General features: G+C 62.8%; 54 protein-coding genes and 1 tRNA gene (1 of these 55 running past the window's edge). 23 read left to right on the forward strand and 32 right to left on the reverse strand.

Annotation, left to right across the window (positions count from 1 at the left end):
* The 9 genes from GSQ88_RS07515 to GSQ88_RS07555 form a co-directional block, all read right to left on the reverse strand.
* Positions 1–379, reverse strand: a 379-nt coding sequence (locus GSQ88_RS07515; protein WP_159006754.1) for a YciI family protein, incomplete at its 3' end; no start/stop codon positions are given.
* 133 nt (positions 380–512) lie between these two features.
* Positions 513–1,166, reverse strand: coding sequence for a glutathione S-transferase family protein (locus tag GSQ88_RS07520; protein WP_159006755.1), 654 nt, complete (start codon positions 1,164–1,166; stop codon positions 513–515).
* Positions 1,167–1,180: 14 nt separating this feature from the next.
* A complete protein-coding gene (locus tag GSQ88_RS07525; protein ID WP_159006756.1) occupies positions 1,181–1,627 on the reverse strand; it encodes an SRPBCC family protein in 447 nt (148 codons plus the stop codon).
* A complete protein-coding gene (locus GSQ88_RS07530) occupies positions 1,624–1,971 on the reverse strand; it encodes an ArsR/SmtB family transcription factor (RefSeq protein WP_159006757.1) in 348 nt (115 codons plus the stop codon). Before GSQ88_RS07530 ends, GSQ88_RS07525 begins: the two co-directional genes overlap by 4 nt.
* Before the next feature lie 379 nt (positions 1,972–2,350).
* Positions 2,351–3,004, reverse strand: a complete 654-nt coding sequence (locus tag GSQ88_RS07535; RefSeq protein ID WP_502706705.1) for an AprI/Inh family metalloprotease inhibitor — start codon at positions 3,002–3,004, stop codon at positions 2,351–2,353.
* A gap of 65 nt (positions 3,005–3,069) precedes the next feature.
* Positions 3,070–4,059 (reverse strand): 2-hydroxyacid dehydrogenase, encoded by a 990-nt coding sequence (locus GSQ88_RS07540; protein ID WP_159006759.1) that lies wholly within the window; start codon positions 4,057–4,059, stop codon positions 3,070–3,072.
* Positions 4,059–4,910 (reverse strand): ABC transporter permease, encoded by an 852-nt coding sequence (locus GSQ88_RS07545; RefSeq protein WP_159006760.1) that lies wholly within the window; start codon positions 4,908–4,910, stop codon positions 4,059–4,061. The genes GSQ88_RS07540 and GSQ88_RS07545 overlap by 1 nt, the downstream gene beginning before the upstream one ends.
* On the reverse strand, positions 4,910–5,713 hold the full coding sequence (locus GSQ88_RS07550) for an ABC transporter ATP-binding protein (RefSeq protein WP_159006761.1): 804 nt from the start codon (positions 5,711–5,713) through the stop codon (positions 4,910–4,912). Before GSQ88_RS07550 ends, GSQ88_RS07545 begins: the two co-directional genes overlap by 1 nt.
* A 207-nt stretch (positions 5,714–5,920) precedes the next feature.
* On the reverse strand, positions 5,921–6,946 hold the full coding sequence (locus GSQ88_RS07555) for an ABC transporter substrate-binding protein (protein ID WP_159006762.1): 1,026 nt from the start codon (positions 6,944–6,946) through the stop codon (positions 5,921–5,923).
* Positions 6,947–7,110: 164 nt separating this feature from the next.
* Between GSQ88_RS07555 and GSQ88_RS07560 the strand changes: the two genes are divergently transcribed.
* Both GSQ88_RS07560 and GSQ88_RS07565 read left to right on the forward strand, forming a co-directional pair.
* On the forward strand, positions 7,111–7,920 hold the full coding sequence (locus GSQ88_RS07560) for a creatininase family protein (RefSeq protein WP_159006763.1): 810 nt from the start codon (positions 7,111–7,113) through the stop codon (positions 7,918–7,920).
* Between the two features lie 210 nt (positions 7,921–8,130).
* The gene (locus tag GSQ88_RS07565) at positions 8,131–8,394 is read left to right on the forward strand and encodes a hypothetical protein (protein WP_159006764.1); all 264 of its coding nucleotides are present in this window, start codon (positions 8,131–8,133) and stop codon (positions 8,392–8,394) included.
* 179 nt (positions 8,395–8,573) lie between these two features.
* Here the strand turns inward: GSQ88_RS07565 and GSQ88_RS07570 are convergent, their stop codons facing one another.
* Positions 8,574–8,846 (reverse strand): metal/formaldehyde-sensitive transcriptional repressor, encoded by a 273-nt coding sequence (locus GSQ88_RS07570; RefSeq protein WP_159006765.1) that lies wholly within the window; start codon positions 8,844–8,846, stop codon positions 8,574–8,576.
* A gap of 703 nt (positions 8,847–9,549) precedes the next feature.
* Between GSQ88_RS07570 and GSQ88_RS07575 the strand changes: the two genes are divergently transcribed.
* The 3 genes from GSQ88_RS07575 to GSQ88_RS07585 are packed head-to-tail and all read left to right on the forward strand — an operon-like array spanning position 9,550 to position 14,614.
* Positions 9,550–11,517 carry a carbohydrate porin gene (locus tag GSQ88_RS07575; RefSeq protein WP_159006805.1) on the forward strand — a complete coding sequence of 656 codons (1,968 nt, stop codon included), beginning with the start codon at positions 9,550–9,552 and terminating at the stop codon, positions 11,515–11,517.
* 35 nt (positions 11,518–11,552) lie between these two features.
* On the forward strand, positions 11,553–13,289 hold the full coding sequence (locus tag GSQ88_RS07580) for an ABC transporter permease (RefSeq protein ID WP_159006766.1): 1,737 nt from the start codon (positions 11,553–11,555) through the stop codon (positions 13,287–13,289).
* Positions 13,290–13,303: 14 nt separating this feature from the next.
* A complete protein-coding gene (locus GSQ88_RS07585) occupies positions 13,304–14,614 on the forward strand; it encodes an ABC transporter ATP-binding protein (protein ID WP_159006767.1) in 1,311 nt (436 codons plus the stop codon).
* Positions 14,615–14,639: 25 nt separating this feature from the next.
* On the opposite strand, the gene GSQ88_RS07590 is transcribed toward GSQ88_RS07585, so the two are convergent.
* Positions 14,640–15,557 carry a LysR family transcriptional regulator gene (locus tag GSQ88_RS07590; RefSeq protein ID WP_159006768.1) on the reverse strand — a complete coding sequence of 306 codons (918 nt, stop codon included), beginning with the start codon at positions 15,555–15,557 and terminating at the stop codon, positions 14,640–14,642.
* Between the two features lie 156 nt (positions 15,558–15,713).
* Here GSQ88_RS07590 and GSQ88_RS07595 point away from each other — a divergent pair, with 156 nt between their 5' ends.
* Positions 15,714–16,136: a DoxX family protein gene (locus GSQ88_RS07595; RefSeq protein ID WP_159006769.1), complete on the forward strand. Its 423-nt coding sequence runs from the start codon at positions 15,714–15,716 to the stop codon at positions 16,134–16,136.
* Positions 16,137–16,426: 290 nt separating this feature from the next.
* Here the strand turns inward: GSQ88_RS07595 and GSQ88_RS07600 are convergent, their stop codons facing one another.
* From GSQ88_RS07600 to GSQ88_RS07610, 3 genes are all read right to left on the reverse strand, one after another.
* Positions 16,427–18,052, reverse strand: a complete 1,626-nt coding sequence (locus tag GSQ88_RS07600; protein WP_159006770.1) for an FMN-binding glutamate synthase family protein — start codon at positions 18,050–18,052, stop codon at positions 16,427–16,429.
* A gap of 272 nt (positions 18,053–18,324) precedes the next feature.
* Positions 18,325–19,158: a patatin-like phospholipase family protein gene (locus GSQ88_RS07605; protein WP_246735118.1), complete on the reverse strand. Its 834-nt coding sequence runs from the start codon at positions 19,156–19,158 to the stop codon at positions 18,325–18,327.
* Between the two features lie 371 nt (positions 19,159–19,529).
* Complete coding sequence (locus tag GSQ88_RS07610; protein WP_159006771.1) at positions 19,530–20,303, reverse strand: ferredoxin--NADP reductase; 774 nt, start codon at positions 20,301–20,303, stop codon at positions 19,530–19,532.
* Positions 20,304–20,638: 335 nt separating this feature from the next.
* Here GSQ88_RS07610 and GSQ88_RS07615 point away from each other — a divergent pair, with 335 nt between their 5' ends.
* Together GSQ88_RS07615 and GSQ88_RS07620 are read left to right on the forward strand one after the other, a co-directional pair.
* A complete protein-coding gene (locus GSQ88_RS07615) occupies positions 20,639–21,583 on the forward strand; it encodes an ATP-grasp domain-containing protein (protein ID WP_159006772.1) in 945 nt (314 codons plus the stop codon).
* Between the two features lie 63 nt (positions 21,584–21,646).
* The gene (locus GSQ88_RS07620; RefSeq protein ID WP_159006773.1) at positions 21,647–21,904 is read left to right on the forward strand and encodes a hypothetical protein; all 258 of its coding nucleotides are present in this window, start codon (positions 21,647–21,649) and stop codon (positions 21,902–21,904) included.
* Positions 21,905–22,073: 169 nt separating this feature from the next.
* Here GSQ88_RS07620 and GSQ88_RS07625 read toward each other — a convergent pair whose 3' ends face one another.
* From GSQ88_RS07625 to GSQ88_RS07640, 4 genes are all read right to left on the reverse strand, one after another.
* Positions 22,074–22,292, reverse strand: coding sequence for a hypothetical protein (locus GSQ88_RS07625; protein WP_159006774.1), 219 nt, complete (start codon positions 22,290–22,292; stop codon positions 22,074–22,076).
* 56 nt (positions 22,293–22,348) lie between these two features.
* Positions 22,349–24,628 carry a tetratricopeptide repeat protein gene (locus GSQ88_RS07630; protein ID WP_159006775.1) on the reverse strand — a complete coding sequence of 760 codons (2,280 nt, stop codon included), beginning with the start codon at positions 24,626–24,628 and terminating at the stop codon, positions 22,349–22,351.
* Positions 24,629–25,019: 391 nt separating this feature from the next.
* Entirely contained in the window at positions 25,020–25,946 is a 927-nt protein-coding gene (locus GSQ88_RS07635; protein WP_159006776.1) for an amino acid ABC transporter substrate-binding protein, read from the reverse strand.
* A gap of 12 nt (positions 25,947–25,958) precedes the next feature.
* The gene (locus GSQ88_RS07640) at positions 25,959–27,254 is read right to left on the reverse strand and encodes a dicarboxylate/amino acid:cation symporter (RefSeq protein ID WP_159006777.1); all 1,296 of its coding nucleotides are present in this window, start codon (positions 27,252–27,254) and stop codon (positions 25,959–25,961) included.
* 242 nt (positions 27,255–27,496) lie between these two features.
* Between GSQ88_RS07640 and GSQ88_RS07645 the strand changes: the two genes are divergently transcribed.
* From GSQ88_RS07645 to GSQ88_RS07660, 5 genes are all read left to right on the forward strand, one after another.
* Entirely contained in the window at positions 27,497–28,498 is a 1,002-nt protein-coding gene (locus GSQ88_RS07645; RefSeq protein WP_159006778.1) for an NADP-dependent oxidoreductase, read from the forward strand.
* 27 nt (positions 28,499–28,525) lie between these two features.
* Entirely contained in the window at positions 28,526–28,960 is a 435-nt protein-coding gene (locus GSQ88_RS36075) for a hypothetical protein (RefSeq protein ID WP_349628208.1), read from the forward strand.
* A gap of 112 nt (positions 28,961–29,072) precedes the next feature.
* Positions 29,073–29,609, forward strand: a complete 537-nt coding sequence (locus tag GSQ88_RS36080) for a cysteine rich repeat-containing protein (protein WP_349628209.1) — start codon at positions 29,073–29,075, stop codon at positions 29,607–29,609.
* A 148-nt stretch (positions 29,610–29,757) separates the two neighbouring features.
* Entirely contained in the window at positions 29,758–30,897 is a 1,140-nt protein-coding gene (locus GSQ88_RS07655) for an FAD-dependent monooxygenase (RefSeq protein ID WP_159006780.1), read from the forward strand.
* Positions 30,894–32,507 carry a benzoate-CoA ligase family protein gene (locus tag GSQ88_RS07660; protein WP_159006781.1) on the forward strand — a complete coding sequence of 538 codons (1,614 nt, stop codon included), beginning with the start codon at positions 30,894–30,896 and terminating at the stop codon, positions 32,505–32,507. The genes GSQ88_RS07655 and GSQ88_RS07660 overlap by 4 nt, the downstream gene beginning before the upstream one ends.
* A gap of 184 nt (positions 32,508–32,691) precedes the next feature.
* On the opposite strand, the gene GSQ88_RS07665 is transcribed toward GSQ88_RS07660, so the two are convergent.
* Both GSQ88_RS07665 and maiA read right to left on the reverse strand, forming a co-directional pair.
* Complete coding sequence (locus GSQ88_RS07665) at positions 32,692–33,231, reverse strand: MarR family winged helix-turn-helix transcriptional regulator (RefSeq protein ID WP_159006782.1); 540 nt, start codon at positions 33,229–33,231, stop codon at positions 32,692–32,694.
* On the reverse strand, positions 33,221–33,850 hold the full coding sequence (maiA, locus tag GSQ88_RS07670; protein ID WP_159006783.1) for a maleylacetoacetate isomerase: 630 nt from the start codon (positions 33,848–33,850) through the stop codon (positions 33,221–33,223). Before maiA ends, GSQ88_RS07665 begins: the two co-directional genes overlap by 11 nt.
* Positions 33,851–33,958: 108 nt before the next feature.
* On the opposite strand from maiA, the gene gtdA reads away from it, so the two are divergent.
* Positions 33,959–34,999, forward strand: a complete 1,041-nt coding sequence (gene gtdA, locus GSQ88_RS07675) for a gentisate 1,2-dioxygenase (RefSeq protein WP_159006784.1) — start codon at positions 33,959–33,961, stop codon at positions 34,997–34,999.
* Between the two features lie 52 nt (positions 35,000–35,051).
* On the opposite strand, the gene GSQ88_RS07680 is transcribed toward gtdA, so the two are convergent.
* The 4 genes from GSQ88_RS07680 to GSQ88_RS07695 all read right to left on the reverse strand — a co-directional run bounded on the left by GSQ88_RS07680 (position 35,052) and on the right by GSQ88_RS07695 (position 39,182).
* Positions 35,052–35,888, reverse strand: coding sequence for an ABC transporter permease (locus GSQ88_RS07680; protein WP_174247950.1), 837 nt, complete (start codon positions 35,886–35,888; stop codon positions 35,052–35,054).
* Positions 35,881–36,654 (reverse strand): ABC transporter ATP-binding protein, encoded by a 774-nt coding sequence (locus tag GSQ88_RS07685; RefSeq protein ID WP_159006808.1) that lies wholly within the window; start codon positions 36,652–36,654, stop codon positions 35,881–35,883. Before GSQ88_RS07685 ends, GSQ88_RS07680 begins: the two co-directional genes overlap by 8 nt.
* 139 nt (positions 36,655–36,793) lie before the next feature.
* Complete coding sequence (locus tag GSQ88_RS07690; protein ID WP_159006786.1) at positions 36,794–37,798, reverse strand: ABC transporter substrate-binding protein; 1,005 nt, start codon at positions 37,796–37,798, stop codon at positions 36,794–36,796.
* A gap of 19 nt (positions 37,799–37,817) precedes the next feature.
* A complete protein-coding gene (locus tag GSQ88_RS07695; RefSeq protein WP_159006810.1) occupies positions 37,818–39,182 on the reverse strand; it encodes an FAD-dependent oxidoreductase in 1,365 nt (454 codons plus the stop codon).
* A 134-nt stretch (positions 39,183–39,316) separates the two neighbouring features.
* Between GSQ88_RS07695 and GSQ88_RS07700 the strand changes: the two genes are divergently transcribed.
* The gene (locus GSQ88_RS07700; RefSeq protein WP_159006787.1) at positions 39,317–40,201 is read left to right on the forward strand and encodes a LysR family transcriptional regulator; all 885 of its coding nucleotides are present in this window, start codon (positions 39,317–39,319) and stop codon (positions 40,199–40,201) included.
* 80 nt (positions 40,202–40,281) lie between these two features.
* Here the strand turns inward: GSQ88_RS07700 and GSQ88_RS07705 are convergent, their stop codons facing one another.
* From GSQ88_RS07705 to GSQ88_RS07715, 3 genes are all read right to left on the reverse strand, one after another.
* Positions 40,282–42,318 carry a methyl-accepting chemotaxis protein gene (locus GSQ88_RS07705; protein ID WP_159006788.1) on the reverse strand — a complete coding sequence of 679 codons (2,037 nt, stop codon included), beginning with the start codon at positions 42,316–42,318 and terminating at the stop codon, positions 40,282–40,284.
* 18 nt (positions 42,319–42,336) lie between these two features.
* Positions 42,337–43,323 (reverse strand): TRAP transporter substrate-binding protein, encoded by a 987-nt coding sequence (locus tag GSQ88_RS07710; RefSeq protein ID WP_159006789.1) that lies wholly within the window; start codon positions 43,321–43,323, stop codon positions 42,337–42,339.
* Between the two features lie 134 nt (positions 43,324–43,457).
* Positions 43,458–44,261, reverse strand: coding sequence for an enoyl-CoA hydratase-related protein (locus GSQ88_RS07715; protein ID WP_159006790.1), 804 nt, complete (start codon positions 44,259–44,261; stop codon positions 43,458–43,460).
* 407 nt (positions 44,262–44,668) lie between these two features.
* Between GSQ88_RS07715 and GSQ88_RS07720 the strand changes: the two genes are divergently transcribed.
* Positions 44,669–45,643 (forward strand): 2-dehydropantoate 2-reductase, encoded by a 975-nt coding sequence (locus GSQ88_RS07720; RefSeq protein ID WP_159006791.1) that lies wholly within the window; start codon positions 44,669–44,671, stop codon positions 45,641–45,643.
* 59 nt (positions 45,644–45,702) lie between these two features.
* Positions 45,703–46,485 carry an SDR family oxidoreductase gene (locus GSQ88_RS07725; RefSeq protein WP_159006792.1) on the forward strand — a complete coding sequence of 261 codons (783 nt, stop codon included), beginning with the start codon at positions 45,703–45,705 and terminating at the stop codon, positions 46,483–46,485.
* Between the two features lie 15 nt (positions 46,486–46,500).
* Here GSQ88_RS07725 and GSQ88_RS07730 read toward each other — a convergent pair whose 3' ends face one another.
* From GSQ88_RS07730 to GSQ88_RS07740, 3 genes are all read right to left on the reverse strand, one after another.
* Positions 46,501–47,202 (reverse strand): haloacid dehalogenase type II, encoded by a 702-nt coding sequence (locus tag GSQ88_RS07730; protein WP_246735120.1) that lies wholly within the window; start codon positions 47,200–47,202, stop codon positions 46,501–46,503.
* Positions 47,203–47,317: 115 nt separating this feature from the next.
* Entirely contained in the window at positions 47,318–48,001 is a 684-nt protein-coding gene (locus tag GSQ88_RS07735; RefSeq protein WP_159006794.1) for an alpha/beta hydrolase family protein, read from the reverse strand.
* A 33-nt stretch (positions 48,002–48,034) separates the two neighbouring features.
* Positions 48,035–48,111, reverse strand: a tRNA-Arg gene (locus tag GSQ88_RS07740).
* 450 nt (positions 48,112–48,561) lie between these two features.
* Between GSQ88_RS07740 and GSQ88_RS07745 the strand changes: the two genes are divergently transcribed.
* Complete coding sequence (locus tag GSQ88_RS07745) at positions 48,562–50,175, forward strand: ATP-binding protein (protein WP_159006795.1); 1,614 nt, start codon at positions 48,562–48,564, stop codon at positions 50,173–50,175.
* A gap of 31 nt (positions 50,176–50,206) precedes the next feature.
* Here GSQ88_RS07745 and GSQ88_RS07750 read toward each other — a convergent pair whose 3' ends face one another.
* Positions 50,207–50,890 carry an FMN-binding negative transcriptional regulator gene (locus GSQ88_RS07750; protein ID WP_159006796.1) on the reverse strand — a complete coding sequence of 228 codons (684 nt, stop codon included), beginning with the start codon at positions 50,888–50,890 and terminating at the stop codon, positions 50,207–50,209.
* Between the two features lie 274 nt (positions 50,891–51,164).
* On the opposite strand from GSQ88_RS07750, the gene GSQ88_RS07755 reads away from it, so the two are divergent.
* The 5 genes from GSQ88_RS07755 to GSQ88_RS07770 all read left to right on the forward strand — a co-directional run bounded on the left by GSQ88_RS07755 (position 51,165) and on the right by GSQ88_RS07770 (position 55,900).
* Positions 51,165–52,589 carry an MBOAT family O-acyltransferase gene (locus tag GSQ88_RS07755; protein ID WP_159006797.1) on the forward strand — a complete coding sequence of 475 codons (1,425 nt, stop codon included), beginning with the start codon at positions 51,165–51,167 and terminating at the stop codon, positions 52,587–52,589.
* A gap of 10 nt (positions 52,590–52,599) precedes the next feature.
* On the forward strand, positions 52,600–53,478 hold the full coding sequence (locus tag GSQ88_RS07760) for a hypothetical protein (RefSeq protein WP_159006798.1): 879 nt from the start codon (positions 52,600–52,602) through the stop codon (positions 53,476–53,478).
* A 147-nt stretch (positions 53,479–53,625) separates the two neighbouring features.
* Positions 53,626–54,858, forward strand: coding sequence for a TAXI family TRAP transporter solute-binding subunit (locus GSQ88_RS07765; protein WP_246735121.1), 1,233 nt, complete (start codon positions 53,626–53,628; stop codon positions 54,856–54,858).
* Positions 54,839–55,021, forward strand: a complete 183-nt coding sequence (locus tag GSQ88_RS35565; protein ID WP_246735123.1) for a hypothetical protein — start codon at positions 54,839–54,841, stop codon at positions 55,019–55,021. The genes GSQ88_RS07765 and GSQ88_RS35565 overlap by 20 nt, the downstream gene beginning before the upstream one ends.
* 315 nt (positions 55,022–55,336) lie before the next feature.
* Positions 55,337–55,900: a hypothetical protein gene (locus GSQ88_RS07770; RefSeq protein WP_159006812.1), complete on the forward strand. Its 564-nt coding sequence runs from the start codon at positions 55,337–55,339 to the stop codon at positions 55,898–55,900.
* Between the two features lie 265 nt (positions 55,901–56,165).
* Here the strand turns inward: GSQ88_RS07770 and GSQ88_RS07775 are convergent, their stop codons facing one another.
* Positions 56,166–56,686 carry the 3' portion of a 2-dehydropantoate 2-reductase gene (locus GSQ88_RS07775; protein WP_159006799.1) on the reverse strand. Its footprint extends 481 nt past the window's final position, so 521 of the gene's 1,002 nt are visible here — the last part of the coding sequence; the start codon falls outside the window, past its right edge — the gene reads right to left on this strand; the stop codon is at positions 56,166–56,168.

Consider the following 56,686-nt stretch of genomic DNA (forward strand, 5'->3'; position numbering starts at 1 on the left):
CGTCCACTTGGCACGCCAGTTCCGCACCGGGCTCGGCGAACGAGCGAACCTCGCAGGTGCCTTCCCATTCCGGCATGTGCTGCCGGTGGAGCTGCATGAATTCGACCGCCGACGCCACCGCCTCCTCCTTGTCGCGCAGCTCGAAGATCGCGTAGCCGCCGATCAGCTCCTTGGTTTCCACGAACGGGCCATCGACGACGCTGAGTTTGCCGTCCGCGATCCTGACCTGCGCCCCCATGGCGACCGGCATCAACCCGCCACTGTCCAGCATCCTCCCGGCCTTGATCTCGCGGTCGGCCAGTTTGTGCATGGCCTCCATCAGTGCCGGCGTCGGATATTGATTGGGCCGCGGCGTGGTAACGATATACATGAAGCGCATCGAAAAACTCCCTGATCGAGGCGAGCCGCGGCCCCCCGGGGCTCGCGGAACTTCTCGCTATTGGGAACGACGAACGGGCCTATGGCGGATCGACAGGCCGGACAGAAAAAGTTTACGCCGGTCCCCGAGAATGTCACCCGGCCGGTGTATGTCGCCGCGGCGGGCCCGGGGGCGGAATCGTCCGCACGAAGCTCGGCCGTGCCGAATGGGTCTGGTGATAGCGGCCGAGCGGCGTGGAAACGTCCAGCATTTGACCGGATTCCGGCAGCAGTTTCAGGTAATGCAGCATCGGCAGAACATAAATGTCGGCCAGTGTGAAGCTATCGCCGACCAGATAGCCGCTCGGGGCGACCGTCTTGTCCAGCAGCGCGAGTTGCTCGCGTACTTTGGGCAGCAGCGCATCGATCCTCGCGCGATCGGGCTTGCCGTCGGCGGTCATGGGAAAGGCGTAGGCGAGCAGATAGGTCCGGATCAGCAATGGATCCAGCAGGGTATTGACCAGCGACACCCATTGCTCGGTGAGCGCGCCAAGCCGCGGATCGGCGGGGATCAGCCGAGGCTCCGGAAAAGTGCGATCGAGATAGGTCGCGATGGCCTTGGATTCGCAGAGCATGAAGTCGCCATGGCGCAGCACCGGCATCCGGCCAAAGGGATGGATCGCAAAAATCTCGGGCGCAGCCAGCTCGGCCTCGGTCAGCGAATAGTCGATCCCTTTCTCCTCGCAAACCATGCGCACGACGCGCGTATAGCTCGATCGCGACGAGCCGATGATTTCCGGCTTTGACATGCCTTGGGCTCCCGCTATGCGCCGACCATCCTCGCCATTCGGTCACAACTTGCCGACCAGCCGCGATCGTGGTTGTCGCGGGCCAGCCTGGTCTCAAAGCTCTGTTGCACCAACACGATCCGCGTCCCGCCGGGCGCCGGCTCGAAACGGACAGAGACCTTGGTCTCGTGGCCGCGCATGCCGGACGCATCCTCCCAAGCCCAGGTAAAGGCGAGCCGGCGCGGCGGCTCAACGATATGATAGACCCCACTGGTCGCGATGGTGGCGCCATCCGGTCGGCGCAGCATGGTGCGCCAGCGCCCTCCCGGTCTCACATCGAGCGTATCGACCAAGGCCTCGTAGCCGTCGGGGGCCCACCATTTGACGAGTTCAGCCGGCCTCACCCAGAGATCAAACAGCATTTCAGGCGGCGACGGAATCAGGCGCTCCAACCGAAGCGTGGTCTCTTCCGGGTCGCTCATGTCTTTCTCCGTTTCGACGTCCTCGCCGCCGCCAGCGCCTCCAGCCGATCGAGCGCACCCGTCCAATATCGCTGCTGCCGCGAAAGCCATTTCTCCGCCGGTCGGAGCGCGTCGGCGCGAATCCGTACATAACGCCATTGCCGCTCGACGCGGCGCTCGATCAGCCCGGCCCGCTCCAGCACCTGCAGATGACGGGTGACCGCAGGGGCACTGATATCAAAGGGTTTGGCGACATCGCCGACCGAGAGTTCGCCGGAGGACAGAAGACGTTCGATGATGGCCCGCCGCGTCGGATCGGCGAGGGCCGAGAACACGTGATCAAGCTGGGGAGCCGAGGTGGACATCGAAAGCCGTTATTCAAATGGGCTAATACTTAATGCATATGTTAATTAACATACATGTTTATTAATATAACGCAACAGCCTCGTTACGGCGCGATCCAACGCTCAATCTCTTAGGGCGTTATGAAGTCAGGTTGAGTTGGCGCAGCATGCTCAGTCTGCTCCCTCGCCCCGCTCTTGCGGGGTCGAGACGAGCAAAGCCCGCTCTTGGAGGGTTGGGGTGAGGGACTGCTTCCACGAAAACGGTGAGCGTAAGACTCGCGGACAGTCCCCCTCACCCGGATCGCATCTAGCGATGCGATCCAACCTCTCACCGCAAGCGGGGCGAGGTCAAGCAAATCGGCGCCGATCGATTGCAGCGATCTCGACCCGCCCCGCGCGTCTACTGCCGCAGCATGATCAGCGGATCGGCGCTGTCGGGCACCCGGCGCCATTGGGCGTTGTCGTCGGCCTCGAACGACCAGGTGTCGCCGCGGGCCGACTGCAGCAGGATCTGGCCGTGATCGAGCCGCCACTGCGTCGGCGCAAAGGCGGCAATGGCCGGATCGCATTTGGGCTTGAGGAAGACCTGGAAATTGTCCGCCGTCGCCTCGGTATTGGTCAGGGTCAGGCCGCAGATCTGGTCGCCGTTGCCGCGGACCATCGCCCAGTCGCCGATCATCTGGTCCATGGATTTCGCCAGCGAGCGCGCCGCGGCGAGGTTTTGCAGGATATAGACCCCCTCGCCGGTCCGAAGCCCCTCGAAAATCCCGGTTTCGACTTCGGTGAAATCGATCACCGGCTGACCCGTGGCATCCTGCAAGCGAACGATATCGCCGAGCCCCTTGATGCTCCAGGAGTTGATGTCGACGGTGAACGGCAGCGCCTTGGGGCACGCAGGCTCGAGCTCGAGCTTCATGCCGAGCGGCGTCGCATCGCTCTTCAGGGTGATCACGCAGGTCTTGCTGCGTTCGGTGGTCGAGAGTTCCCACTGCCCGACCATGTCTTTTTTCAGGGTCGAGGTATCCTGCGCCCGCGCCGGCGCGCCGCAGGCCATCGCCGCCACCAGGGCGACGATGGCGATGCGCGCGCGACGGCTTGTCATCGGCGGGCCTTGTCGCATCAGCGTGGCTTGGCCGGGGTTTCCGCAACCGGGGTCAGCGGCGGCTTGCCGGCAAACCAGGTTTTCAGATTGTCGACCACGAGTTGATCCATCGCATTGCGCGTCACCACCGACGCCGAGCCGATATGCGGCAGCAGCACGACATTCTGCATCGCCTTCAATTCGTCCGGCACATTCGGTTCTTTTTCGAACACATCGAGGCCGGCGGCCAGGATGGTCCCGGATTTCAGCGCCGCGATCAAAGCCTGCTCGTCGATCACGGTGCCGCGCGCGACATTGATGATGACGCCGCGCGGCCCCAGCGCCTTCATCACCTCGGCGTTGACCATCTTGTTGGTGCTGGCCCCGCCGGGAACGATCACCACCAGCGTATCGACCGCCTTCGCCATCTCGATCAAATCGGGATAGTGCTTGTAGGAGACGCCGGCCGCCGGATTGCGGGTGTGATAGACCACTGGAACCAGCGAGGCGTCGAGCCGGCGCGCGATCGCCTGGCCGATACGGCCCATGCCGACCATGCCGACCTTGCGGTCGCGCAGCGATCCGACGCTGAGCGGGAAATTCTGCGTCGACCACAGCCCCGACCGCAGATAACGATCGGCCTTGACGAATTCGCGGACGGTCGAGATCAACAACCCGAACGCGATGTCGGCGACTTCCTCGGTCAGCACGTCGGGCGTGTTGGTGACGATGATGTTGTGGTCACGCGCGTAATTGGCGTCGACATGGTCGTAGCCGACACCGAAGCTGGAGACGATCTCGAGCTTCGGGAACCTGGCCAGCGTGGTGCCGTCGCCCCGCACCGAATTATAGGTGATGGCGGCGCCCCGGATTTTCGCGGCGTCCGCCGCGCTGAGCCGTTCGAGGTCGTGCGTGGTCTCGAACTTGTGAAGGACGAATTGGTCGGAAAACCCATTGTCGACGATCGGCTTGCTTGGGCCGTAGATCAACAGATCGATCTTCTCGGACGAAATATTCCCACTCGGCATCAGTTTTCCTTTCGAAGCGCGCTCTCGTGCCAGCGCCGCAATATCAGGTGCGAAACTAGCGCGAGCAGCCCATAGATGACAATCCCGGCGGCGGAGAGCAACAGTAACGCGGCGAACATCCGGGGAATGTTGAGACGATAACCGGATTCCGCGATCCGGTAGGCAAGGCCCGAGCCCGCGCCGGCCGAGCCCGCAGCGATCTCGGCGACCACCGCGCCGATCAGCGACAGGCCGCCGGCGATCCGCAGGCCGCCCAGGATGAACGGCAGCGCCGCGGGCAATTTGAGATAGCGCAGCGTCTGCAGCCGCGAGGCGCCGTAGAGCTGAAACAGGCCGGCCAGATTGCGGTCCACCGAATTGAGGCCGAGCGTGGTGTTGGACAGCACCGGAAAAAATCCGACGATCCAGGCGCAGACGATCACCGCGGTGTGCTGTGGCAGGTAAATCAGCAACAGCGGCGCGATCGCGATCACCGGCGTGACTTGCAGGATCACCGCATAGGGAAACAGCGAATATTCCAGCCATTTCGATTGATTGAACAATAGCGCCAGCAAGATGCCGCCGACCGCGGCGGCGACGAATCCCTCCAATGTCGTCAGCAGGGTCGTCACCAGCGATTGCGACAGGATCGGCCAATCCCTCAGCAGCGTCTCAAAGACCGCCTGCGGTCCCGGCAGCACGTAAGGCGGAATATCGTTGATCCGCACCACGAGGCTCCATGCCGCAATGCCGGCCGCGAGTACCACGATCGGCAGCAGGATCCGGACCAGGCCCAACGAGCCGCTCACGGTGGAGCGATCGGGCGCGACCTGCCCGGTGGTCGATGCTGGCGGCGTCCGCGGGGAACTCATCACACCGGCTGTCCCTGGTGCAGCGGCGCCAACGCGTTGGAGACAATGCGGCAATAGCCGGCATATTCCACCGAGGTTCGAAAGTCCTCCTGGCGCGGTTGCGGCGCATCGATGCGAAATTCGGCGGCGATGCGTCCGGGCCGTGCGGTCATCACGATCACCCGCTGCGACAGATACACCGACTCGAACACCGAATGCGTGACGAAGATGACGGTCTTGCGCAGATCGCGCCAAAGCTTCAGCAGATCATTGTTGAGCCGAAAGCGCGTGATCTCATCGAGCGCAGCGAACGGCTCGTCCATCAACAGGATGTCCGGATCGGTGACCAGCGCACGCGCCAGCGAAACCCGCATCTTCATACCGCCGGACAATTCGCGCGGAAAAGCACCGGCGAATTCACCGAGCCCTACCTGCGCCAGCGCCTGATCGACGCGCGCGTTGGCTTCCGGAGGCGGCGTGTGCGCGAGCTTGAGGGGCAGCCGCACGTTCTCGCGGACGCTGGCCCATGGCATCAAGGTCGGCTCCTGAAACACAAAGCCGATGTCGCGCCCCGCGCGCGTCTGCGAGTTGCGACGCGAGACGTGGACAGTGCCGGACGTCGGCGTAGTGAGGCCCGCGATCAGGCGCAGCGCGGTCGACTTGCCGCAGCCCGACGGCCCGAGCAGCGACACGAATTCGCCCTGTCGTACGTCGAGATCGAGCGGGCCGAGCGCCAGCAGCCCATTGTCATAGCGCTTGGTCGCGCCGCGCAGGCTGACCGCGAGGCTGCCGAGAACGTTTTCGGACAAAGCGGGATCGGGCATTGCGCCTCTAGAGTGGGATGACTTTTAATTGAGTCGGTCTGGCCCAGCAGTTCAAACCACCTCTCCCCGTCGGGGAGAGGTGGTTTGCGCAGCAAATCGGGTGAGGGCGCTTAACGAGAGGCCGTAACCCCTCACCCCAACCCTCTCCCAACGGGAGAGGGAGCGCGCTGCAGTTGTCGATACAACTCGATCCAATCTCATCATGCCCTAGTTCTTGTCCTTGGGCCGCAAATCGACGCCGACGCCCTTGTTGGCGAAACGCAGCGTGTAGCCCTTGCGGAAGTCGATATCGGAATGCACCACGCCGGCGCGAACCATCTTGTCGAAGAAGCTGGCGACCCGCTCATCGGTCATGGCGCCGATGCCGTTTTTCACCGCATCGCCGGAATCGACGATGCCGTATTCCTTCAGCTTGGCGACGGAATAGGCCAGCAAATCGTCGGTCATTTCCGGATTGAGTTTCTTGATCAGCGCATTGCCGGGCGCGTTATCGCCGTACAGATAGTGGTACCAGCCGACGATCGAGGCGTCGACGAAGCGCTGCACCAGATCCGGCTTCTTGTCGATCAGGTCGCTGCGGGTTTCGATCAAGGTCGAATAGGTGTTGAAACCATAATCCGCCAGCAACAGCACGCCGGGCTTGAACTTGGCGGCTTGTTCGACCGCGTAAGGCTCGGACGTGACGTAACCCTGCATCGCGCTCTGCTTGTCGGCGACGAACGGCTGCGAATTGAACGTGTAGGGCCTGACCTTGTCCTCGCTGAATTTGTATTCCGATTTCAGCCATTGAAAATAGCTCGCGATGCCCTCCTTGGACACGAACAACGTCAGCGGCTTGAGATCTTCCAGTTTGGCGACCTTCGATTCCGGGTGGGTCAGGAAGACCTGCGGATCCTTCTGGAACATGGCGGCGACCTCGACCACCGGGACCTTATTGGCGACGGCGTCGAACGATTGCAGCGTGTTGGCGCTGAGGAAGAAGTCGAGCTTGCCGGCGATCAGCAGCATGCGGTTGTTGTCGTTGGGGCCGCCGGGCACGATGGTGACGTCGAGCCCATATTGCTTGTAGGTGCCGTCGGCCAGGGCCTGGAAAAATCCGCCCTGCTCCCCCTCCGGGAGCCAATTGGTTCCGAACGAGACCTTGTCCAGCGTCTGCGCGCCGGCCGAGGACATCGCCAGCGCCGCGGCGAACATAGCCGCCGTTAACGCTCGTGGCAAAAGGTCCGGGTTCATGATTAGACTCCGTCGATCATTTTGGCCCATGATGGGAGGCACCGGTCCGGTGCGGTCGCGATCTATGGCCGCTTTTCGGGCATAGGACAAACTAGCTTGCACGCTACTTTTCAAACTAGCTCGCAAACTACCCTGCAAATTGGCCGAAAGAAACGCCTGGCTCGATGACCTCACCCGTTCCACGCCGCGACTGGACCGACATTCACTGGCCCGATATGGCCGGTGCCGATACGGCGCGGTGGATCGCGGTGCTGCCGCTGGCGGCGACCGAGCAGCATGGTCCGCATTTGCCGCTCGGCACCGACATCATGATCGCGCAGGCCTATCTGGCGCGGGTCGGTGAAATGCTGCCCGACACCATTCCGGCGACATTCCTGCCGCTGCAACCAATCGGGATTTCGACCGAGCACGTCGATTATCCAGGCACGCTGACGTTACCGACCGAAACCGCGCTGAAGAGCTGGATGGCGCTCGGGACCAGCGTCGCGCGCGCCGGCATCCGGAAACTCGTGCTGGTCACGAGCCATGGCGGCAACAGCGCGGCGATGACGCTGGTGGCGCAGGATCTGCGCGCGGAATATGGACTTCTCGCGGTCACCACCAGCTGGTCGCGGTTCGGCGCGCCGGATGGATTGTTCTCGGCCGAAGAACTGCGCCATGGCGTTCATGGCGGCGCGGTCGAGACCTCGATCATGCTGGCGCGCTATCCGCAAACCGTGCGCCGCGAGGCGATCGCCGATTTTCGCCCCAACAGCATCGCGATGGAAAAGGATTATCGCTGGCTCTCGGCCCATCGGCCGGCGCCATTGGCTTGGCAGGCGCAGGATATTCATCCCGCCGGCGCCGCGGGCGATGCGACGCAGGCCTCCGCGGAAAAAGGCGAACGCCTGCTCGATCATGGCGCCGCCGCGTTCTGTGAACTGCTCGCCGATATCGACAAATTCGATGCGACAACGCTCGCAGGCCGCCCGTAGGGCGGCATGACTTATCTTCGAATCGTCATCCCGGCCTAGGTCTTCGTTTGAGCATGATCTTTTCGGAAAACCGGTTTCCACTTTTCCGGATCATGCTCTAGGGCTGAGGCGCGCCGCTCACCGGTCCGTGATCGAACCGGATTCGAAGACGCTCCGTCCAACTGGGCATGCGGACCACAACGGTCCACCTGCACCAGGATGGAGTTTCTCATGCCGATCAAGACCAAAATCGCCGCACTCGCGCTCGCAGCCCTTGCCGTCACCGGCAGCATCGCCTCCACCACGCAATCCGCAGAGGCAAGAGGCCTTGGCTGGGGCATCGGTGGCGCGCTGATCGGCGCGGCTGTGGTCGGCAGCGCGATCGCTGCAAGCAATGACGGCTATTATTATAACGGCTATCGCCACTGCGGCTGGGTTCGCCAATTCGACGCCTACGGCAACTATGTGGGCCGCGTCCGCACCTGCAATTACTGAGGCACGCTCGGCCGAGCTTTTGCTGGCGCGCCTTTAAGACGCCAGCCGGCAGCCGCCTCGGCCGAACCCGCCTTTAATCCAGTGTTCGGCACGGAGCCTCATCCACCCCGTGTCGCACCCGACCCGCCCGGTTGTCCCCCCGGGCGGGTCATCCCTTTTGTCGCGAACCTCTCACGCCGTCATTTGAGGTAGGACTGGATCGCCTCGATCAGCTCTTCGCCGCCCTCAAAGCGCTCCGCAGGCTTGGTCGGCTCAACCACATGCTCGCGGATGTGATCTTCGATCACTTCGCCCATCAGGCCATTGATGCCGCCGCGCGCCGCGGCAATCAGATGCAGCACCTCGGGACAGTTCTTCTCTTCATCAAGCGCACGTTCGATCGCATCGATTAATCCGCGCACGCGGCGCACGCGATTGAGCAACTTGGCCTTCTCACGAAGTGCTTGGGTCATCGCGGTTGACACTGCCTTTTTATATAGGGTAGGGGGTATATATCGAAGCTGGGCGATGAAGTCACCCGGTTCTCGTCAAACGGCATAATCGGAAGATCATGGGCAGTACCACCATCGATGGCGCTTCTCCGGCGCAGACCGGACCGGGCACCGTCATCCATTTGAGTTTTCGCGGCAGCAACGGCCGCGCGACGACGCGGTCTCGCTCGGGCCGCTAGTCTCGCGCTCACCGTGGTCCGCGACCTGCGGACGTGAGGTGAGCGATGTTTCAACGGGCAAATCTTCGCAAGCACGGCCGTCGTCCGTCGGCGTCTGCACGCTCCCCAAGACTCCCGCCAAGACTCCCGCCAAGGCTGCCCCAAAGCCTGTCCCAGCCGCCCCTCCGGCTGTTGCACGACTGTCACATATCGATGCCATTCAAGGCAGACCTCCCGTATCCTTCCCAACAATTGCGAATCATTTGCAATGATGGAGGGATGGCACCCTTTGATTTGGCGTCCAATCGGAGAAACGGCGTCGAACCCGGCGATGAAACCGTTCGCCTGATTTCCTTCCTGATTTCCCTGGTGGCAGCACGACGGCAATCCGCAGCGATGACAAGAAAGACCGCCGTAATGTTCGCGCCAGGTAAATTCCGATGAAGCGCCGCCGAAGCGCGAAATGCGCGTACCCGGGCACTCAGCTTAGCATACTGGGGCTCGGCATGCTGGGGCTCGGCACGCTGGCGCTCGCCAATTCCGCGAACGCCGCGGATCTGCCACTCAAGGCGCCGGCGCTGCAAACCGTTTACAACTGGACCGGATTTTATATCGGCGGCCATGTCGGTTATGGCGGCGGCAGCTTAGGGCCCGGCACCAATGCGGTCCCCGGCGAGGGCGTGTTCCTGCCGCCCAGCGTCACCGGGTTCATCGGTGGCTATCAGGCCGGCTATGTCCGGCAATTTTCCAACCATGTCGTGCTCGGCATCGAGGCCGATGCGTCGTTCGAAAGCCCGCTCGATGCCGTGCGGCAAGCGCCCGCTCCCTTCAACGCGACGGTCGATTATTTCAGCACGGTGCGCGGCCGGGTCGGATACGCCTTCGACCGATGGCTGCCGTATCTGACCGGCGGCTTTGCCTGGGGGCACAGCCACCTCAATATCAACGACAGTGCCGGCAGCATCTTTGCGACACCGGGCCAGATCCAGACCGGTTGGACCGCCGGTGCCGGCGTCGAGTTCGCGGTGAGCGGCAACTGGAGCGCCCGGCTCGAATATGACTACGTCGATCTCGGACGCCGGATGGTTGACCTCTCCAGCTATGGGCTGCCTAACGTCAGCGTCGAACCCAATGTCAACCTCGTCAAGCTTGGACTGAACTATCGCTTTGACGACATCGCGCTGGGGATCAATCAGCCTGCCGCCAATATTAAGACCGCGCTGCCGGAATCCGACGCATGGAACGTGCATGCGCAAACCACGTTCCTGCCCTCGGTCTATCCGGCCTTCCGCTCGCCCTACGCGGGCGCCAACAGCCTGCCCGGCGGCGGGCTGGCGCAGGAAACCTGGACCACGACGGCCTTCCTCGGCGTGCGGCTGTGGCAGGGCGGCGAGTTCTATTTCGATCCTGAAATGGCACAGGGATTTGGCATCGGCGGCACGCTCGGCCTCGCCGGCTTCTCGAATGGCGAGGCGCAGAAGGCCGGCGCCGCCGAGCCGAAAATCCGCCCGCAGCGTTATTATCTCAAGCAGACCTTCGGCCTCGGCGGCGAACAGGAAGACGTTGCTGATGGCGCCAATCAATTGGCCGGCAAACGCGACATCGACCGGGTCACGCTGATTGTCGGCCGTTTTGCGGTCGGCGATTTCTTCGACAACAACGCTTACGCGCACGATCCGCGCGCCGACTTCATGAACTGGGCGATGTGGTCGTCGGCGGCGTATGATTTCCCGGCCGACCTGCCGGGCTATACCCGCGGCGCGGTGGTCGAACTCAATCGCAAGGACTGGGCGGTGCGCGCCGGCGTGTTCGAAGTGCCCAACGCGCCCAACAGCGACGTTCTGGTGTTGAACGGCAACAACTACGGCACGGTCGCCGAACTCGAAGAACGCTATTCGCCGTTCGATCAGCCCGGCAAACTTCGGCTCGGCATTTTTGCCAACCGCGGCGATACCGGAAATTACAATCAGTCGCTGTCGATCGAGAATGCCGACCCTTCGCTCGATATCAACACGGTGATGGCGAGCATCCGCCAGCCCAACCTCAAATACGGCTTCTACCTCAACGCCGAACAGCAGATCGTCAAGGACGTCGGGCTGTTCGCGCGGGCGAGCTGGAACGACGGCCAGAACGAAATCCTGTCGTTCACCGATATCGACCGCAGCGTTTCAGGCGGCTTGTCGATCAAGGGCAGCTTCTGGGGGCGCGCCAGCGATACGATCGGCATCGGCGGCGCGGTCAACGGCCTTTCGCAGGCGCATCGCGATTTCCTCGCCGCCGGCGGCCTCGGCCTCTTGATCGGCGACGGCCAGCTCAACTATCGTCCGGAGCAGATCTTCGAAACCTACTACGCCTACGCGGTCAGGGAAGGTTTCACGGTCACCGGCGACTATCAGCTCATCACAAATCCCGCCTATAACGCCGACCGCGGGCCGGTCTCCGTCTTCTCGGCCCGCCTGCACGGCGAATTCTAACGCATGATCCGGCAACACCAAGAGGGCGGCTGATAATGGCGCTTCAGGACATTCGCCCGGCTGCCGTTGCGCAGGCGTTGCGGCCCAACATCTGGGACATGGTCGCGCTGATCCTGGTGACCGGCGCCATGGTGCTGATCGTTTACGGCGGCGAGCAGACCACGGCGCCGCTGTCGGCGCTCGATGTCGCGCCGGTGTCGCTCGATCCGGCCAACCTGCCGCTCTATGCGCTGCGCACCACGATGCGGATGCTGCTGGCGATCGTCTGCTCCATCATCTTCACCTTCATCTATGCGGCGCTGGCCGCCAAGAGCCGGCGCGCCGAGATGGTGCTGATCCCGCTGCTCGATATCCTGCAATCGGTGCCGATCCTGGGCTTTCTGACCTTCACGGTCGTGTTCTTCATGAACCTGTTTCCCGGCCGGGTGTTCGGCGCCGAACTCGCCTGCGTGTTCGCGATCTTCACCAGCCAGGCCTGGAACATGACGTTCAGCATGTACCAGTCGATGCGCAACGTGCCGAAGGATCTGGAAGAGGCCTCGCAGAGTTTCCATCTCAGCGGATGGCAGCGCTTCTGGCGGCTCGACGTTCCGTTCGCGATGCCGGGCCTGATCTGGAACACGATGATGTCGATGTCCGGCGGCTGGTTCTTCGTGGTGGCCTCGGAGGCCATCACGGTCGGCAACACCACCGTGACCTTGCCCGGCATCGGCTCCTATGTCGCGCTGGGCATTGAAAAGCAGAATCTGCCCGCGATCGGCTATGCGATCCTGACCATGCTGCTGGTGATCATCGCCTACGACCAGTTGCTGTTTCGCCCCGTGGTGGCCTGGGCCGACAAATTCCGCTTCGAGCAGACCGCGTCCGCCAGCGCGCCGACGTCCTGGATGCTCGATTTGTTTCGGCGAACGCGCGCGTTGCGGGCGCTGTCGTTGCCGTTCGCCGCGCTGAACAAGATCATCTCGAATTTGCACATTGCGGTGCCGGCGTCATTGAAGATGGCATCGGGCAAGCATCGCCAGCCGTCGCGCATCATCGATGCGCTCTGGCTCGGCATCATCGTCGCCAGCACCGGCTATGCCGCGTGGCGGATTTACCAATATCTCTCGGCAACCCTGAGCCTGTCGGACGTGCTGAGCGCCTTCGGGTACGGATTGATTACGCTCGCCCGCGTCGTCGTGCTGATCGCGCTGGCGACCTTGATATGGGTTCCGATCGGCGTCTGGATCGGGCTGCGGCCAAAGCTCGCCGAGCGGGTGCAGCCACTGGCGCAGTTCCTGGCGGCGTTTCCCGCCAATCTCGCCTTCCCGGTATTCGTGGTGGGGATCGTTCGCTACGGCCTCAATGCGAATGTCTGGCTCAGCCCGCTGATGATCCTGGGCACGCAATGGTACATCCTGTTCAATGTCATTGCCGGCGCCAGCGCCTTCCCGAGCGACCTGCGCGAGGCCGCTTCCAGCCTGCACCTGAAGGGTTGGCGATGGTGGGTCAAGGTCGTGTTGCCCGGCATCTTCCCGTATTACATCACCGGCGCGATCACCGCGTCCGGCGGCTCGTGGAATGCCTCGATCGTCGCGGAGGTCGCAAGCTGGGGCAACACCCATCTGTCGGCCACCGGGCTTGGTGCCTATATAGCCAACGCGACCGAAAACGGTGATTTCCCGCGCGTCGTTCTCGGCATCGCCATCATGTGCATTCTGGTGACGTTGTTCAATCGGCTGCTGTGGCGGCCCCTCTATGCCTTCGGCGAGCGCCGTCTTCGGCTCGGCTGACCAGGAGAAAAGCGATGCTCGATCAAATCAAACCGTCCAGCCTGCTCGATATCCGCAGCGTCTGCCGCTCGTTCCCCAAGGGCAGCGGCGAGGACCTGCTGGTGCTCGACAAGGTGGATCTCACGATTCACTCCGGCGAAATCGTCGGCCTGCTCGGCCGCTCCGGATCGGGCAAATCGACCCTGTTGCGCATCATCGCAGGGCTGGTCGCGCCCTCCTCCGGCGAAGCCAAATGCCGGGGCGAGGCCATCGCGGGCCCGCCGAACGGCGTCGCCATGGTGTTCCAGTCGTTCGCGCTGTTTCCCTGGCTCACCGTGCTGCAAAACGTCGAACTCGGCCTCGAAGCACTCGGCATCGAAGCCGCCGAGCGCCGCACCCGGGCGCTGGCCGCGATCGACTTGATCGGCCTTGACGGCTTCGAGTCCGCTTATCCCAAGGAATTGTCGGGCGGCATGCGCCAGCGCGTCGGGTTTGCGCGAGCTTTGGTGGTGCATCCCGACCTCTTGCTGATGGACGAGCCGTTCTCCGCGCTCGACGTGCTGACCGCCGAGACGCTGCGTACCGACCTGATCGATCTGTGGATCGAAGGCCGGTTGCCGATCAAATCGGTGCTGATCGTCACCCATAACATCGAGGAAGCGGTCTTGCTGTGCGACCGCATCCTGGTGTTTTCATCCAACCCCGGCCGGGTGGCGGCCGAGATCAAGGTCGAGCTGCCGCATCCGCGCAATCGTCTCGATCCGACCTTCCGCCAACTGGTCGACAGCATCTATGCCCGCATGACCCAGCGCGCCGAGCCGAGGTCGCCTTCGATCGAGGGTATTCACGGCACCGGCGTCGGCATGGTGCTCAACCACATTTCGTCCAACGTTCTGTCGGGCCTGATCGAGACGCTGGCAGGGGCGCCCTATAACGGCCACGCCGACTTGCCGGTGTTGGCCAACAGCCTGCAACTGGAGGCCGACGAGATCTTCCATTTCGGCGAGGCGTTGCAATTGCTGCGATTTGCCCAGCTCAGCGAAGGCGACCTGGTGCTATCGGATGCCGGCAAGCGGTTTGCCGATCTCGAGACCGACGCCCGCAAGCGGCTGTTCGCCGAGCATCTCATCAACTATGTGCCGATCATGGGCCTGATCCGCCGCGTGCTCGACGAGCGGCCGAGCCACACCGCGCCCGCCGCGCGTTTCCGCAACGAACTCGAAGATTACATGTCGGAAGACTACGCCGACGAAACGCTGAAGACGATCGTGTCGTGGGGTCGCTACGCCGAGCTGTTCGCCTACGACGAACAATCCGAATTATTCAGCCTCGAAAACCCGCATTGACGAGGCATCAAGCCTTCTGTCGGCATCACGGCGTTCGCGAGGCCGCCTTTTGCGGGCATTGCTTCAAGCGCTCGATCAACCATCGGCCGGCCGGACCGGGCGGCGCAGCACTCGGATAGACCGCGGACATCGGCATCATGAAGCCGTCGTGCGGACCATCCTCGATCGACAACTCGTGAAGCCGCCCCGAAGCGAGCTCCTCCTTGACGGCAAGGAACGGCATGCTGCCCCACCCGAGCCCGTTGAGCAGGAAGGCGTGTTTGGCGCCGAGATCCGCGAAGCGCCAGGTCGTCGGCGACATCACGCCGAACTCGCGTCCGGCCGACAGTTCGGAGCGATCGGTCAGCACCAACTGAATGTGTTTGGCCAACTCGGCTTTCGGGACGACGCCTGGTATTTTAGCCAGCGGATGTTCTCCCGAAGCCACCATCACCAGCAGCACGCTGGTCAATCGCTCGGTGCTCAGCTGCGGCGGGATGAAAGGCAACGAGCCCACGATGCCAAAACCGCAGCGGCCATCGAGCACCGGTTGAACGGTGCCGCCGAGTGCCTCGATATAAAGCCGCAACGGCGTCCGCGGAAATTGCAGCAAAAATGCCTTGGCGACTTCGGTCAGCGCCGCCATCGGAAACATCACGTCGACCACCACCGACAGTTCCGGCTCAAGCCCCGCGGCCATCCCCTTGGCGTGCGCCTTGAGCGCATCCACCCCGGCAGCGACGATCCGCGCATGGGCAAGCACCGCGGCACCTTGTGGCGTCAGCCGTGGCGAGCGCGAGGAGCGGTCGAACAGCGTGACCCCGATCTGATCCTCCAGATTACCGATGGTCTGGCTGACCACGGATTGCGCGCGGTTGAGCCTTCGGCCCGCCGCCGAGAAGCTGCCCTCGTCGGCGGCCGCGATAAACGCGCGCAATTGATCCAGAGACACGCCGTCCAGCACGAAGACCCCAACCTATCTGATTAACCGATGGATTGGATCGCAATATAGGGGCTTCTCACGATAGATCGCAAGGCGCATTTGTCGGGTGAATTTGTCTCAAACCGCCTGGCGGCGACCATCTGACATCGCCGGGCCTAAACCTGCTGGAGCAGCCTGATGACCGTATCGACCTTCGACCAGAGCACTACTCTGTCCACGCCAAGCCTCGTCCCCGCCTTCGGCCGCTTGTTGATCGCGGTGATATTCCTGCTCAGCGGCGTCGGTAAGATTTTTGCTCCCGACGCCACCCAAGCCTACATCGCGGCAGCGGGTCTGCCGCTTCCGTTCGTGGGCTACGTGATTGCGCTTGTGGTGGAAGTCGGCGGCGGACTGCTGCTGTTGCTGGGCTATCAAACCCGCTATGCCGCCCTCGGCCTTGCCATATTCACGGTCGCCGCCGCGATCGGCTTTCATCACAATTTCGCCGATCAGAACCAGATGATTCACTTCCTGAAGAACCTCGCCATCACCGGCGGCCTGCTTCAGATCTTTGCCTTCGGCCCCGGCAGCTTCAGCCTCGACGCGCGCGCCAAGCGCTAGAGCAGGGTCAATTCAGGTTGAGACTTGAGGGTGACCCATTCTTCTCCCTCGCCCCGCTCTTGAGTGAAGCTATCTCGGCCGTCATCCCCGGGATGAACGCAATTGCGTTCACCCGTGAGGTGCGCGCTCTTTCTTGCGCGCCTCGAAGGATGGCCGCACGCACTGCGCTGAACACCATCCTTCGAGGCGCGCCGAAGACGGCGCGCACCTCAGGATGACGGTTCTGGTGTGTCCCGGCCTCTTGCGGGGAGAGGTGAAGAGATAGCGGCGACCGCTTCAACTCGTTCTCATCACGCGTTGGGCGCGAACGAATCCGCGCGCGCCATCGCCCAGGCTTCGCGGAAGCGCACATCGCTGGTGCCGTCGATCAGTTCGCCCGGCCGCAGCGATGGATAGAGCTGCGCGAACGTGCACACTTCGGTGGTGGACGTGCGCTGCGAGAAATGGATCGGACGGATTTCCTGCGGATGTTCGAGGCCGGCCGCGGCGATCAGTTCGGTCAGCGCGTGCAGGGTCGAGTGGTGATAATTGTAGACCCGCTCGATCTTGTCCGGCACCACCAGCGCGCGGTTACGCGACGGATCCTGCGTGGTCACGCCGGTCGGACAGCGGTCGGTATGGCAGCTCAGCGACTGGATGCAGCCGAGCGAGAACATGAAGCCGCGCGCCGAATTGCACCAATCGGCGCCGATCGCCATAGCGCGCGCCAGGTCGAAGGCGGTCGCGACCTTGCCGGACGCGCCGATCTTGATGCGGTCGCGCGCATTGATGCCGATCAGCGCGTTGTGGACGAAATTGACGCCCTCGCGCATCGGCATGCCCAGATGATCCATGAATTCCAGCGGCGCTGCGCCGGTGCCGCCTTCATTGCCATCGACCACGATGAAGTCGGGATAGATTCCGGTCTGCAGCATCGCCTTGCAGATCGCCAGGAATTCCCAGGGGTGGCCGATGCAGAGCTTGAAACCGGCCGGCTTGCCGCCGGATAGCCGCCGCATCTCACCAATGAAAGCCACCATTTCCAGCGGCGTCGAAAACGCCCGGTGATAGGCCGGCGAGATACAATCCTCGCCCATCGCAACGCCCCTGATCTTGGAAATCTCCTCTGAAACCTTGGCCGCCGGCAGCACGCCGCCGTGCCCCGGCTTGGCGCCCTGGCTGACCTTCAACTCGACCATCTTGATCTGGTCGCCGGAGGCAACGCGCGCGAACTCCTCGGGGTCGAAAGAGCCGTCGCGGTGGCGGCAGCCGAAATAGCCGGAGCCGATTTCCCAGATGATGTCGCCGCCATTCTCGCGATGATAGGGGCTGAGGCCGCCTTCGCCGGTGTCATGGGCGAAGCCGCCCTTTTTGGCGCCGGCGTTCAGCGCCCGCACCGCGTTGGGGCTGAGCGCGCCAAAACTCATCGCCGAAATATTGAACACCGACGCCGAATACGGCTGCTTGCAATCCGGGCCGCCGATGGTGATGCGGAATTTCTCCTCGGCATGCGGCTTCGGCGCCATCGAATGGTGCATCCACTCATAGCCCTCGCGGTAGACATCCTCCTGGGTGCCGAACGGCCGCTTGTCGAGCACCATCTTGGCGCGCTGATAGACCAAAGCGCGGGTGTCGCGGGAAAACGGCATGCCGTCCTTCTCGCTTTCGAAGAAGTACTGCCGCATCTCCGGCCTGATCTCTTCGAGCAAAAAGCGGATATGCGCCGAGATCGGATAATTTCGCAGGACCGCGTGACTCTTCTGGGTGAGATCGCGGAAGCCGAGCAAGGTGAGCGCGCCGAAAATAACAATCGGAATCACGACCAGATCGAACACCTTGTGATCGACGATCCCGATGCCGAGCAGCAACGCGGTGACGACAGCGCAAATCGTCAGGACGATGAAGCGCGGAGAGAACGGAAGCATCAACGTTTCCATGGGACCCCTTGAGGCGGATTCCGCCGTGTTATTCCTCGTCGGCCGCAAGCCCAGCCGCCGACAGGCCTAAGCCGGCCACAAGCCTAATTCAAAACCCGGACAATCTGTACACGATATCCGGCGCGCCGGTCACCGATATGACAGCCGACGCCGGTGAGGCTATCGAATCCGACCGCGAAAGATCAATGCGCGCCGGCCCGGCGCTCCCTAGATTTTTGCAGTGCAGCGTAGCTTGCAGGATGCGGTTTTGAAGCCGCAGGTTTTACCGGGAGTCAGTGGGCATGCGGGCGCATCTGCTCGGGAATCCCGACCTTTTGCAGGCCACCTTGCGCCAGCCACGCATCGGTGCTCGCGATCGCGCGTTCGATATGATCCGAGGTCCGCGAGAAATCGTAAGGCGAGCCCACCAGCGGACACAACGGCGGCACCACATAATATTCGATCTCGGGGCCGATATCTTCCAACTCGCTGACCAATTGCCGCGCGATCAGCAAGGTCAACGCATGCAGCGCGTTGGCGACCGCACCCGTGGGCGGCGTATCGGTCGAGCAGGCATAGCCGGTCGGCAGGATGATCAGCCGCGTCGCGCCTTTGGCAATCGCGATCTTGATCGGGGTATTGCTCGATATCGCGCCGTCGGCGAGGTAGAAATTCTTGTAGGGGACCGGCGCGAAGGCGCCGGGAATCGCGGTTGATGCGATGATCGCCTGGGCGGCCGAGCCTTCCGACAGCACCACGCTGTCGCCGGTGACGATATCGGTCGCGACGATATGAATCGGGAGCTCGGCGTCCTGCAAATTGCGATAGGGCAGATGATCGTCGATCAGCTTCTGGATCCCGTCATGCGGGATCAGGAAATCCCGCCGCCGCAGAAACCCCAACAGCGTCCGCCAATTCACCGGAAAAACGTCGTGCCGCGTCAATCCACGCCAGATGGTCTCCAGTTGCAGGACGCCCTTCAGCGTGGGATCGCCGGCGTAATAGGCCCCGTTCAGGGCGCCGACGCTGGAGCCCACCACCATGTCCGCGGAAATCCCGCGGGCGGCGAGCGAATGCAACATGCCGACCTGAATGGCCCCGTAACTTCCGCCGCCCGCAAAAACCAAGGCTGTTTTCGCGGATCCCGTTCGATCGAGTATCTGCAAGGCTCAACGCTCCCTGATCACCGCGTCAGCAACCGGCCGCGCGACGTTCGGGGCGTTATAGCAGCGGAAAACGCTAGCGCACTATCAAGAAAAGGTTGGGGGATCGTGAGTGGTGCTGGCTAATGCGAGAGACGACAGCATCTCGACGTCGTCCTGGCGAACGAGGCTGTGAAATTACCCCGGCCGTCATCCTGAGGAGCGCGCCCTTGCGCGCGTCTCGAAGGATGGCCGCAAGCACCGAGCTGAACACCATCCTTCGAGACGCGGCCAAGTGGCCGCTCCTCAGGATGACGGTTCCGGTGTGTCCCCGCGTTCGCCGGGACGACAAAATGTCACCGCTCGACGAACGCCTTCTCGATCACGAAATGCCCGGGCGCGCTGGTGTTGCCTTCGAGCAGGCCGCGCGCCTCGAACAACAGGCGCAGTTCTTCCAGCATGCCGGGGCTGCCGCACATCATGATCCGGTCGGTCTCGATATCGAGCGGCGACTGACCGATATCGGCGAACAATTGCTCTGACGTGATCAGGTCGGTGATACGGCCGCGATTGCGGAACGGCTCGCGGGTGACGGTCGGGTAATACACCAGCTTCTCGCCCAACAGCGGCCCGAACAATTCATCGTCGCGCAACCGCGCCACCAGCTCTTCGCCATAAGCCAATTCGGAAACCTGCCGGCAACCATGCACCAGCACGATGGTCTCATAGCGGTCGTACACCTCGGGGTCCTTGATCAGGCTCGCGAACGGCGCGAGGCCCGTTCCGGTCGACAGCAACAGCAGGCGTTTGCCGGGGATCAGATTGTCGGCGACCAGCGTGCCGGTGGCCTTGCGGCCGACCAGGATGGTGTCGCCCTCCTGGATCCGCTGCAACCGCGAGGTCAGCGGCCCGTCGGCAACCTTGATGCTGAAAAACTCGAGCTGCTCTTCATGATTGGCGCTCGCCATGCTGTAGGCGCGCAGCAAGGGACGGCCATCGACCTCGAGGCCGATCATCGCAAATTGTCCGTTCAGAAAGCGAAAGCCGGAATCGCGGGTCGCAGTGAAGCTGAAAAGCGTATCGGTCCAGTGCCGGACAGCAAGAACCTTCTCTCGATGGAACGCGCTCATGTGTTTGGTTTTTCCGTTTTGGCTCAAGGTAGAACGATTCTGTCGCCCGGCCTTCAACCAGACGAAAACCCCTGAAATATCGGGAGATTTGTTGTGTGACCTACGCCAACAACAGAGATAGTCAACACGCGTTGGCGCGCAATTGCGGGCTCAAAATGGCAGTCGGTTTATTTTGCCGGATGGTTCGTCGCGAGCCGCATCGACGCGCAATTAACTTGCCAAAATCGGCGTCAATCCGACTATTAATTATTGGCGAGCCTGCGCAAGACAGCGCTTTTAGAGCTATACCAAACCAACTTTGAAAGCGGCCTCGGTGGCCGGACAACGGATCGGCGATGCTCACGAACCGGCGAATATTTGTCGATGCCTTGAGAAAATATTGCGCCGAACGCGAGATCGCGATCGACGTGAAATCCGACGGCTGGCTGATCGTGATGCAGGGCGGCGACAAGCGGCGCTGCGCGTTTGGATATGACATCGGACTGAACAGCGCGGTGGCGCACCGCATCGCCAACGACAAGGCGGCAACGGCGGAAGTGCTGGAAATGGCCGGAATCGCCTGCGTGCCGCACACGCTGTTCCTAAGCCCGGAGATGAACGAATACGTATCCCAGCCGGGATCGTGGGAAGCGATGCTGCGGCTTCTCGACGCCAACCCGCAAGGCATCGTCGTCAAGCCGAACGAGGGCACCACCGGCGAATCCGTCTTCCTGGTGAAAACCAAACCTGCGCTTGAGCTTGCGGTCAGCCGGATATTCGCTTCGCATCTTAGTCTTGCGATGTCGCCCTATCTGGATATCGAAGACGAGGTGCGCGTGGTGCTGCTCGACGGCGATGCCATCGTCGTCTACGGCAAAAATCGACCTTCGATCGTGGGCGATGGCCAGCGCTCGCTGCTCGAGCTAGCGCTCGCCGCGACCCCGGCCGCGCGGCGCTCGACCGTGCTGCCCGGCATGATCGCCGACCTCGATCAAGCCGAGTTGGACTTGATCCTGCCGTCCGGCCAACGGCGTGTGCTGAACTGGCGTCATAACCTCGATTCAGGGGCGCACCCGACGCTGCTGAACGAAGGAAAAATCCGGGAGGCCTGCGCCGAGATCGCGATCCGGGCCGCGAAAGCCATCGATATCAGGTTCGCGTCGATCGACGTGGTCCAGGTCGACGGCGCCTGGCAGGTTCTCGAAATCAATTCGGGCGTGATGATGGAAGCCCTGAGCAGGGCTCACCCCGAGCTGGTTTATGCCGCGTATCATGCGGCCCTGGACAGACTGTTTCAGTGACCGCTTTAACGGCTCGTTAACCATACCGGGACGATGGTCCGCATCATGCTCGAGGAGCATCGCATGAGCGACACGCCAATCATCAGTTCGTCGGGCCCTTCTTTCCTGGCAACCCAGACCGCCAAGCTGAGCAAGGCCGTCGGCGACGCCAAGAACAGTTTTGCGACCGCGCTAAACCGGGCTGAAGTCACCATCGGGGTCAAACCCAAGGCAGGCTTCACCAGCGGCCCGACCTATCAGGCGACGACCTTGGCCGGCCAGACCCAGGCCGCCGTCAACAACACCATCAACGCGGCAAAGTCGGCACTCCACATCAAGTAAAGTAGAGGCCGACTGAAAGTGAACCATTTTCGTCATGGCCGGGCTCGACCCGGCCATCCACGTCTTTCTTGCTCAATTGCAACGAAGACGTGGATGCCCGGCACAAGGCCGGGCATGACGAGCTTTGCCGAAAGTTGCTTGATTCTGTCGCCCGGGTTCTAAGCCAGCCTCAGCTCTGCATTTGCAGCAGCGACGACATCAGGCCGCTGCTCAGCGTTGACGATGGATTGCTGCCGCTGGGGCCGCCGGCGCCGGCCGTCCGATTCTGCGTATATTGACTGACGGCCTGCTGGAATGACGTGCCCGCGGAAGAAGCCGATTTGGATTTCGGCTGCGGTGGCGGCAATACGCTAGCGGTGCTCTTGCTGTTATTGACGGCTGCGGTCATGACGTCGTCCTCCCGAGGCGAGAAGCAGGTTTCGTTAACCTGTTACGAAATTATGGTTAACCGGCGGTAAATTGGCGCAGCGCCTCGCGAACTTGCGCGATCACCCCGCCCCACTCCCGGCCATCGGACTGGCGGAACAATCGCGCGGCCGGATACCAGGGACTGTCGTCGCGATCGAGCAGCCAGCGCCAATCCGGCGCATGCGTCAGTAAAATCCACGCCGGCCTGCCCAACGCGCCGGCGAGATGGGCGACGCTGGTGTCGACGGATATCACGAGATCAAGCTGGGAAATCAAAGCCGCGGTGTCGGAAAAATCGCCGAGATCGCCGCCGAACTGGCGCACATGGCAGCTCGTCAGCATCTCGGTCTCGCCCGAACGAACTTCCTTTTGCAGGCTGACAAAGCTCGCGTCGATGTCCAGCAGCGGCAACAGATCGCGCAAGCGCATCGACCGCTCGCGATCCCTGACATGTTTCGGATTACCGGCCCAGGCAAGCCCGATCCGCAAATGGCGTTTCGGCCCGAGCAAGCCGTTCCAATGATGCAGGGCTTGCTCCGGCGCGCGCAAATAGGGCGCATTTGAAGGAATCGTCTCGAGCCAGGTCTTGAAGGCAAGCGGCAGGCTGGGAAGCGGACACTGGACGTCGAAATTCGGCAGTGCATCGCCCTTGGCGATGATTTGCGCGACCCCGGTGAGCCCCTTCATCAGCGCGCAGAGCGGCGCTTCGACTTCCATCACGACACGCGCGCCGCGTGCCGCGACCAGCGGCACGTAACGGCAAAACTGAATCGAGTCGCCAAATCCCTGTTCGCTGTACAGCAGGATGGTCTTGCCGGCGATATCTTCCCCGAACCAGTGCGGCTGCGCAAAATGGCGCTCAGTCAGTCGCGCGGCCGGAGCCTTGCGGCGCCACTCATACTCCGTCCAGCCGCCTTCGAAATCGCCGGTCACGAGGCTCGCCAGGCCCTTGAAGAAATGCGCGTCGGCATAATCCGGGCGCAACGCCAGCGCGCGGTCGTAACTCGCCAAGGCTTCGTCGAACCGCTTCAGGTCGTAGAGCGTGACGCCGCGATTGGCGTACGCCTCGGCGTAATCCGGCCGCGCCGCGATCGCCGAATCATGGCTCGCCAGCGCGTCTTCGAGCCGCCGCAGTTTGCGCAAGGTGACGCCGCGGTTATTGAGCAAAGCAGCATCGCCGGGCCGGGCGGCGACCGCATCATCATGGCTCGCCAGCGCCTCGTCATATCGCGCGAGGTCGTGCAGCACGACACCGCGATTGGTCAGCGCCTCGACATTATCGGGCTCGAAGGCCAGCGCCTGCTCGAAACTCCGTAGCGCCTCGTCGGAGCGGCCGAGATCGTGCAGCGCGGCGCCACGATTGACGAGCGCCTCAGGATTATCCGGATGCAAGGCGACGGCGCGCTCGAAGCTCTGCAAGGCCTGATCGGGTTTCTTCTGGTCCTGCAACGCGGCGCCGCGGCCGATCAGGGCCTCGCGATAATCCGGACGCAAGCTTAGCGCGGAATCAAAACTGGCGACGGCCTCGTCGAGCCGCTTCAGCCTGTGCAAGGTCACGCCGCGATTATAGAGCGCCTCGGCGTGGTGCGGTTGCAGGTTGAGCGCGCCATTGTAGCTGGCCAGCGCCTCGTCATGCCGTTGCAGCCTGCCCAGCGCATTGCCGCGATTGCTCAGCGCGTCGGCATTGTCCGGCCGCAGCGCAATGGCGCGATCGTAGTTGGCGAGCGCCTCGCCGAAATGCCCGAGCTCAAAATACACGATGCCACGATTGACCAGCGCCTCGGCGAAATCCGGCCGCAGCGAGAGCGCAGCGTCATAATCTGTCAGCGCCTCGGCGTGTCGCCCGAGCGCCTGCAAGGCGATGCCCCGGTTGTTGCGCGCCTCGGCATAGTTCGGACGCAGCGTCAGCGCGCGGTCGTAACCCGCCAACGCCTCGTCGTGGCGCTTCAATTCATGCAGCATGCCCGCGCGATTATTGATCACCTCGACATAATCCGGCTGCAAGGACAGCGCGCGATCATAGCTTTCCAACGCCGCACCGTAGCGTTTCATCGCCTTCAGCACCGCGCCGCGATTGCTCCATGCCGCGACAAGATTTGGCTGCAGCGCCAACGCGCGCTCATAGTTGGCGAGCGCCTTGTCGGTCCGGCCCAGCGTCGTGTCGATCACGGCGAGCAGGTTGAAGGCGGCGGCGGAACTGGGATCGGCGGACACGATTTTGAGACACATCTGCTCGGCCTCGGCGAGTTTTCCGGCGGTATAGGATTTCAGCGCGAAATCGAAAACCTCCGAGACGGTCAGGGATACGGTCGTCATGCGAGTGCCCGCGGAGCCAGAATGCGCGAGCTGTATCTGACTCGCGCGGCCGCTGGCCAGCGCCAATCGGTCCAAAAGGTGGCCGGCGCCGAGCCGTCCAGCCGGAACCGGATGTATCTAAGGATGGCACTGGGGCGAGGCGCCGCTAGCGCATGATGATCCTTGATTCGATCGGCGATTTCCCTTCACCTCTCCCGTTGGGAGAGGTCGGCGCCAACGGGTCGCGCGAATGCTCGCCCGATGACAGGCTCCGCGCCGGGTGACGGGTTAGGACCTCTCGTTGGGTATAAGAACCCTCACCCGATTTGCTTCGCAAATCGACCTCTCCCCGCCGGGGAGAGGTGAAGGACAGCGCGCGGACAGCTCCGGCTCAATCTCATCTCAGCCGGCGCTAGTTCGCGCCTTCGCTGTCGTCGAGCACCTTGAAGGCATCCTCGAGCTGCGGCGAGATCGCCACGTCGAGCTTCTCGCCGGTCGGCAGCCGGGTGAGGAACCACTTGTTATAGAGCGGAATCAGATCGTGATTGGTTCCGAGCTTGCGGAACGCCCGCTCCACCACCGCGGTGAATTGCGGCTCGCCCTTGCGGTACATGATGCCGTAGGGATCGTAGGACAGATAATCGCCGGTGACCTTGAACTTGTCCTGCGATTTGTGCCGCGCGATCAGGCCATAGAGCAGGATGTCGTCGGTCGCGAACGCATCCGCCTTGCCGTCCACCAGCATCTGGTAGGATTGCTCGTGATCCGGCGACACCACGATATTGAGCGCCAAATTGAACTTCTTGTCGATGGCGTGCATGGCCTGCTCGTTGGTGGTGCCTTTGGTCACCACCACGATCTTGCCCTGCAAATCCTTTGGCGCGGAAATCGTCGAGGCCTTCGGCACCATCAGCTTGGTGCCGGCGACGAACATCAAGGGCGCGAACGCCACCTGCTTGGAGCGTTCCGCATTGGCCGTGGTCGATCCGCATTCGAGATCGATCTTGCCTTGCACCACCGCCGGAATGCGGTCATCCGACGTCACCTTGACGTAGTCGATCTTCAGGTTGGAATCGTCGACCTCGGCGCCGATCTCATCGACGATCGCCTCGCATAATTCGAGGCTGTAGCCGATCGGCCGGCCCGACGGGTCGATGAACGAAAACGGCGGCGAACTCTCGCGGTAGCCGAGATGCACGACATGCGTGCTCTTGATAGTGGCAAGCGTCGGGCTCAGCCCCTCACCGCCACCGGTCTGGGCCGCCGCGGCCGTCGTCAGCAGCAATCCTGCCAACAACAAGCCGGCGGCCCGGATCGGTCTCCCCCTTATCTGGCGCATGCATCGTTCCCCTCAATGGCCGGCCATCGCGGGAACTTCGCCGGGGATCAAGTCCGACGGTACGGCATCGTCGGGGCCGAGCGCATGCACGGGCGCAAGCTCACCCTCCCACTTTGCCACCACCGAGGTCGCCAGCGAGTTGCCGATCACGTTGGTGGCGCTGCGTCCCATGTCAAGGAACGTATCGATACCCATGATCATCAACAGGCCGGCCTCGGGAATGCCGAACTGGCCAAGCGTCGAGGCGATCACCACCAGCGACGCACGGGGAACGCCGGCGACGCCTTTCGAGGTGATCATCAAGGTCGCCAGCATCGCGAACTGGGTGCCGAGCGACATTTCGATGTGATAGGTCTGCGCGATGAAGATACTGGCAAAGGTACAGTACATCATCGTGCCGTCGAGATTGAACGAATAACCGAGCGGCAGCACGAAGGCCGATATCCGCGACGAGGCGCCGAACTTGTTGAGGCCCTCCAGCGTCTTCGGATAGGCGGCTTCCGAACTCGCGGTGGAGAACGCGATCATCAGCGGTTCGCGGATCAGCCGCAGTAAATAGGCGTATCGCGGCCCGATCACGATGAAGCCGACGATGACCAGGATGCCCCACAGCAGCATCAGCGAGAAGTAGAAGCCGCCCATGAAGACGACGAGCTTCCACAATACCAACAGCCCGTTCTTGGCGACCGTCGCCGTGATCGCCGCCCACACCGCGATCGGCGCGAACAGCATCACATAGCCCGTCACCTTCAGCATGACATGGCCGAGATCATCGATCAGTGAAAGCAACTGCTTTGAGCGCTCCGGCAGCGCGCCCAGCGCCACCGAGAAGAACACCGCGAACACCACGATTTGCAGGATTTCGTTCTGCGCCATCGCGTCCGCGATCGATGTCGGGATCAGATGGGTCAGAAATTTTTCGATCGAGAAGGCCGATGTCGGCAGGCCGGTCGAGGCCGCCTTGTCCGGCAAGGTGCCGGGGAAATTGGCGCCGGGTTGCAGCAGGTTGACCATCACCAGGCCCAGCAGCAGCGACACGAACGAGGCGCTGACGAACCAGCCCATGGTTTTCGCGAAGATACGACCGAGACGCGCGCCGCCGCCCATATGGGCGATGCCGCCGACCAAGGTCGCGAACACCAGCGGCGCGATGATCATCTTGATCAGACGCAGGAACAGCATCGCGATCAGGTTTACGTCGGCGGCGATGTCTCCCCTGGTATCGGGAAGATAATTGAAGATCAGCGCGCCCATCACGATGCCCAGCACCATCGCGATCAGAATATATTGCGTAAACCTGTTGGACATTCTCTTACCCCCGTAAGTTCCAAGCAGCGATGAGTTTGGCAGATTTTACTTTCGACGCAACCGGCTTCGTCAACGCGTCAGGCGGCGGCGCGGCGTGCTGGCATGCCAGCACAACCGAAATGTTCCCGTTGTGGATCGAGCCGCCACGGATTAGCGTCATGCGCAGCGCACAATGTGGGCAGGTTGGGCGTCTTGTGTGCGCCTTCTGCATCAAAGAACGACATCTCTGGGAGGGGAACGCCATGAACGCCACCGTCAATCGTCAGGTTTTGCTGGTCGAAAAGCCCACAGGAAAGCTCGGCCCCGAGCACTTCAAGCTGGCCAACGCAGCGATGCCTGAACCCAAAGACGGCGAGGCGTTGCTGCGGGTGCGTTATATTTCGCTCGACGCCGCCAACCGGGCCTGGATGCATGGCGCGACCTACCGCGCTGCGGTCGAGCCTAACACCGTGATGGCCGGCGGCGGCATCGCCGAAGTCGTCGTATCGAAAGCGCCGGGTCTCGCGCCGGGCGATCTCGTGTTCGGCGACACCGGCTGGCAGGACTACGCGGCCGTTCCCGCCAAGCACCTGACCAAGATGCCGAAGGTCGAGCCGTTGACGCATCTGCTCAGCGTCTATGGCATCGCAGGGCTCACCGCCTATTTCGGGCTGCTCGACGTCGGCAAGCCCAAGGCCGGCGAGACCGTCGTGGTCTCGGCGGCGGCGGGATCCGTCGGATCGATCGTCGGCCAGATCGCCAAGATCAAGGGCTGCCATGTGATCGGCATCGCCGGCGGCAAGGATAAATGCGACTGGCTGACGTCGAAGCTCGGCTTCGACGCCGCGGTCGACTACAAGGATGGCGCGGTGTTCAAGGCGCTGCGGGCCGCCGCTCCGAAGGGCATCGACGTTTATTTCGACAATGTCGGCGGCGACATTCTCGAGGCTTGCCTGGCGTTGATGAACAATCGCGGCCGCATCGCCTGTTGCGGCGCGATCTCGCAATATGATGGTGTGCCGTCGGCCACCGGCCCGCGCGGCGTCCCCGGCCTGATCGTGGTGAAACGCCTGATCATGCAGGGCTTCATCGTGATGGACTACATGGAGCAGCGCGGCGAAGCCCTGTCCGACCTACAATCATGGGTCGCCTCCGGCAAACTGAAAGTCCAGGAGGACGTCATCGACGGCCTCGAGAACACGCCGAAGGCGCTGATCGGATTGCTGGCGGGTGAGAACCGCGGCAAGCGGATGATCAAAGTGTGACACTCGCCGTCCGCCGACGATAACAAATTGCTTGCGGCGGAAACGGAAACGGAAAAAGATACGGGCGAGCAAATTTTAGCTCGGCCGGCTATTTTAAATATCATTTTGGTTGAAGCGGCGGCTCGCAGCCAAGCCGCTCACAGCACCGGACAGCGCAAGGGCGCGGCCGGGACAAGGATTTGTTCAGATGGTGAGGGTGTCAGCACACGCCACAGCGCTTTGGGCAATCGTGGCAGTTACGGCATTGGCAACGGCTTTCCCGGCGTTTTCGCAAGCGCCGACCGATGCGCAGCGCAGCGCGATCCGCTCCGCATGCCGCTCGGACTATATCGCGCATTGCTCCAGCGTCCCACCGGGCGGCATGGCGTCATTGCAATGCCTGCAAAAGAACATGTCGAGCCTTTCTTCGAGCTGCAAGGCCGCGGTCAACGCGATAGAAGCGCCGGCCGAACCCAAAGCTGACGCCAAACCTCCTGAAAACAAGCCTCCTGAAAACAAGCCTCCTGAAAACAAGCCTCCTGAAACCAAGTCTGAAGCCAAACCCGAGACGAAGTCCGAATCCAAACCGGAAGCCGTGCCCGCGGAGAAGCCGGCCGCCGCGACCGCACCAGCACCTAAGGCGGCGACGAGCACCACGGGCAAAAAGCCGAGCAGTGCCCAGGCGGCCGCGATCCGCAGCGCCTGCCGTTCCGACTACATGGCACATTGCGCCAGTGTGCCGACCGGAGGCGCCGCGGCACTGAACTGCCTGAAGCAGAACAAATCAAAACTCTCGGCGAACTGCCAGCAAGCCGTCAATGCGGCCGGCGGCGGTGCTGCATCCGGTGCAGCGGCCGCGCCCGCAGAAGGCGGTGCGCCCGCGCAAGGTGGTGCTGCCGCCGATACGGCGACCGCGGCTCCGGACGCCGCGCCCGTGGCCGCGCCGCTGGTGTTGCGGCCGATGCGGCCGCGCGAGATTCTATTCGTGTTGCGCTCGGCCTGCGGCGGAGACGTGCGCGCGCTATGCGCCGACGTGCCGCCCGGCGGCGGTCGCATCGTGCAATGCCTGGCGGCGCAGGCGGCACAGCTTTCGCCGGCATGCCACGACGTATTGGGCTCGTTCGCGCAATAAATCTCAGCGCTGCTGCGAACACCGGTGCTGCGCCGCAGCGCATGAACTCGGCCGGGTCCGGAAGATATTTCCTCTGGCGCCGCCGGCCGGCGGCGGTTAGGGTGGCCCTAAATAAACAGTATACTGTCGATCTGGGAGGACAGCAGCCGTGCGTATCGCCGTCATCGGCGGAGGACCGGGAGGCCTCTATTTCGCTTATCTTTGGAAAAAGCGGCATCCCGACGCCGTCCTCGACCTGTTCGAACAAAACCCCGCCGGCGCCACCTGGGGCTTTGGCGTGGTGTTTTCGGACCAGGCGCTGGAATTCCTGCGCGCCGACGATGCCGAGACGGTCGATGCGATCACGCCACGGATGGAGAGCTGGGAGAACATCACGCTCTATCTCCGTGGCGAAGCGGTCGCGCTCGATGGCGTCGGCTTCTCCTCGATCGGCCGGCTCGAATTATTGACCATCCTGCAGCAGCGGGCATCCGCCGTCGGTGTCACCCCGCGCTACGACACGCTGGTCCAATCCGTCGACGACCTGAAAGGCTATGATCTGATCGTCGCGGCCGACGGCTTGAATTCACTGGTACGCCGCGGCTTCGAGGGCGATTTCGGCACGTCGCTGTCCTATTCCTCCAACAAGTTCGCCTGGTACGGTGTATCGAAGCGCTTCGAGACGCTGTCGCAGACCTTCGTCAAGACCGAGCGCGGCGCGTTCAACGCGCATCACTACCGCTATTCATCCTCGATGAGCACATTTCTGGTCGAGTGCGACCGCGCCACCTGGGAGGCTTACGGCTTCGCCTACAAGGACGTCGATCAATCCAAAGCCGTTTGCGAGGAGGTGTTCGCGGACACGCTCGGCGGCCGCCCGCTGCTCTCCAACAAATCGGTGTGGCGCAATTTCCCCTGGATATGGAACGAACATTGGTCGTTCAAGAATATGGTGCTGATCGGCGACGCGCTGCATTCGGCGCATTTTTCGATCGGCTCCGGCACGCGGCTTGCGATCGAGGACGCCATCGCCTTGGTCAAGGCGCTGGAGACCGAAGCCCATGTGACGACCGCGCTCGCCCGCTATGAGGCCGAGCGCAAGCCGATCGTGAAGAAGCTGGTGACCGCGGCGCGCACCAGCGCCGACTGGTACGCCAAATTCCCCGAGCACATGAAGCTCGATCCGGTGGATTTTGCCTACAGCTACATCACCCGCTCCGGACGGATCGACGATTCGCGGCTGCGCGCGATGTCGCCGGGCTTCATGGCGCGCTATGAGGCGTCGAAAAAGGATGCCGGCCAACCATGACGAACGAGATCATCGATCAGGTACCGTCGAACTGCCCGGGCGCGCGCGAGATCGGCTTTGTCATTCCGCAAACCTACAATGCCAGCCGGATCCTGTTCGACAACCTAGGCCAGGGCCGCGGCGAGCGGCTGGCGCTGATCGGTCCCGGTGGCACGCGCAGCTATGCCGAGCTCTGCGCCGACGCCTGCCGATGGGGGCACGCCTTTCGATCGCGGGGTCTTGCGCGGGGCGATCGCATCCTGATGTTCCTCGACGACACGCCGGCCTATCCGGCGGCCTTTTTCGGCGCGGTGCGCGCCGGTTTTGTCCCCTTGTTGATCAACACTCTGACGCCGCCGGACCTCCTGCAATTCTATCTGTCGGACTCCGATGCGTCCGTCGCCGTCGTCGATTCCGGCTTTTGCGCCCGCTTCGACGCAATAGCGTGCAAGGATACCAAACTGCGCACGCTGGTCGTCGTCAACGGCCCGGTCGCCGATCACGCCGCGCCCAACGCCATTGCCGCCGAGAACTGGCTCGCCGATTTTGCCGCCGATCTCGCCGAGGCCGACACCGACCGCGACGAGATGGCGTTCTGGATGTACTCATCCGGCTCGACCGGGCGACCCAAGGGCATCGTCCATCTGCAGCACGACATGGCCTATAGCGAACAGGCTTTCGCGCGCCACGTGCTCCAGCTTGGGCCCGACGACATCTGCTTTTCGGTGCCGAAAATCTTCTTCGCCTATGGCTTCGGCAATTCGATCACCTTTTCATTTTCGGTCGGCGCCGCGACCTTGCTGCTGCCCGGCCAGCCCAAGCCATCGGCGATCTTCGAGGCGATCGAGCGCTTTCGCCCCACGGCGTTCTTCGGATTGCCGACGCTCTATACCTCGCTGACCAAGGCGGACGGCGCGGCGGATACGGATTTCTCGTCGCTGCGCCTCGCGCTTTCCGCCGCCGAAGTGTTGTCCGCCGATGTCTTCAACGGCTGGAAGGCGCTGACTGGTCTCGAAATCGTCGAAGGGCTGGGATCGACCGAGGCGCTGCACATCTATCTCTCCAACCGGCCTGGCAACAAGAAACTCGGCGCCGCCGGACTGCGCGTGCCCGGCTATGAAATTTTGCTGAGGGACAGCGACGGTCGCGACGTCGGCGACGACGAGGAAGGCATCCTGTGGGTGCGCGGCGATTCCAACACGCCACTGTACTGGAACCGGCCCGATAAATCGGCCGAGACCATCCGCGACGGCGGGTGGATTTACACCGGCGACCGCTTCGTGCGCGACCGCGATGGCTTTCACTTCTTCCGCGGCCGCGCCGACGATCTGGTAAAAATTTCCGGCCAATGGGTCTATCCGCTCGAGGTCGAGCTGTGCCTCGCCGAACATCCCGATATCCGCGAATGCGCGGTGTTCGCGGCACAACTTCCGGATCGGCGCATGACCTTGAAGGCCGTGGTGGTGATGAACGGCCGGACCTTCGAAGCAACTGAGACCACCAGGCGGCTGCAGGATTACGTCAAGGCAAAATTGCTCCCTTACAAATATCCGCGCGAGATCGCGTTTCTCGACGAATTACCGAAAACCGGCACCGGCAAGATCGACCGCCAGGCGGTGATGCGGATTTAGCGGCGTCGCCACACACTCACCGTCGTCCCGGCCTCCGCGCCGGGACCCATACGTCGTGTCGCCGCGATTAACATCGCGCGTTGCAACATTTGTCTACAATCACAAACGCCGGGGGTTATGGGTCCCGGCGCAAGGCCGGGACGACGAGAGGTTTTTTTCTACCGCCCGCGAGCCCCTCGACCCATCACCCCGATTTCCTGAAATGCTCCAGCGCGTCTTCGGCGCGCAGCGGCACCCGGGAGGCTTCGTTGTTGAGATCGACCAGTTGCGTCATCAGCGCCAGCAGCGTCTTGCGATCGGCCGGCTTGAGCGGTTGCAGCATCCTGGCCTGGGCACGGTCGACCGACGGCATGATGTCCCGCAGCAGCGCGGCGCCGGCTCTGGTCAGATGCAGCAGCTTGACCCGCTTGTCCTCGGCCGCCGGCCTGCGCTCGATATAGGCCTTGGTTTCCAGCCGCTCGATCACGCTTCCGAGCGTCGAACGATCGAACGCGATCACGGCGGAAAGCCGCGTGGCGTCGATGCCGGGATGGTTGCGGATCGCGACCAGGGCTGCATATTGCACCGGCGTCAGGTCGCAGGTTTTGCATTCCTCGACGAAGATCGCCACCGCGATCTGCTGCATCCGGCGAAACAGATAGCCCGGCGCGGTATAAACCGCATCCATCGTGATCGGCGAATCCTTGGCATGGGGCGTCTTCGCCGTGGCGGGCTTATTCGGCATCGGGCTGCCGATCGGGTGCGGCGTCGGCGAACGCCTTGATGTTCCGTGCCGCGGCTTCCGCCTTCAGCAGGCGCGGAAACGCCGCGAGATCGACGCCGAAGCGCCGGGCATTGGCGAGCTGCGGCACAAGGCAGAGATCGGCAATCGTGGGCAAAGCTCCGAAGCAAAATGGACCGGCCTCGCCTGCGATCAGCTTTTCGCATGCGGTGAGGCCCTCGCGGTTGGCCCATGCCGCCCACTCCGTCACCTGGGCCTCGGCCAGGCCAAGCTGGCGCAGCCGGGCCAGCACTTTCAGATTCTGCACCGGGTGGGTGTCGCAGGCGACCACAAGCGCGAACGCACGGACCTTGGCGCGGCGCAGCGGATCCTTTGGCAATAGCGGCGGCGCAGGATGGGTTTCATCCAGCCATTCGATGATCGCGAGCGACTGGGTGAGGACCGTGTCGTCGTCTTCCAGCGTCGGCACCAGCCCTTGCGGATTGATCGCCAGATAGGCCGGCGCGCATTGTTCGCCCTTGCGAAGGTGGTGGGCCAAATGCTCCGCGCTGAGGCCTTTCAGGTTCAGCGCGATGCGCACCCGATAGGACGCGCTGCTGCGGAAATAGCCGTGCAGCTTCATCGGAACCTCCCTGACGTCTTCTGGTTGTTTTCGTTGCGGCATTGACGCTACCTACTTTGTCAGTATGCTGTCAATAATTCGAAAAGCGAGACATTCGGGAGGCTCTGCATGGAAGCCGTAGCGAAGACCCCGGAACGCGAAGCGTTCTACAAGAAGATCGACGGCGAAAATCTATCGGCGCTGTGGAACGTGATGGGCGACCTGATCACGCCGGAGCCGAAGAGCGCCTGCCGGCCGCATCTGTGGAAGTTCGACGCGATCCGCGACTACATGACCGAAGCCGGCAAATTGATCACCGCCAAGGAAGCCGAGCGGCGGGTGCTGGTGCTGGAAAATCCCGGACTTCGCGGCCAGTCGAAAATCACCACCTCGTTGTTTGCCGGCGTGCAGATGGTGATCCCCGGCGACGTCGCGCCGGCGCACCGGCACAGCCAGTCGGCCTTGCGTTTCGTGCTAGAAGGCAACGGCGCGTTCACCGCGGTCGATGGCGAGCGCACCGCGATGGCGCCCGGCGATTTCGTCATCACGCCGTCGATGACCTGGCATGACCACAGCAATCAGACTTCCGAGCCGATGTTCTGGCTCGACGGGCTCGATATCCCGATGGTGCAGTTTTTCGATGCGTCGTTTGCCGAAGGCGCCAACGAGGATCAGCAGAAAATCACAAAACCCGACGGCGACAGCTTTGCGCGCTACGGCCGCAATCTACTGCCGGTCGACGGCAAGCGCGCCTCGAAGACCTCGCCGATCTTCAACTATCCCTATCACTACACCCGCGAGGCGCTGGAGCAGGCCAAGACCAAGGACGAATGGGACGCCTGCCATGGCCTGAAACTGAAATTCTCCAACCCCGAAACCGGCGATTTCGCGATGCCGACCATCGGCACCTTCATCCAGCTGTTGCCGAAGGGTTTTAAGACCGCGCGCTACCGTTCGACCGATGCGACGGTGTTCGCCGCGATCGAAGGCCGCGGCCGCACCCGGGTCGGTGAGCAGACCTTCGAGTGGGGCCCACGCGATCTGTTCGTGGTGCCGAGCTGGCAATGGGTCACCCACGAAGCCGACGAGGATTCGGTGGTGTTCAGCTTCTCGGATCGGCCGGTGCAGCAGAAGCTCGACCTATTCCGCGAGGACCGCGGCAACGCGTGAGGGGCACTTCTCCCCTCCCCAACCCTCCCCCGCAAGGGGGGAGGGAGCTCGGTCACCGCCAGTGCAGCAACCGCACTTCCAGCATGTTGATCAGCTTGCCGACCGCAAGCCCGAACAGCGACAGGATCACGACGCCGGCGAGCAGTTGATCGGTCTGCATCAGGTTGCCGGCCTGCAGCACAAAGGCGCCGATGCCGAATTCGGCGCCGATCATCTCGGCACTCACCACCAGCAACAGCGCGATCGACGCGGTGATGCGGAAGCCTGCGAGGATCGACGGCAGCGCGCCCGGCCAGATCACGCGGCGCACGATGGCGTGGAACGGCACATTAAAGCTCTGCGCCATCCGGATCAAATTGCGCGGCACCGCATCGACGCCGCTATAGACCGAGATCGCGGTGGAGAAGAACACCCCGAGCGCGATGGTGGCGATCTTCGGCTCTTCGCCGATCCCGAGCCACAGGATCAGAAGCGGCAGCAGCGCGATCTTCGGAATCGGAAACAGCGCCGAGATGAAGGTAATGCCGACGCCGCGCGCCAAGCTCGAAAGCCCGATCGAGAAGCCGATGATGACACCAGCAATGGTGCCGAGGATCCAGCCGGCGCCGATCCGCATGATCGAATACGACAGATGCTGCCAAAGCGCGCCACTGAGCGCGAGCTGATAGATCGCGCGCGCGATCGAAAGCGGCGCGGGCAGGAACAGCGGATTGACCCAGCCGGCGCTGCCGGCCACTTGCCACAGCGCGATCACCAGCGCCAGCGCGATCCAGCCGGCGCGGCGGCTTGCCTTCGGCGCAAAGCCGGCACCACGAAACGCGACCGGCCGCAGCTCGCCCGTGGGATCGGCCGGCGTTGCGGTGCCGGGCTGGTCGGCGCGGTCAAGCATGCTGCACCTCGCGCTCGGCATCGATCGCCTCCTCGCGGATCAGCGACCACAATTGGTTTTGCAGGCTGAGCAATTTTCCCCGCGCGCCGATGTCGCCGCGCTCGGCGCGCGTCATCGGAATGCTGACGACCTCGCGAACCCGGCCCGGCCGCCGTGACAGCACCACGATGCGGTCGGCGAGCCGAACCGCTTCCTCCAGATTGTGCGTGACATAGACCGCGCCCATCGTGCCATCGGTGAGCAGATTGATAAAATCCTCCATCAGCAATTCGCGGGTTTGCGAATCCAGCGCCGACAGCGGCTCGTCCATCAGCAGGATCGCGGGCCGCACCGCCAAGGCCCGCGCGATGCCGACGCGCTGCCGCATGCCGCCCGACAATTGCTTCGGATAGGTGGCGCGAAAATCCGAAAGTCCGGTACGGCGCAGGGCATCGCCGACAATCGCCTGCCGCTCGGCCGCGCCGAGGCCGGAGTGCAGCAGCGGAAATTCGACATTCTCCGCGACCGTGCACCACGGCAGCAACGCGAAATCCTGGAACACGAAGGTCAGCGGATTGAAACTCGCCGGCGGCGCCGCGCCGCGCAGCTCGGCTTGCCCCGCGCTTGGCCGCAGCAGCCCGCCGAGGATCGACAGCAGCGTGCTCTTGCCGCAGCCGGAGGGCCCTACAATCGCGACCACCTCGCCGGACGAAACGGTGAACGAGACGTCGTCCAGCACCTCGAGTGTTCCGAAGCGGTGGCTGATATGGTCGGCGATCAGGTCCATAGAATGCTCTATCTCCAAAACCAGCGTCATCCTGAGGAGCGCGCCCTTGCGCGCGTCTCGAAGGATGGTCACGCGCACTGCCTGCGGCCATCCTTCAAGACGGCGCTTCGCGCCTCCTCAGCATGACGCTGTAGTAGCATCAATCCGGCTTCACATAATCCTTGGCGATGATCGCATCGGCGTCAAACCCCTTGTCGACAAAACCCTGTCCCTGCAGCCAATTGATCTGGTTGGCGACGTTCCTGACGTCGAGCCTGCCGTCGGAATCGACATAGGCGCAATTGCCGACCACCTGCTCGACCGGCAGATTGGTGTATTTCGCGATGATCTCCAGCAGCGGTTTTGTCGTTTCATTGACCGGCGCGTCGCCGTCTTTGACCTGCGCCAGGATCACGTCGTGATATTCGCGGTCGGCGCGTTGCAGCGCGCCGAGCAGCTTGGTCACCAGCGCCTTGTTGGCGAGGGTCTTTGGCGAGGCGAATACCGCGCCGAGCTGCCATGGTGTTTCGTCGCCGACCCAGCCCAAGAGTTTCGCGCCATGATCGTCCATCAGCTTGCGCGCGGTCGAAACCGGCAGCAGCGCGGCGTCGACCGTCTCGCCTTTCAGCGCGGCGGCGGCGTTCGACAGCGATTGCAGCGGCAGCACCTTCATGTCGGAGAGCTTGAAACCATATTTGTCGGCGAGCAGGCCGAGCGAATAATGAAAGCTGGAGCCGACCTGCGTCACCGCGATGCGCTTGCCCGCGAGATCCTTCGGCGTTTTCAGGCCGGCAGCATAGGCGTTGTTGCTGGCGAAATAGCCGATCAGTGGAAAGCCCGCTTTCTCCCGGCTCATGCCGCCGATCACCTTCAGCACGCCCTTGCCCGCAAGGTTATAGAGCCCCGCGGTGAACGCGGTGACGCCGAAATCGACATCGCCGGATGCGGTCGCCACCGCGATCGGCTGCGCGGCATCGAAGAATTTCAGGTCGACATCGAGGCCGGCGTCTTTGAAATAGCCCTTGTCCTGCGCGATGAACACCGGCGCCGACGACGACAGCCGCAACACGCCGACTTTGGCTTTCAGCGCATCATCGGCGCGGGCGATCCCCGCGGCTCCGACGGCCAGCAAGCCCGCCACTGCGAGCCGCGCCCATCCCTTCATTCCGTTTCCTCCGTCTTGATTAAAGTCCGGCAGGGACCGTCTGATCCCGCCCGATGAATGCGCCCTGCTGCTTCAGCGCTTGTTGCAACTTTTCCAAGGCGATGTCGCGCGGAATCGTATTGCCGGACAGCGCCAGCGCCGCGGCGGTTCCGGCCGCTTCGCCCATCGCGAAGCAGGCGCCGGAGACGCGCGCGGCGGATTGGCCGTCATGAGTCATCGAGGCGCAGCGGCCGGCGACCAAGAGATTGTCGAGACCCTCCGGCGTCAGCATGCGATATGGCAATTCATTGAACCCGCGCGATTCCGGGATCGGCGGGAACTTGAAGATCACATTGCCCGCGACGTGCTGCTCCATCGGCCAGCCATTGACGCCGATCGAATCGTCGAACGAGGCGCAGCCGAGCACATCCTCGCCGGAGAGCATATAGCCGCCGACCACGCGCCGCGTTTCGCGGATACCGAGTTGCGGCGGCAGATCCACGATATAAGCCTTTTCGAAGCCCGGCACCGTGCGCAGGAACTGGAAGGCATCGACCGCCTGACGGCGGCCGTCGATCTCGCCGCGGGTGAGATCATCGGGCTCCAGCCCGTTGATCGCGGCGCCATCGGCGCGCGCCAATTGGGTAAAATTCACCCGCCATTCAATGTCGTGGCGCTGCGGCCGCACGATCGCGGCCTTGCGCGGAAAACGATGCGTGCCGGCAGCCTCGGCCTGCTCCATCAGCGCCGGAATCGTCCGCCAGGCATCACCGGCCCGGTCGGGATCGATGCCGTTGAGGCGAAACATCATCGAGGGAAACAGCATGCTGCCGGCATTGTCGCCGACTTCAAAGCGCGCGCCGGCCCAGGCCGCGAGGTCGCCATCACCCGAGCAATCGATGAAGATATCCGAGCGCACGGCTTGACGCCCCGCTTTGGTCTCGACCATCAGCACGTTGATGCGCGTATCGTCCTGCATCACGACGCCGGCGCCGAGCGCATGAAACAGAATGTCGACCTTGTGCGCGGCCAACAGATCGTCGGCGGCGATCTTGTAGGCCGCGGTGTCGTAGGCCTGCGCCAGAATCTTGCCGAGAATCAGATGCGGCGGGTTGAGCCCGCCGAGATGATCGATCCGCGCCAGCAGCTCGGAGGCGACGCCCTGCACCACCCGATGCGCCTCGCCATGGACATTGGCGTGCAGCCCGCAGAAGTTCGTCACCCCGGCCGCGGTGCCCATGCCGCCCAGGAAGCCGTAACGCTCGATCAATAGCGTGCGTCGCCCGGCCCGCGCCGCGGCGACCGCCGCCGCAATGCCTGCGGGCCCGCCACCGAGCACGGTGACTTCATATTCGCCATAGACCGGAATTTGGCGTGCGGGTTCTTCGATAGTCTTGACCTGAATAGTCTTGGCCTGCACCGAAAACGCTCCATCCCTGAATTTTTGCCCTGAATTTTGTTGACCGACTATGAATTGACACTGAATGAACTACAATCCAGCAAATCGCGCGATCAGCTTTCTCGAATCGAGAAAGATCAATGGACGTCCTCGTCAATCTCCAAGCCTTTCTGGCGACCGCGGACGCCGCCGGCTTTTCAGCGGCCGCCCGCAAGCTGAATGTCTCGACCTCCGTGGTGGCCAAGCGCGTCACCCAGCTCGAAGCGCGGCTTGGCATCGCGCTTTTCCACCGCTCGACCCGTCACTTGCGGCTGACCGCGGCTGGCCAGGAATATGTCCACCGGGCGCGTGGCGTGGTCGCCGATGTCGGCGATCTCTTGTCGCGCATGGGCGAGAAGGACCACGATCTTGTCGATCATTTGCGTATCAAGGCGCCGACATCGCTGACCATCGCCCGGCTTGCCGATGTGTTCAGCGCGTTCCAGACCCAAAATCCGAAGCTGAAACTCGAAATCGTCCTGATCGATCGCCCTGTTGATCCGGTGACGGAAGGGTTCGACATCGCGATCGGCGCCTTCCCGCATTCGTTTGGCGGCGTAGTCGACGAGCCCTTATGTCGACTGAAGCGCCTGCTGTGCGCGTCGCCCGCTTATCTCGAAATGCATGGCACGCCGCGACACCCGCGCGACCTGGTCGATCATCGTTGCCTGAGTTTCCTTCCCACCGGTCCGGACTGGATTTTCGACGGGCCGCGCGGCCGCATCACGGTTCAGGTGCGCCCGCTGCTGAGTTCGAACGAGGGTCACGTGCTGGTGAAAAGCGCGATCGCCGGTAACGGCATCGCCTTCATCTCGCACTACCTTGCGGAAGAGGCGCTGCGCCGCGGAACGCTGCAGATCGTGCTGCCGGATTTTCCAATCCCCGAACTATGGGTCAAGGCCACCATTCCCGAGCGGCGGGTCAAGGCTGCAGCGGTTCAGGCGCTGCTGCGTGAATTGAAGAGTTCGCTGCTGCCGGTGCTGTAACGACGCCATCCCCCGGCGCATGCCCCGGGCCGCTTGTTTGGCGCCATCACACCCGCGGCGTAGCCGGCTTGCCTCGGAGCTCAGGCCGCGGAGCGGATGGTGTGGAGGAAATCGTCGACATTCGACTTCATCGAATCCGCCTGCTGCTTCAAGGCCGCCGCCGCCGTCAGCGCCGCTTCGGCGCCGGCATCGGTCTCGCCCGCGACGGCGCGCACCTGACCGATTTCCTGCGTCACGGCCGAGGTGCCGTTGGCCGCTTGTTCGACGTTGCGCGCGATCTCACCGGTTGCGGCGCCCTGCTGTTCGACCGCCGCGGCGATCGCGGTGGCGATGTCGGCCAATTCCCTTACGGTGGAACCGAACTGCGTGATCGCCTCGACTGACTGGCCCGTCGCGCTTTGGATCGTCGCGATCTGGCCGGCGATCTGCTTGGTCGCCTCCGCGGTCTGGGTCGCGAGATTCTTCACCTCGCTTGCGACGATCGCAAATCCCTTGCCGGCATCGCCGGCCCGCGCCGCTTCGATGGTCGCGTTCAGCGCCAACAGGTTGGTCTGGCTGGCGATCGCCTGAATCAACTGAATGATGGTGCCGATCTTTTCAGCCGCATCCGACAGCCCATGGATCAAATCGGAGGTCCGGTTGGTCTCGTCGGTCGCCCGGTTCGACACCGCGACCGAGCGTTGCACCTGGCTGGAGATTTCACGGATCGAGGCCGCGAGTTGCTGGGTGGCGGAGGCCACCGTCTGCACGTTCATCGACGCCTGCTCGGCGCGGGTCGCAACCGCTTCGGCGAGCCCGCGGCCGCGCTCGGCGACTTTTGCCAACACCTCGGCGCTACGGCCCATGTCGTCGGCACGGCCGCCGACACCGGCAATGACCCCTTGCATGCCCTGCTCGAATCGCCCGGCGAGATCCGACATCATACGCGAGCGATCGGCCTCGGCGGCTTGGCGCTGCGCCGTGGCCTCGCCTGCCATGCGACGAACGGCCAGGGCGTTTTCGCGGAACACCTCGACGGCGCGCGCCATGCGGCCGATTTCGTCGCGGGATTCGCCGCCCGGGATCGGCTCATCGAGTTCGCCCGCCGCCAGCGATTGCATCCGGTCGGTCATGCTGCGGATCGGGCCGGATACGCTGGCCCCGATCAGCCACGCCAGTACCGCTCCCAACAGCAATGCGCCGGCCGCGGTCGCGATCACGGTCTGCTTGGTTTGATCGACCGCTGCCGCGGTCTTGTCACCCTGCTCGGCGCGCACGGTGCCGAGCTTCACATTGATTCGGCTGACCTGGTCGTCGATGACGGCGCTTGCCTTCTTCAATTCGGCCTGCCTTGTGCGCAGATCGCCGGCGACCTTGATGACCTCATCCAGCGCCGCCGCATCGGCGACGATCGCGGTCTTGAGCGCCGCGACCAGCGCCTTCAGTTTGGTATCGCCCGCACCCGCGATCTCCGCGTCGGTGTCAGCGATAGCCATCTGGACGTAGGACAACGCCTGCTTGGCGTCGTCGGCATCGCCCGTCGCCAGCGTAGACCCATAGCGCATCACGGTGATGCGTAGCGCATCGACAACGCCGGCCAGGCGCATCGGATTGAGAAGCCGTTCCGCATCATCCGACCGGTTGGCAAGCAAGACCTGAATGCCGCCGACATCGAGTCCCGCAGCAGCACCCTGGGCGTCGGTTTTCGTCGCCGCAGCACGCAGCCGGTCCGCCGCATCCGCCGCCGCCGTGAACGACGAACGATAGGTTTCCAGCGCGGTCTTGACCGGGCTGATGCCTTCCGCGATCGCTTGCAGCCTGCCGAACTGCTGATCGACCTGATCGGCCATTTTGCCGACGGCGTCGATCGCCTTGGTTGCGGCATCCTTGTCGCCGACATTCCAGGTTCGGATAAATTTCTCGACCGCCGAGTTCGCCCCCAACAGCGCGGCGCGAACCTGCGACATGCCGGCGTCTCCGGCCGCGCTGGTCACCAGTTCATTGACCGTTCCGCCGATTCGCTCGACCTGGACCGTGGCGAAGCCCGCCAGCAGGACCAGAAAGCTGAGGACCAGCGCGAAGCCGCCGAATACGCGCGGACGGACACCGATCCTGGACATCATGTGCGATAATTTCATTGGAATTCCAGCGTTTCTTTAAGGAGTGGAGCGGATCGCGACCAGCAGATCCTTGCCAAATCGCTTCTCGAATTCCGGATCGAGCGACTTGACCGCATCGATGAAGGGCTGGCGATCGACTTTCTCGATCACGTCCATGCCGTTGCTGCGCACCTGTTCGAGCGAGGCGGCATCGAGCTGCGCCTGCCAAGTCGCCTCCGCCCCCGCCTTTGCCGCCGCGATCAGCGCGGTCTGATCGGCCGGAGCGAGCTGCTCGAACATGGCACGGTTGGCGATGAACGCGATCGGCGCGAAGAAGTGACCGGTTAATGTCAGGTATTTCTGCACTTCATAAAGACGGGAGCCGGCAATGGTCGGCACCGGATTTTCCTGCCCGTCGAGCCGGCCATCCTTCAGCGCGGTATAGACCAGCGGAAATTCCATCGGGACCACTTCGGCACCGAGCGCCTTGAACGTCATCTGATAGATCGGGTTCGGGATGACGCGAATCTTCAGGCCCTTGATATCCTCGGGCGTGCGAACCGGCCGTTTGGAATTGGTGATGTTTCGAAAACCCTGCCGGCCGATCGCCAGCAGCGTCAGCCCCTTGTCGGCGAATTTGGTGGCGATCGCCGCGCCGACCGGACCTTGCGCCACGGCCTTGGCGTGAGCCGCGTCGCGGAACAGGAAGGGAATATCGAACACGCCCAGTTCGGGGACCACCGCACTGACCACCGAACCCGACAGCACCGCCATATCGACCGCGCCCGACTGGGTCGCCGCGAGGATGGCGTTCTCGCTACCGAGGGCGTTGGTGGCGCGCTCGTCGAGCACGATGCGCTTGTCGGCCGCGGCCCCGAGCTTCTGACGAAGCTCATCGGCCCCCATCTGCTGCGGACTCTGCAGCTGGGAATTGAAGGCCAGAGAGACCAATCGAGGTGAGGCGGCAACCGGATGCAGGACCAGCAGCGTTGACGCCGCGACGATGGATCCGGCTTTCCAAAATCCTAGAACTTGATTGGGCATTCGACACCATGGCGTTACAATTGTCGTAACCATAGTGGTAGGTGGTGATTGAACCCTTAAGGGAATCCCCGTGGAAACACGGGGATCGATTTCGCGTCGCATCTGCCGCGGCTGCTGAACCTTATCGCGAAAGATTACGCCTTGCCCGTCCCCCATTTGCCGGCGCGCTTTTCCGCGAACGACGCCAGTCCTTCCGAGGCCTCCGCGGTTTGCCGCTTGGCCGAGTGCAGCTTGACCAGGCGCTTATAGGCCTCGTCATCGAAGGGCATGCCGCCGAACGAGCTTTCCATCGCGAGCCGCTTGGTTTCGGCCAGCGCTTCCGGGCCATTACCGAGCAATTGCTCGACCACCTTGGCGCCGGCGGCTTCGAGATCGGCCAGCGGCACGACGTCGTGCACGAGGCCGATGCGGCGGGCGTCTTCGGCGCCGAACCGCTCGCCGGTCAGCGCATAGCGCCGCACCTGGCGCACGCCGATGGCGTCGCAGAGTTGCGGGATGATGATCGCAGCCGTCAGCCCCCAGCGCACTTCGGTGATCGAGAACAGCGCATTGTCGGCCGCGATCACGACGTCGCAGGCCGAGATGATCCCGGTGCCGCCGCCAAAACAGCCGCCTTGCACCAGCGCCACGGTCGGGATCGGCAGCGTATTGAGCCGCTGCACGGCTTCGAATGTGGCCTGCGACACCGTCTCGTTCTCTTCAGCCGAGCCCGGCCGCACCGCATTGATCCACTTCAGGTCGGCGCCGGCCTGAAAATGCTTGCCGTTGCCGCGGAGCACCACGACGCGCAGATGAGGCTGCTTGCCCAGTTCCGCCATCGCCGCGAGCACGCCGTTGATCAGCCCGGCATCATAGGCGTTATTCACCTCAGGGCGATTGAGCGTCACCGTCGCGACGCCGCGTTGATCGAGGCTCCACAAAACTGGATTGGCGGACATGGATGAGCGACTCCCTCGACGTTTTATGATTCTCGATGATTGGCAATCGTTGCGCCCGGCACGATGCCGGGACATACCGGACCCGTCATCCTGAGAGGCTATTTGGACGTCATCCTGAGGTGCGAGCTCTTGCGAGCCTCGAAGGATGGCCGCACGCACGATGCTGAACACCATCCTTCGAGGCGCGCCAAAGATGGCGCGCACCTCAGGATGACGGCCGAGATAGCTTCGGCAGCCTCTCAGGATGACGTCGAAATAGCTTCACAGACTCACTATGCCGGGATCGCACGCGTTGATCTATCACTTTTCGTCATGGCAGCACCGCTGGCTGCGGGAGCGGTTGCACGACGAGGCAGGCTTGTGGAAACTGGTCGAGAGATCACCAGGCAACAGGACACCATTCCCTCATGCGTATCTGTATTTTCGGCGCGGGAGCCGTCGGCAGCCATTTCGCCGTGCGTCTGGCGCTGGCCGGGCATGATGTCTGCTGCGTGATGCGCGGACCGCACCTCGAAGCGGTGAAGGCCGGTGGCCTCAAGCTTCGGGTTGGCGATGCCGAGTATTCGGCCAGGATCAAAGCCTCCGACGATCCGGCCACGCTCGGCGCGCAGGATCTCGTGATCAGCACCTTGAAGGCCACCGCCGTGAACAGCCTGGTCACCGGCCTGCCGCCGCTCTTGGGCGACGACACCGCCGTGGTGTTTGCGCAGAACGGCATTCCCTGGTGGTACGACCTCGGCCTGGCGGCGGATCATCCTGCGACCCCCGACCTCGGCATTCTCGATCCCGGCGGAAGATTGCGCGCCACGATCCCGATGCATCGGATCATCGGCGGCGTGATCTTTTCGTCAAACGAAGTGATCGCGCCCGGCATTGCCGCCAACCTCTCGCCAGATCGCAACGTATTGTTGATCGGCGAATGCGACGATCGCGCGAGCGAACGGATCGAACGCTTGCGGGCGGTGCTCGGCGAGGCCTCGATCGCCTCGCCCGTGGTGCCGCGAATCCGCGAGGCGATCTGGTCCAAGCTGCTGACCAATATGTCGATGTCGGTGCTGTGCCTGTTGACCGGCCAGACCGCACGCGCGGTGCGCGACGACGAGGCGTTGCGCGATGTAGTGCCGAGGTTATTGGACGAGGCCAACAGCATCGCGCAGAGCTGCTGCCCCGACGTCAAACGCGTCACCCGCAGCGGCCCGGCGCCGGACCACAAGCCTTCGATCTTGCAGGATTACGAACTCGGCCGCGCCATGGAAATCGACGTGCTGGTGAAAGCGCCCGCCGCGTTCGCCCGCGCCGCCGGACTATCGACGCCGATGCTCGATCTGCTGGCCGGCCTCGCGATCCGCCAGGCGCGCGATAAGGGGCTTTATCAGGGATGAACCAGCCGATGCATCTTCACCTTTCGGATAACTCTAAAATGAGCAGCGGGACTTAAACCATGCACATCAAAGACAAAGTCTGTGTCGTCACGGGCGCCGCGGGTGGCATCGGCGAGGCCGTTGCGCGCGCTTATGCGGCGGCGGGCGCGCGCGGCGTCGTGGTCGCGGATCTGAAAAGCTCACGCGAGCGGCTGGCCCATGTCGCGGGTGACATCGACGGTCTCGCGGTCACCGCCGATGTCGGCGAGGAGGCCGACATCAAGGCGTTAATCGCGGCAACCGAGGCCAAATACGGACCCGTAGATATCTTCTTCTCCAACGCCGGCCTGTCGCGCAAGGGACAGGAGGGCGCCTCCGACGCCGATTGGGAGGTGAGCTGGCGGGTCCATGTGATGAGCCATGTGTTCGCATCGCGCGCGCTGGTGCCGGGCATGCTGGCGCGGGGATCCGGCTATCTGCTCAGCACGGCGTCGGCGGCGGGCTTGCTGGCATCGCTGAATTCGATGCCGTATGGCGTCACGAAAAATGCCGCCGTGGCGCTGGCCGAGCACCTCGCCATCCAATATGGCGATCGCGGCATCCGGGTTTCCGTGCTGTGCCCCCAATCAGTACAGACCGGCATGACGACCGCCGGGCCAAGTGCGGCGCGGGTCGACGGCGTGATGCAGCCGGAAGAAGTGGCGCGCCTCGTGATCGAGGCGATGGCGGAAGAACGCTTTCTGATCCTGTCGCACCCGCAGGTGCAGGAATATGTGCTGCGCAAGGCCTCCAGCCGCGACCGCTGGCTCGCCGGAATGCGGCGACTGCGCGACAAGGTCTATGGCGCGCCGACCGCGGGGTGAAGCTTGCTTCGTCGTTTACGCGATCGCGTCGGCGAGGTCCGTCATGCTCGGCACCATCAGATCCGGCTGATGCGGGGTTTCGCCGAACGGCCGGCTGCGCCGGTCGATGAACGCGGTCTTCATGCCAGCCGATTTGGCGCCGATGCAGTCGAAGGCGTGGTTGGCCACGAACACGATCCGATCGGGTTTCAGCCCGCACAATTCAGCGGCCTTGGCATAGGTCGCGACATGCGGCTTGAACGAATTGGCCTCGGCAACCGAAATCACGCGATCGAACGGCACCTGATGATAGCGCTTCGCGGTCTCCAGCATATCGGGGTCGCCGTTGGAGAGCACGACGAGCTTGTATCTGGTACGCAACCGATCCAGCGCCGCCGGCACCTCCGGAAACGGTTTTAGTTTTTCGATCTCGCCCACCAGAGTGCGAACGTCTTCCTTGGAATAGCTGATGCCAGCGCGGTCCATCACATGGGCGACGGCACGGTGACCGATCTCGCGATAGGGCGTGTGCTCGCGATGCAGCAGCGCATCGATCATCGAGTTTTCAAAATGCGTGCGCCGCCACCAGGTCACAAAGGCGTTCGGATCGCCCTTCCATCCTTTGTCCCTGAGAAACGGCGTGGCGATCGTGGTCAACCCGCCCTGCATGTCGACCACCGTGCCGTACTGATCGAACATGCAGACTTTTACATTCTCCTTGATGGCCTCGGCGCTCACGGCGGTCTCCCCTTGGGTTTCTTGTTCTTGATATCGTGCCTTATATCCTGCCTTGGGGAACGCCGATTGCAATGGGTAATACCAAGGGGAGCAATACCAAGGGGAGCGGGTTCGCTCAGCGAGCGATCGCGCCGGCCCAGGCCGCGAACGCATCGAGGATTTCGTCCATCACCTCGCCATCCTTGCGGCCCGAGCGCACCAGCACGTGGAACGAATGGTCGGCATCCCTCACCGGATGCAGCGTCGCCGATGGTCCCAAACCCTTGACGACGGGTTCCAGCAGCGTCAATTCCGCAAGCGCATCGCGGGTGCCTTGCAGAAACAGCATTGGCACATGCACGTCGGCCAGATGTTTCGCGCGATCCTTCGACGGCTTGCCGGCCGGATGCAGCGGAAAGCCGAAGAACGCCAGTCCGTGAACGCCGGCCAACGGCGCGATGGCCTGGGCCTGCGACGTCATGCGGCCACCAAACGATTTTCCGCCCGCGATCAGCGGCAGGCCGTCGCAGCATCGCGCGGCCTCCGCCACCGCGGCGCGCACGGCGGCATGCGCGACCGACGGTTGATCGGGCCGCTTGCTGCCTTTCTCCATATAGGGAAATTGATAGCGCAACGTCGCGATGCCGCGTTCGCCGAGACCGGCCGCAACCTTCGCCATGAACGGATGCGCCATCCCGGCGCCGGCGCCATGAGCAAACACAAAGCAGGCGCGCGCGTGCGGTGGCCGGGTCAATAGCCCGGAGACGGGCCCGGCATTTCCGGTTTCGATGACAAGCTCTTGCGCGTTGACAGCGGTCATCCGACCCGAAACCCAGTAAAGATCGGGCTAAAATGGCGATCCCGGCATGACTCGAACATGCGACCTACGGTTTAGGAAACCGTCGCTCTATCCGGCTGAGCTACGGGACCGAAGAGCCCGCCGGAGACGGCGGGCGCTTGAAAGCTCCATAGCAGAGGAGCCGCCTGATCTCCAGCCCGGCCCGGAGCGGAAATAGCGCCTGCTTCGTCCTATCTGAAGCAATTCCCCTGCGCTTTTCGTACGTTGGCTTCGCGAAACCCGGGCGAGGCCGCCTTGGCGATCCGCTCGGGTGCTCGGTGTTCGCCAGGCCTCCACGAGAAACCATGGAAGCCAATGTTTTGCCGGATTGCGCCCGATTTCACGCGCAACCGGGCTGAGCCAGCCGCCCCCAACGGCAAGACGGCCGCCCTCAGCCCTTGCCTAGCCCTCCCCAGCCTTTGGGCGATCCGCGCGTAAAGCTATACTGCTCAAACGATTCGCAACCGGAGGGATGCGGCAACATCGAAATTCAGGAGTGACCTGATATGTGGGCCTTTCTGGAGCGCCTGTTGGATTCGTCCATGTTTTCTCCACATGGAATCTGTCTGCTGTGGCAACCGGAGCTGATCTGGCTGCACGTTGTCTCCGACGCCGTCATTGCCGCTTCGTATTTTTCAATCCCGTTCGCGCTGGCCATCGTGGTTTCGAGGCGGCGCGATTTCCAGTTCGGCTGGATCGGATGGTCGTTCGCGGCCTTCATCATGGCGTGCGGCCTCACCCATATTTTTTCGATCTATACGCTGTGGGTGCCGGTCTACGGCATAGAAGGCATCGTCAAGGCGATCACCGCGATCGCCTCCATCGTCACCGCGGTGATCCTGTGGCCGCTGATTCCGAAGATCATCGCCATTCCGTCCTCGGCCCAGTTGCGTCAGGCCTATGTGGCGCTCGAGGAAGAGGGCAAGCAGCGGCGCGGCGCCGAGACGCTGCTGCAACGGTTTCGCGAAACCGAGGCCACGGAGATGCAGATCAGGCAGGCCCAGAAGATGGAGGCGGTCGGCCAACTGACCGGCGGCATCGCGCATGATTTCAACAACATCCTTACCGTGATCACGGGAACGATCGAGATCCTGGCCGACGCGGTGGCCGACCGGCCGGAGCTCGCCGGAATCGCAAAACTGATCGACGAGGCCGCCTCGCGAGGTGCGGCGTTGACGCAGCATCTACTGGCCTTTGCCCGCAAACAGCCGCTGCAACCGACCAGCGTCGACATCAACGCCCTGATCGTCGACACCGTGCAGCTTCTCAAGCCCGCGATCGGAGAACTCGTCACCATCGATTTCCAGCCCGGCGAGCGGATTTACCCGGCGCTGGTCGATTCCAACCAGTTGGCGACGGCGATCCTCAATCTGGCGCTGAACGCGCGCGACGCAATGCCGAATGGCGGTCAACTGAGAATCGAAACCAGCAATATCGAATTGCAGGCCAATGCGATCAAAACCTTCGACGGCCCCGCCGCCGGCAAATATGTGATGATTTCGTTCAGCGACACCGGCCACGGCATCGCGGCGGCCGATTTGAACAAGGTGTTCGAGCCGTTCTATACGACCAAGGAAGTCGGCAAGGGCACCGGGCTTGGGCTCAGCATGGTGTATGGCTTCGTCAAGCAATCCAACGGACACATCACCATTCAGAGCGAGAAAGGCTTTGGCACGACGATCCTGATCTGTCTTCCCCCGGCGGAAGCCACGGCCATAACACCCGCCAACATCGACGTCCCGGGATCGGCCCGGCAAGTTCAGGAGACCATCCTGGTGGTCGAAGACGACCCGCTGGTTCGCACTTACGTGCTGGCCCAGATCAAGAGCCTCGGTTACCGCACCCTTTCGGCAAGCAACGGGCCGGAGGCGCTCAACGTGCTGCGCAGCAAGGAGCCGATCGATCTTCTGTTCACCGACGTCATCATGCCGGGCTCGATCAACGGGCGCCAGCTTTCGATCGAGGCCTTGAAACTAAGGCCTGCGCTCAAGGTCCTGTTCACGTCGGGCTATACCGAAAACGCGATCGACCATGACGGCAGGCTCGATCAGGGCGTTCAATTGCTGAGGAAACCCTACCGGCGATCCGATCTCGCCAACATGCTGCGCACCGCCCTGACCAGCGGTGCTGCGGATCTTGTCGAGCAGTCGGTGTAACGGCCCAAGCTTCGGCTATGTCAAGCGCCGGCTATTTCAACAGCCCGCCACGCTCGGCGACCAGCGTGGCGATCGCTTCCCCGGCCGCGCCGGCTTCGCGAAAGCCGGCGATCACGCCGGCGCGATCCGCCTCCGGGCGGTTCTGGCTCATCTTCCACTTGCCTTCGATGCGGACAATTGAAATCTGGACGCCAACGATGCCGCGCATCTGCGCCGCGATGAAGTTTTGCGGCGCATCGTCGACCTGCCAGGGCTCAGCGCGGAGGCTTTCGCGGCTGCCGGTCAAACCCTCGATCTGACGGCGCAACCAGGCATCATCGTTCATGATTTGAGGACGGCCCCAGGCGTGGACCGTGGCGTAGTTCCAGGTCGGAACCACCTTGCCGGTTTCGCGCTTGGTCGCGTACCAGGACGGCGTGACGTAATCCTGCGGTCCCTGGAATACGACCAGACACTCCTCCACCGCCTCCAGTTCGCGCCATTGCGGATTGGCCCGCGCCATATGAAGCCGCAGCGTGCCCAAATCTCCCTTGGAAGCGTCGCTCACCGCCGAAGCGTCGCCTCCCTCGGAAGCTTTGGAGTCGAGCAGGAACGGAAACGGATTGGCGATCAACCCGCCGGGGCCGGCCGTGATCAACAGGCCGAGCGGATGCGCCCGCATCAGCGCGTGCTGGACCTCGATGCGATCCTCGCGAAAGGCAGACGGCTGGTACATGGCGTGGCCTTCGATCTCGCTGCCGGTCGCCGTCCAGCATATCAAATCTCGCGCGTGGACAAAATGGCGATCCGGGCGCTCTCTGGCGCTGATCGTCCCGCAGCCCGGAGGACGCCACCCAACTTTCAGGCAGATCGTCGTCCGGGCCCTCGACAAATCGGCGTGCGTGAGCTGGATATCTCGAGCCGGGTGCCATATGGATCGCAGCCAGCGCGGCCGGCTCGTTCCAGTCGTGATCGTGCGACGCAAGATGCATGAGCCGGCAAGCCGATCAATGACCCTCACATCGTGGCCGTTCGTGGCATTCGTCGCCGTGACGTTTGCCCTGTATTATTTGCCAATTCTACGGCAATGGCAGGTCCAGATCCTGGTGCTGGCGAGCCTGGGCTTTTACGGGGCGTTGCAGCCCCAGTTGCTGGCGTTGCTCGTCGTCGCGGTACTCGGGACTTATTTCTTCTTGAGAGTGGCGACCCCGCGACCAAACCTCGGGCTTACCGCCGGCATCGTCTTCAATCTCGGCCTGCTTGCGTTCTTCAAATACAAATTTCTGTTTATCGATGCAGCAACGCCGTCATCCCAAGCTCTTTCATACCAAGCTCTTTCATTCCAAGCTCTTTCATACCAGGACCCAGGCGCGATCGACTGGCTGTTGAGGCTTCCGCTGCCTATCGGGATTTCGTTTTTCGTGCTTCACAATATCAGTCTGCTGATCGACCTCGGCAAGCCGGGCCGCGCGGTCCCGGCCGCAAAGGACGTCTTTCTTCACATCCTGTTCTTTCCGCAGCTCGTCGCGGGCCCGATCACGCGCACCGAAAACTTCCTGCCGCAGATCAAGCCGAAATGGCTGGCCGATGTCGCCATCGTCGAGGCCGCCAAATGGCTGGTGGTAGGCTACTTCTTCAAGCTGTTCGTGGCCAACAACCTCAATCAAATCACCTCCAATATGGAATACCCGCTCTATGAGGCCCTGACCGCCAAGAACCGCTGGCTCTGCGTCTTTCTGTACAGCTATCAGATCTATGCGGACTTTTTCGGCTACTCGGCGATCGCGATCGGGCTGGCGCTGCTGTTCGGTTACCGGCTGCCGAAAAACTTCAATCTTCCCTATATTTCGACGTCCTTTGCGCAATTCTGGCGCCGCTGGCACATATCGTTTTCGACCTGGTTGCGGACCTATCTCTACATTCCCCTCGGCGGCAACCGAGAGGGAAACACGAGACTTTATTTCAACCTGATGATCGTGATGGGATTGGGAGGACTGTGGAACGGCGCTGCGATCGGCTATCTGGCGTGGGGACTGTTGCACGGCTTGTTTCTCGTGGCCGAAAGACCTCTGCTGCCGCGAATTGATACCCTTGCGACCGGCAAGCGTTGGCACGTCTTGGTCCAGTCGCTGCGCGTCGGTCTCGTTTTCTTCCTGGTTTCGATGGCGTGGATATTGTTCAAGCTGCCGAACTTCCAGCACGCCGCCGACTACCTGCATGGCATGTTCGTCGAGGCGGATATCAGCCGTCCCTATCACCTCTACAACAGCCTGGCGCTGCTATATTCATTGCCGGTGGTGCTGCAGCACGCCGTGCCGCGTCATTTTCTGGAACGCCAGCGAGCGCGTCTTGAGCCTTATCTCTATGGATTAATGGCAACGCTGATGCTGGTCGAAGCCGGACCCGCCTCACCTTTTATCTATTTTCAGTTCTAGGGCCGCCCCGATGAACGCGACACCATCTGTGTGGCTTTGCAAGTTCGGCGCAACTTTCGCCGTGACCCTGGCGATCTGCTGCATCGTGCCGCGCATGTTCGACAACATCCCTATTTTTCCGCTGATCAACAGCGAACGCATACATGTTCGTATCCTGAATCACTATTTTCAGTCGCCGACGCCGACGATTGCCCTGGCCGGCAGCTCGCTGACCGAGCGATTAAAGGAGAGCTATTTCGAGCGCCGGGATATCCGAAACGTCGGACTGGGCGGCGGCTCGCCGTTGACCGGCCTGACGGTGCTGGCGGAGACGACCCGGAAACGACCGCCAATCATTGCGATCGAAACCAACATCATGTTGCGCGGCGTCGACCGCGAACTCGTCAGGGAATTTCACGACGTCGACCAGCCCATCGCAGCCTTTGCGCCGCTGCGCTCGCTGCTGGCATTTCATCAAATGAGGCTGGATGGGCCTGCTCCGGCTTTCGACGCAAAGCGATGTGAAGATGTTTTTCGCACACCGCCATCGCCGTCCCTGATCGGAATCAACGATACGGCATCAGTCACGGCTGCATTTGATAATCCCGCCCTCGACGATCAAGTCCAGAGCGACGTCGCGACATTGAAGGCGCTGGTAGCGAGGCTGGAAACGGAAGGCATCAAGGTTTATCTGTACACACTGCCGACGCTGGCGGCGCTTGAACGAACGCGATACGTCAAAACGACCCGATCGGCGCTGGCAGACGCTTTTGATGGCGCGCGATGGCTGCACCTCGACTATCCCGCCGCTGAAATGCGATGGGATGACTCCATACACTTCAACGACAGGTCGGCAATCATCCTCGCATGCGCGCTGGAGCGCGCCCTGAATTCGAGGTCAGGAAATTAGCAACAGCTGGGCGATAAGGGTTTCGCCCGCGGCGCGGTGAGCCCTTCCCTTCGAGCACTCAACCCCATGTAATAGGGCACCGGAGCGCCGAAAACCATGCTATGCTGAGCGCTGTATCCGCCTGGGCCCGTGCAGCTTGGCAGCCACATGTCCTCTTCAGACGGTTCGACCGGCGCGGCAGACCTGTCTTTCGGCAGTTCTCGCCGCAGCCTGACAAGAAAGACCTCGCCGTTTCTGGTGCTGGCCGCCGGACTAATGGTGTTCGCCGCCGCGATCGGCGGATATCTCCTGATCACGCGCCCAACCACCTTGCGAATTGCGGTAGGACCGCCGGGCAGCGAGGACCTGAATCTCATTCAAGCGCTGGCGCAGAACTTTTCCCGCGAGAAAGGCCCGATCCGGCTCTCGCTGATCCCGACCGCGGGCCCGGTCGACAGCATCAATGTTCTCAGGGCCCATAAGGCCGACCTCGCGGTCGCGCGCGGCGACGAGGAAATGCCTGATGGCACCGACTCCGTGGCCGTCCTGCGCAAGAACGTCGTGGTGCTATGGGCCCTCGCGCGCAAGGGATCGAAGAAGAAAATCAAGGGTCTCGACGATCTGCCCGGTCATCGCATCGCCGTGGTCGGCAGAACGCAAGTCAACCTCACGCTGCTCCGCGTCATCTTGAAGGAATCCGGCGTCGATCCCGACAAGGTGACGATCGTGCAATTCAATCCCGACCAGATCGCCGCGATGGTGAAGGACACCACGATCGATGCGTTCATGACGGTCGCTCCGCTCGACAGCAAGGTCACCTCGCAAGCCATTGCCGCGACCGCGCGCGGCAATGGTGAGCCGGTGTTTCTGCCGATCGACGTTTCCGAGGCGATCGCTTCGCGGCATCCGCTGTACGAATCCGAGGAAATTCCCGGCAGCACGTTCTCCTCATCGCCGGCTCGGCCCGGCGACAAGATTGAAACGGTCGGCGTCAGTCACCTGATCCTGGCGCCGAAAACCCTGTCCGACAGCACGGTCGCGGCATTTACCCGGCAGCTTTTCGCCGCCAAGCCCACGCTCGCGCGGGAAATGCCGGGTGCGGCCAGGATCGAGAAGCCGGACACCGACAAGGATGCCGCCCTGCCCGCGCATCCCGGCGCCGCCGCTTATATCGACGGCAACGAACGAACCTTCATGGATAATTACAGCGACTATATCTGGGCCGCGGTGCTGCTGTTTTCCGTGCTCGGCTCGGGCGTCGCCGGGTTACGCCATTACGTCAGGCGCGACGAGCGCAAACTGACGATCCTGCATCGCGAAAAGCTGCTCGCGGCCATCAGCCTGGGTGCGGCAGATCAATTCGCTCGAAGAACTCGACGCCATGCAACGCGAGGCCGATGAATTCTTGCGCGACACACTGCAATGCTATGACGACGGCGCGATCGAGCAGGCGGACCTCGCCGCCTACAGCCTCGTGCTCGACCAGTTTCACAACGCCGTTGTCGACCGGCGCGCGGTGATCGGCGGCCCGGCCACCAATCTGCCGCGGATGCGCGCGGGATAGTTTTAGCGTTTTCGAGCGAGTGGCGGATATCCGCGCGGCGTTCATGGCACGGCGGAAAATCTTGCCTTTGTTTCAACAAAGTTCCATCCCGACGCGCCGTGTGTCACACAAGCGAAAAATCCTGCAATGCGCGCTGGAAAAACAATTTTTTCCGGGGTGACAAGCCGGGCAATAATGGCGACAATCGGTGTGATTTGTGTCGCATGATGTCGTCACCGCGTTGTGCCTTCGCAGCTTTCGTAAAATCGTTCGGGAAAATCGTCCGTGATCGCTTCGCGTTTGTTCATTGTGCTGATCGCTACGACCGCCGGTTGCATGGCACTGCAACCGTCGCGCGCGATGGCGCAGTGGTGGTCGCATGCGCCGGTCGATTTCGAGGAATGCGCCGATACCGCCGACAAGGCCGCGACCAAGGAGGCCAAGGTTTCGGCGCTTGCCGAATGCAACGCGAAATTTGCCGGACGCCGCAAGCCGGGCGGCGGCTATACTTATTTCGATTTCATGCAGGACCGCAGCTTCGACATTGCCGGGCCGAACCCGACGCCGGAAGAGCAGAAGCGAATCGATCAGGAATATACCGTCTATCTCGACAACCAGCGGCGCAATAGCATCGCCGCGGCGTTCGCGGCCAAGCAGCAGGAACAACTTCAGCAGCCGCTGCAACCGGCGACGTTCCGAAGCGAAACCGAGAAGGTGCCGCTGCCGGCGGCGGCGCCCAAAAAGCGCGAGACAGTCGCTGATCTCAAGGCGCGCGCCAAAGCCGCCGAATGCGCGCGGCATTCATTCTCCTGCGAATGGCCGCGGCTTTCGGGAGGCCTCGACGACCTGAAGAAGTTGCTGTTTGGTTCTTCGACGACAAGCAAGGCCAAGCACGGCTGAGGCTCACGCGATTCGCCGGCGTGTTGTCTTTCGTCGTCCTGGCGGAAGGCGGGGACACACCGGAACCGTCATCCCCGGGACGAACGCGGAGCGTTCGCCCGTGAGGAGCGGCCACTTGGCCGCGTCTCGAAGGATGGCTGCACGCACTGCGCGGAACAGCATCCTTCGAGGCTCGCAAGGGCTCGCACCTCACGGGTGAACGCAATTGCGTTCATCCCGGGGATGACGTCCGTGATTTCTTCACAGGCTCCTTCGCCGGGACGACTCACGCCCTGATCTGTTCCGGCGTCAGCCCGGGCGAGCCCTGGCCTGCGGCTTCGGCGCTTTTGATCAGCGCGAGGATGCGGCGTGACAGCGGAGCTTGCAGTCCGTGCCGGTCGGCGATCTCGACGATGACGCCTTGCAGATAGTCGATTTCAGTGCGGCGGCCGCGTTGCAGATCCTCCCACATCGACGAGCGCGCCTGCGGATCGATCTTCATGGTGCGCCCGAGCACCGCCTCGAAGATCGCATCCGGCAGCCGTAACAGCGACGGGGTCCAGCCCGCCGGGATCGGCGTCGACGACACCGGCCGGATGCCTTCGGCGCGGATCACAGCCAGCCCCTCCGCCATCTGGTCGGCGAACAGCCTGCGCCACGACCGCTGCGAAAGCTGCTGGCGCAGCGGTACGCCGCCCAGCGCGTTCAGCGCGTTGTTGAGATTGACCAAGAGCTTGCCCCATTGCACGCCGTCGATATTGCCGGTCGCGCGCATCTTCAGGCCCGGCACCGACAGCCGGTCCGCGG

The organism is Bradyrhizobium sp. S69, assembly GCF_009766005.1.
Taxonomy (GTDB): Bacteria; Pseudomonadota; Alphaproteobacteria; order Rhizobiales; family Xanthobacteraceae; genus Bradyrhizobium.

Coding starts and splice junctions, on each gene's coding strand:
- GSQ88_RS07520 (WP_159006755.1), bottom strand. CDS start 1,166: ATGTCAAAGCCGGAAATCATCGGCTCGTCGCGATCGAGCTATACGCGC.
- GSQ88_RS07525 (WP_159006756.1), bottom strand. CDS start 1,627: ATGAGCGACCCGGAAGAGACCACGCTTCGGTTGGAGCGCCTGATTCCG.
- GSQ88_RS07530 (WP_159006757.1), bottom strand. CDS start 1,971: ATGTCCACCTCGGCTCCCCAGCTTGATCACGTGTTCTCGGCCCTCGCC.
- GSQ88_RS07535 (WP_502706705.1), bottom strand. CDS start 3,004: ATGGCCTGCGGCGCGCCGGCGCGGGCGCAGGATACCTCGACCCTGAAA.
- GSQ88_RS07540 (WP_159006759.1), bottom strand. CDS start 4,059: ATGCCGAGTGGGAATATTTCGTCCGAGAAGATCGATCTGTTGATCTAC.
- GSQ88_RS07545 (WP_159006760.1), bottom strand. CDS start 4,910: ATGAGTTCCCCGCGGACGCCGCCAGCATCGACCACCGGGCAGGTCGCG.
- GSQ88_RS07550 (WP_159006761.1), bottom strand. CDS start 5,713: ATGCCCGATCCCGCTTTGTCCGAAAACGTTCTCGGCAGCCTCGCGGTC.
- GSQ88_RS07555 (WP_159006762.1), bottom strand. CDS start 6,946: ATGAACCCGGACCTTTTGCCACGAGCGTTAACGGCGGCTATGTTCGCC.
- GSQ88_RS07560 (WP_159006763.1), top strand. CDS start 7,111: ATGACCTCACCCGTTCCACGCCGCGACTGGACCGACATTCACTGGCCC.
- GSQ88_RS07565 (WP_159006764.1), top strand. CDS start 8,131: ATGCCGATCAAGACCAAAATCGCCGCACTCGCGCTCGCAGCCCTTGCC.
- GSQ88_RS07570 (WP_159006765.1), bottom strand. CDS start 8,846: ATGACCCAAGCACTTCGTGAGAAGGCCAAGTTGCTCAATCGCGTGCGC.
- GSQ88_RS07575 (WP_159006805.1), top strand. CDS start 9,550: ATGCTGGGGCTCGGCACGCTGGCGCTCGCCAATTCCGCGAACGCCGCG.
- GSQ88_RS07580 (WP_159006766.1), top strand. CDS start 11,553: ATGGCGCTTCAGGACATTCGCCCGGCTGCCGTTGCGCAGGCGTTGCGG.
- GSQ88_RS07585 (WP_159006767.1), top strand. CDS start 13,304: ATGCTCGATCAAATCAAACCGTCCAGCCTGCTCGATATCCGCAGCGTC.
- GSQ88_RS07595 (WP_159006769.1), top strand. CDS start 15,714: ATGACCGTATCGACCTTCGACCAGAGCACTACTCTGTCCACGCCAAGC.
- GSQ88_RS07600 (WP_159006770.1), bottom strand. CDS start 18,052: ATGGAAACGTTGATGCTTCCGTTCTCTCCGCGCTTCATCGTCCTGACG.
- GSQ88_RS07610 (WP_159006771.1), bottom strand. CDS start 20,303: ATGAGCGCGTTCCATCGAGAGAAGGTTCTTGCTGTCCGGCACTGGACC.
- GSQ88_RS07615 (WP_159006772.1), top strand. CDS start 20,639: ATGCTCACGAACCGGCGAATATTTGTCGATGCCTTGAGAAAATATTGC.
- GSQ88_RS07620 (WP_159006773.1), top strand. CDS start 21,647: ATGAGCGACACGCCAATCATCAGTTCGTCGGGCCCTTCTTTCCTGGCA.
- GSQ88_RS07625 (WP_159006774.1), bottom strand. CDS start 22,292: ATGACCGCAGCCGTCAATAACAGCAAGAGCACCGCTAGCGTATTGCCG.
- GSQ88_RS07630 (WP_159006775.1), bottom strand. CDS start 24,628: ATGACGACCGTATCCCTGACCGTCTCGGAGGTTTTCGATTTCGCGCTG.
- GSQ88_RS07635 (WP_159006776.1), bottom strand. CDS start 25,946: ATGCGCCAGATAAGGGGGAGACCGATCCGGGCCGCCGGCTTGTTGTTG.
- GSQ88_RS07640 (WP_159006777.1), bottom strand. CDS start 27,254: ATGTCCAACAGGTTTACGCAATATATTCTGATCGCGATGGTGCTGGGC.
- GSQ88_RS07645 (WP_159006778.1), top strand. CDS start 27,497: ATGAACGCCACCGTCAATCGTCAGGTTTTGCTGGTCGAAAAGCCCACA.
- GSQ88_RS07660 (WP_159006781.1), top strand. CDS start 30,894: ATGACGAACGAGATCATCGATCAGGTACCGTCGAACTGCCCGGGCGCG.
- GSQ88_RS07665 (WP_159006782.1), bottom strand. CDS start 33,231: ATGCCGAATAAGCCCGCCACGGCGAAGACGCCCCATGCCAAGGATTCG.
- maiA (WP_159006783.1), bottom strand. CDS start 33,850: ATGAAGCTGCACGGCTATTTCCGCAGCAGCGCGTCCTATCGGGTGCGC.
- gtdA (WP_159006784.1), top strand. CDS start 33,959: ATGGAAGCCGTAGCGAAGACCCCGGAACGCGAAGCGTTCTACAAGAAG.
- GSQ88_RS07680 (WP_174247950.1), bottom strand. CDS start 35,888: ATGCTTGACCGCGCCGACCAGCCCGGCACCGCAACGCCGGCCGATCCC.
- GSQ88_RS07685 (WP_159006808.1), bottom strand. CDS start 36,654: ATGGACCTGATCGCCGACCATATCAGCCACCGCTTCGGAACACTCGAG.
- GSQ88_RS07690 (WP_159006786.1), bottom strand. CDS start 37,798: ATGAAGGGATGGGCGCGGCTCGCAGTGGCGGGCTTGCTGGCCGTCGGA.
- GSQ88_RS07700 (WP_159006787.1), top strand. CDS start 39,317: ATGGACGTCCTCGTCAATCTCCAAGCCTTTCTGGCGACCGCGGACGCC.
- GSQ88_RS07705 (WP_159006788.1), bottom strand. CDS start 42,318: ATGAAATTATCGCACATGATGTCCAGGATCGGTGTCCGTCCGCGCGTA.
- GSQ88_RS07710 (WP_159006789.1), bottom strand. CDS start 43,323: ATGCCCAATCAAGTTCTAGGATTTTGGAAAGCCGGATCCATCGTCGCG.
- GSQ88_RS07715 (WP_159006790.1), bottom strand. CDS start 44,261: ATGTCCGCCAATCCAGTTTTGTGGAGCCTCGATCAACGCGGCGTCGCG.
- GSQ88_RS07720 (WP_159006791.1), top strand. CDS start 44,669: ATGCGTATCTGTATTTTCGGCGCGGGAGCCGTCGGCAGCCATTTCGCC.
- GSQ88_RS07725 (WP_159006792.1), top strand. CDS start 45,703: ATGCACATCAAAGACAAAGTCTGTGTCGTCACGGGCGCCGCGGGTGGC.
- GSQ88_RS07735 (WP_159006794.1), bottom strand. CDS start 48,001: ATGACCGCTGTCAACGCGCAAGAGCTTGTCATCGAAACCGGAAATGCC.
- GSQ88_RS07745 (WP_159006795.1), top strand. CDS start 48,562: ATGTTTTCTCCACATGGAATCTGTCTGCTGTGGCAACCGGAGCTGATC.
- GSQ88_RS07750 (WP_159006796.1), bottom strand. CDS start 50,890: ATGTACCAGCCGTCTGCCTTTCGCGAGGATCGCATCGAGGTCCAGCAC.
- GSQ88_RS07755 (WP_159006797.1), top strand. CDS start 51,165: ATGACCCTCACATCGTGGCCGTTCGTGGCATTCGTCGCCGTGACGTTT.
- GSQ88_RS07760 (WP_159006798.1), top strand. CDS start 52,600: ATGAACGCGACACCATCTGTGTGGCTTTGCAAGTTCGGCGCAACTTTC.
- GSQ88_RS07765 (WP_246735121.1), top strand. CDS start 53,626: ATGTCCTCTTCAGACGGTTCGACCGGCGCGGCAGACCTGTCTTTCGGC.
- GSQ88_RS35565 (WP_246735123.1), top strand. CDS start 54,839: ATGCAACGCGAGGCCGATGAATTCTTGCGCGACACACTGCAATGCTAT.
- GSQ88_RS07770 (WP_159006812.1), top strand. CDS start 55,337: ATGGCACTGCAACCGTCGCGCGCGATGGCGCAGTGGTGGTCGCATGCG.